The following is a 57,671-nucleotide window of genomic DNA, read 5'->3' as shown; positions in this document are numbered from 1 at the left end:
GACGTGTGCATCTTCCCGACGTTGACCGTGTAGTACCCCGAATCGGAGAGGTCCTCTATCCACGAGTGCCGCCACGGGTCGCCGTTCTTGTATATCCCCGTCGTGTGTGGATAGTATCCGGTGAAGAGACTCGCACGTGAGGGCGCACAGGACGGGGCCGTGACGTGGCAGTTCGTGAACGTCGTCCCCTCTTCGACCAGCCGGTCCATGTTCGGGGTGTCCATGTGCGAATGGCCCAATGCCGCGATAGTGTCCATCCGCTGTTGGTCCGTGTTGATCAGGAGGACGTTCGGTCGGGAAGGGCTCATCGTGTCTATCGAAGAGGGCCCGCCCGGCAATAAAAAGGTATCGCCCCCGACAACAGCAGTGTGTCCCTGGCGTCGGTCGCAGTTGCAGCACCCGCCTCACCGGCGTCAGTATTCGATTGCCCGCGGCCGCGTGGGTACAGCGATTCGATGCCTGCCGCGCCGAGGTGTCGACCGCCGCCATTCACGCCCCCGTCGCATGAGACGGTCGCCGAGACGCTCGACGACCCGCACTCTCCGGCAGCGTGTCGAATCCCGGGGGCGCGAACTCGTCTCGGCCGTCTCCGTGGCTCGCGCCGGGACGACCGATGCCGATAGCCGCGTCGGCGTTGGCCGCCGCGGGCCCGGCGTCTGCAACTGCCGACGGCGGAGTCCGTTCGGGCCCTCGGGCGGCCTGTCTCGAACGTCCACTCCGTCCGCCGCCACGCCACCACTCCCAACAGGTCTCTGTCAGCCGAGGCCCCCGAAACCCCACTGAACGGGATGCCGAAAGCTTTCACGGTCGCGTTCGTATCGATGGACGATGGCTCAGACTCGCTCGAACGTCCTGCTGATCGTCACCGACCAGCAACAGGCGGCCGCAATCGGAGCTGTAGACGACTCGTTCGAGACGCCGAACATCGATAGATTAGTCGCCTCGGGAACGCAGTTCACCGGGTGTCACTCGACGTGCCCGCAGTGTTCCCCGTCCCGGTCGTCCCTCTTTACTGGGCGCTATCCTCACCAAAACGGCATGCGAACCCTCCCGGAATGGGGTCCGGGGCCGCTCGACACGCGGAATCCGAGCGTCGCCCGGGCCTTCCGTGATGCCGGCTATCGGACCACGTACATCGGGAAGTGGCACCTGGGAGAGACCGACCTCGGCGAGTACGGCTGGGAGACTGCGGAGAACGTTCACGAGACGTCGAACCCACCGGCCGGATTTCCGACAGACGAGCGAACGTGTGAACGGGCCGTTTCCGCCCTCTCATCTCACGACGACGACGCTCCGTTCTTCGTGACCGTCTCGTTCAATCTCCCCCATCCCCCGTTCGTGACAGACACGGAGTTCGCCGAGCGCTTCGACAGGGACACGACGCCGTTACCAGAGAGCTTCACCGACGACCTCGCCGGTAAGCCATCCTTCCAGCGCGAGCGAGCGAACGACGAGGAGTGCGCCCTCGACGAAGACGCCGTCCGAGAGATCGGCTATCAGTACCGGACGATGGTCGCCCGTATCGACGACCACGTCGGGCGGATACTCGATGCCCTGGAGAGGAGCGGCCTCGGTGAGGAGACGGTCGTCGCCTTCACCAGCGACCACGGTGACATGCAGGGGGCTCACCGCCTCAACAAGAAGGGCGTAATCGCCTACGACGAGATACTCCGCGTGCCGCTGGTCCTCAGGATACCAGACCGGACGTCGAAGCGAGACCGGATTCCTGACCTGGTTTCGAACCGGACGATTCCGGCGACGCTACTGGATGCTGCCGGCGTCGACGCGCCACCAGCGTTCGACGCTGAGAGCGTCTTGGACGCGTTCGGTCGTCGGTCGCCGCCAGACGACGAGCGCGTCTTCTTCGAACATCGGTACGCATACTGGGGGGAACACCCGTATCGCGGCGTCCGGACCGCGCGGTGGAAGTTCGTCGAGTACTGGTGGGACCGCCCGAACGAACTGTACGACGTGACGCACGACCCCCACGAGATGACGAATCTGGCGGCGGACCCGGATCACGCCGAGACCGTCACGCGACTCCAGCGAGAAGTCAAGCGGTGGTGGGACGAGACCGGTGGTGACGAAGAGCAGTGGCTCCGACCGGTCGCAGGGCCGTAACTTCCGGCGCGGGCGGATACGCCCGGCGTCTGCAACTTGCGACTGACAGCCGCGTCCTATTCGCGGGCGGCGCCCCCGTCAGATGCCGTCCCAGTCGTCTTTGAACACGTTGTATCCGGACGGGCCCTCGCTGGCGACGGTCTGGAGCGGGTCGTCGTCGCCTCCGTGGGTTTCGACCCACTCTTCCAGGTGTCCGCGGAGTTCGGCCACGACGTCCTCGTGGTCGTCGAGGACGTTGTCTTGCTCCCACGGGTCGTTCTCCATATCGAACAACTGCTCGGCCGGCACGACGCCGTCCCACATCCCGGCGTGGTAGGTCCTGATGTACTTCCAGCGGTCGGTTCTGACGGCGCGCTGGGCGGTGTAGAGACCGTGGTCGACGACGATGTAATCGCGCCAGTCGTCCGCGGACCCGTTCACGAGCCCTCGGAGCGAGCGGCCCTGCCACCGGCTCGGTCTGTCGAGCCCCTCGTACTCGGCAATCGTCGGTGCGATGTCCACGTTGGTTACGAGTTCTGGTCGAGACTTTCGGGCTCTCGATTCGTCGGACGGCGGCTTGACGATCAGCGGGACGTGCTGGGTCCCGTCGTGCGTACTCCAGTGTTCGCGATAGAGACCGTGTTCTCCGAATTCTTCGCCGTGGTCCCCGGTGAGTACAATCGTCGCGTCGTCGTACAGTCCGAGCGATTTGAGCCGGTCGATCAGCCGCCCGACCTGCTCGTCCGCGTGGCGAATCTCGGCGTCGTAGCGTGAGAGCATCTCGTTGAGATCGGACCGATCTTCGATATCCATGTGAGACGCCGACCGCCACGCGTCCCACTCCTGATGGCGTTCGACGTCCGCCTGTGTCGGGTAGGGATGGATGTCCGCCGACCGGAACGGCTCGATCTCTTCCTCGGTGCGGTTGTACGGAGTGTGCGGGTCCCACATCTGGACGTACAGATACAGGTCCTCGTCGCTGAGACGGTCGAGCGTGTCGAGTGCGCGCTCGATGATGTACTCCGCTTCAATCGCCTGGAAGTCGTCGGTGTCCGGTGATTTGGGCTGGTGGTACTCGTCCCAGATGTGGTAGAACCACGGTGCCGGATGCTGTGGGAACGAGCCGATACCGACGGCCGTCCTGTCGCGCTCGTAGAAGAGCTCAGGCAACGTGTACCACTCCGTGAGGTCGGCCGCTTCGCTCGGCCCACCGGCCCAGTCGACCATCGTCGCCGGGTGATTGAGCTGTTGTGACGCCCTGCCGTGTGTTTCGACTCCGGTGTCGATTCCGTAGCGACCTGTGATCGTCCCGGCCCGAGACGGGATACACGGTGAGTTCGCGCAGTAGGCGCGCTCGAACACGACACCGTCGGACGCCATCGCGTCTATGTTCGGAGTCGTCGGGGCGTCGTATCCGTAGGCACCGACGTGGTCCGGTCGGAGCGAATCGATGTCTATGAAGATCGTCGTCACACAGTGTGGATGGCCTCCAGACGCCTTTAATGTTTTGTTTACTACAATATAATTATTTGAACTATCTCTTAAGATGTTACTAAGAAACTCGGACGAGGGTGGTTCGGACCGTGTCTGTCGGTCGACGGCTGCCGTCTCCGACGGCCCGGGACGGCGGGCCGCCCTACGCCCGCCCTCCCTGAATGCCGCTGGCGAACTTGTCCCCGGCGAGAATGAAGACGATGACGGTCGGGAGCGCCGTCAGGAGCGCGCCTGCCATCCGGAGCCCGTAATTCGTGCCCTCTAACGATTGGCCAAGCCCCCCAAGGGCGAGGGTGGCCGGGGCCGCTGAGTGACCCGCGCCGGACATGATGATGAGCGGGAACAGGAAACTGTTCCAGACCTGGGTGAAGTGGAAGATGAACACGACAGCGAACATCGGGACGGACATGGGTAGGATGATGCGACGGTAGATACTGTACATATTCGCGCCGTCGATTTTCGCGGCCTCGATGAGCTCCTGGTTAATCGTCTGGTAGTAGCCGCGGAAGAGGACCGTGACCACCGGTAATCCGTACGCGATGTCGGTAATGATTAGCGCGAGGAGGTCCCCGTGGTAGGGCTCCAGGAGCGGGAGCGTCCAGACCGGGCCCAAGAGCTGGTCTAGCGGCACGTACACCGACCAGAACCGGGCAATCGGAACGATTGCGGCCTGCGTCGGGAAGAACGTTGCTGCGACCATCATCAGGAGGACGGCGACCTGACCGCGCCATTTGATCTTCGTGAGGCTGTATGCGGTTAGACTGCCCAGTATCGCCGTGAGAGTCGTCGCCGGAATGACGCGGAGGAAACTGTTCAGGAGTCCGTTCTGGAGTACGCTGAACGCTTGCGCCCACTGCGCGATAGTGAACCCCTCCTGCCAGGGGAAGACAGGGATAAAGGGCAGCGTCTGCGTCACGGCGGCTCGCGTCTTGAACGACGTTATCACCGCCACGAACAGTGGGAAGAGGAAGACGATGGCGAGGGTATACACCGCGGTGTATAGCAGCAGCTTCCGCAGCGTCCACCGCTCGAAGTTCGGCACGACTGTCCGGCTTAGCTGACTCGGGAGTGACGTTGAGCTCATATTTCGTTCACCTTGTATTGGTAGTAAATGTACGGCGAGATGATTCCAAGCGCCATCAGAAAGAGTATGACCGCGATGGATGCCCCGTAGGCCCACTCGAGCTTCTGAAAGGCTTCGCGGACCATCATCGTCGCGAGGATGTCTGCCCCTTTCTGTGGCCGATACTGCCCGAACATCGCGAAGAGGAAGTCGAAGGTCTTGAGCGCGAACACCATCAGTATCACTCCCGCGGAAGCCGCTGAGGCTTTCAGTTGCGGAATGATGACCTTCCAGTAGATTCGGTAATCTTTCACTCCGGCCACGCGGGCGGCTTCGAACTGGTCGTCGGGTATCGTCCGAAGCCCGGCCAGGTACACGACCATCGTGTAGCCGACGAACTGCCACGCTAACGCGGTGATAATCGCGCCCAGAATAATCTGCGAGTTACCGATGATCTGGTACTGACCCAGGCCTAGCGCCCTGGTGAACGTATTGACCACGCCGTAATTGTAGTTGTACATCCACAGCCAGACCTGTCCTGTGACGATGAACGCCAGACTGAACGGCAGTAAATAGATCGTTCGGAGGTGTCCCCTGCGGCGAATATCCTGATCTAACAGGATTGCCAGGCCCAGTCCGAGCACCAGACAGACGATGGTAAACACGACCAGGAGAACAATCGTGTTTTGGCCCGCAAAGAGGAACTGAGGGTCAGAGAACGCTCGACCGTACATATCGAAATCGAGCTGACTGAACGAGGGGGTTCCGAAACCCTGCAAGTCCGTCAGAGAGATTACGAAGTTCCAGAGGACTGCGCCGTAAATAAACAACCCGACCAGAAAGGCCGGCAGGAGCCAGAAGGGCATCGATTTGATGGCGTCTGCCCCGATCAGCCGGCGTAACTGGCTCTGACTGGAATCGAGTGCCTCGCCCGTATTTTCTGTTTCAGTTGACATTTTTTCGAAAGACTTCCTGAATGGACTTTTTCGGTACGTCGTATATTAATCGTACTATTCTGGAGGTCCGCCCTCTCAGATGGTGTCGATAATCCCTTGCGCCGTCGCTTCGACCTCGTAGGGGCCCATGAAGTTACTCGAGAAGACCTCTCTGAGGTTCACGAGCGTCGTCGGGGCCACCGCCAGTCCGTGCGCCAGTGTCGGCGGTCGGTATTCGATGTTCCGGAAGTCCTCCATGGTCTCAGTGAGGAACGGGCCGAACTCTTCCATCGAGACGTCGGTACGGAGCGGAATCGAGCCCTTGTGCTTGTTGAAGTTCACCTGAGCCTCCTTGGACCCGACGTACCGATGCCACCGGATCGCCTTCTCCGGTGCAGGGTTGTTGTTCGGATAGACGAAGGCGTCCATGTGGAGGGTGTACATGTTGGACGTTCCCGGGAAGGCAATCCATCCCCAGTCTTCACCGTACGTGAGATCGTTTGCGTTGTATCCCCCGGCCATCCAGTTCCCCTGGTGGTAGAAGCCGGCTTCGCCGTTCATTATCTTCTGGTTGGCCGATGGCGGGCTGACGGTCGAAGCGTCCTCGTTGAAGAACTCCGCGTACCGACTGGTCATCTCAACGCTCTCGGTAACGGACTGGAGGTCTCCCTCACCGTTTATCAGGTCCATGTAGGACTGGTAGCCGTGCATGCCGAGGTGAATCGCGGCCCACAGTTGCAGTTGCGTATTCGCGTTGACCATCGACTGCGCCATTCCCACGGCATCCGTGTTCGCCTCCACCTCTTCCATCAGCGGGATGAGGTCGCCGGGGGATTCCACGTCTTCGGGCGTCACACCGGCGCTCTCGATGACATCGAGATTGAAGAAGAGGTTGTTGAGTCGGTGGGACCCTATCGGCACGGTGACGTATCGACCGTCGAACCGGCTGAGCTCTTTGGCTTCATCGACGAACGCGCCCTCCATGTCGTCGTGCTGCCAAACTGACTCAGTAATATCTCCCAGGAGCTGACGGCTGCTCTGCATAAACTGCGTGAGATGTGCGCCGGGCCAGGCGTTGAACGCTGCCGGCGGGTCCTGATTCGCCAACCGCTGGTTGACCATCTGGTTCAACTGCACGTTGGCTGTTGCGCCCACGCCCCGGATATCGGTCTCGATATCGGGATACTCCTCGTGGAAGCCCTCGATGACCGCATTTATGGCATTCTGACCGCCACCGCCAGTCCACGGGTGGAGGACTTCGAGCGCGGTGCTATTGTACGTCGGTGAACTCTGGTCAGTGGAACCGCTACCGCCGCCATCGCTCCCGTCGCTACTTCCGTCACCGCTACTCCCGTCGCTCCCTCCGTCGCTGCCACTCCCTCCATCGCCGCTACAACCAGCCAGCGCCCCAGTACCGAATACACTGGCAGCGGCGATTGCTTTCAGGTACGAACGACGCTCTCTATCGGGTCCTTCTGCTGAATTGCTCATGCGAATGCTCCATACGTGGATTATCTATTATGGCATATAATCGTTGTGGTTAGGACGGCCGTGCTAACGTCTCGCCGCGGTTTCGGACGGACGGGGTGGGATAATTGACCAAAAAATTTATCATAGAAAAGGAGAGATGGCCTGACATGGCTAGAGTCAGTCTCGACCACGTAACAAAGACGTTTCAAGACGACGGAGAGATCGTCGCCGTTGACGATTTGAGCTTAGATATCAGGGACGGCGAGTTCCTCGTACTGGTCGGGCCGTCCGGCTGTGGAAAGTCGACCACACTCCGGATGATTGCGGGACTCGAAATTCCGACACGTGGTGAGATACAGCTCGGTGAGCGGACGATAACGAACGCGTCGCCACAGCAGCGGGATATCGCGATGGTGTTCCAGTCCTACGCGCTGTACCCGCACATGAGTGTGCGCGGGAACATGTCGTTTGGACTCAGGGAGGCAGGTGAGCTCCCGGAAGACGAAATACAGTCGCGAGTCGAGAGCACGGCCACTATGTTGGGGATGGCCGACTTGCTGGACCGGAGGCCCCAGGAGCTGTCAGGAGGGCAGCAGCAACGTGTCGCCCTCGGGCGAGCTATCGTTCGTGACCCACAGGTGTTCCTGCTCGACGAGCCCCTGGCTAATCTCGACGCAAAACTTCGGGCGGAAATGCGGACGGAGCTCCAGAAGCTCCAGGACGATCTCGAGACCACGACGATTTACGTCACACACGATCAGACTGAGGCGATGACGATGTCTGACCGCATCGCCATCTTGAACGACGGCCAACTCCAGCAAGTCGGGACCCCGTTAGAGTGCTACCACGAGCCAAACAACCTCTTCGTGGCTGGGTTTCTCGGCGAACCGTCAATGAATTTCTACGAGGGTAACGTCCGTGATGGGTCGCTGGTCACGGACGCCTTCGAGTATCCACTGTCGGACGCGTTGGCCAGCGCAGTCGACGGCCACCGAGAGGTCGTGCTGGGCATCCGACCGGAAGACATCAAAATCGGTGAGGCCGAGGAGACGGACTACGACTACTCCGCCGTCGTAGACGTCGTCGAACCGATGGGCGACGAAAATACGGTTCACCTCCAGTTCGAGGGGCAGTCGAGCGACCAAAGTGTGATGACTGCGACAATCGATGGCATGCGCTCGCTCACACTGGGGGAAACGACGAAAACGCAACTCCCCCCCGAAGCGGTCCATCTGTTCGATGCAGCGACGGGCGAGGCACTGCACAACAGAGAACTGCGGGATGCCGAGACGGTCGAGCAGATCGGGTCCAGAGCTGACTAACTGAACACGTCGACTCCAGCAGCCCGGCGCTCTCTGTACGGGACCGGTTCAGTCCGAACGGAACTGACTGCCATCGGACCAGTTGACGCAGTTTACGCACCGGTCGGGGGTGTCGTCTGAGTGCGATTGGGCGTGCACTGAGTGTCACTGGCGACCATAGCTCACGCGTTCGGTGGGCGCCGCCGAACGGTTTTTCGATGTCTGTATTCCACGTAACGGGCTGACTGGTCCACCAGTCTGGATACCACGTCTGTCGTGCGTTCCGAGTCCCACGCTCCAATCCAGGTACCGTCCCGCACTTTCTTCTATATTATCGAAGCAATAGTCACGAAGAAGACAGAGACGACTCGGCCGACGCTTATTAGTTCCTCACCCTGATAGCGGAAATTAAACAGCCGGTGTACGGACGGTGGTTCGGTGGCCTTCTCGAGTAACTCCCGCGGCAGCCTCAGTCTGTCAAACGATACAATTCTATGTGATAGAAATCAGTCTATCTGCGATTGCCAACTACTACCACAGAAGTGTAACGAACGTACTCTTGTTATTTACTCGCTCTCCTCGTCTGAAGTTGCTAATATTTAATCATCTTGTTTACATTCGATACTGTCGTATGAGAAATTCTGAAAATAATCAAAGCGCGATTATCTTCTATATCGTAGAAACTCCAGCGAGTTCTGGCCCGTTGCCGGTTTCAATCGATGTCGCGATTCCCACCAGAGAAACTCGAACCCGTCGCGTCGGCAGCGGTCGTGATGCCGTCACCGTCGTCGGCTTCGTCCAGATTTTACGCCGGAGCCTGTGACGGGTTCGAGTCAGAACAGCGGCTCCTCGTCAGCCGTGTCGGCGACGGACGATAGACATAATATCGTCCCGCTCCACGTTCACGTATGGAACACCCAGGGAAAATTCAAAGCGTGGAAAACGCCTTTCAGATTATCGAATTTATTCGCGACCAGGGAAGTGCGAACCTCACAACCATCGCCGATGAAATCGGTCTTTCTGAAAGTACTACTCACTACCACCTGTCTACGCTAAAATCTCATAATGTCGTCGACAAACGTGGCAATCAATACCACCTTGGATATCAATTACTCGAATACGGTGGCATCGTAAAGTCCCGAACGCAGCTATACACGTATGCTAAGCCCCATATGGATCGAATCGCCATCGAGACCGATTTGGCTGTATATCTCGGTATCGAAGACCAGCGAGAGATCGTGCACATCGCTTCGATTTCGATGGAAGGGACGTCGATAATCGGAGACCACGATGGAAAGCGAACCGAGTTCCACTCGGCAGCGCTGGGGAAGGCCATCCTCGCGTTCCTTCCGGAAGAAGAGGTGCAGGAGATACTGGTCGACCTCGATTTCCCCGAGTTCACAGACAAAACAATCACAAACCCGGACGATTTGAGAGAGTACCTCGATACCGTTGTCGACCAGGGCTACGCGATAAACGACGAAGAGGACTTCCGCGGTTGGAAAGGAATCGCCGTCCCGATACTCTCGAGAGACGGTGTGGAGGGCGCAATTAGCGTGGCCGGCCCGAAATCGAAAATCAACAACCAACAAGAAAGCATCGTCCAACTTCTGAAGGAGTCGAGAGACGAAATAGAGTTGAATTACAACGTCGAGCAGTAAACCGGGAGATGCCGTTTCTGGGCCGTCGTTCACCGCACTTCACGAACGGGCGACGGCGCGCTCCTGACGGCGTCCTAGCTGCCAAGATCGCGGTTCCGCTCGGTCCTGTTCTCAGCAGCTCTCGCATCGAGTTCCGCGTCTGCACGGGCTTGTAGCGCGCCGATATCCGGGGCCGACCGTTCTCTCACCCACGTCACCGAGTCGATGGTGTCTCCCGCACCGACCGCTCTCGCTTCGGGTTCCGGCACGAGAAAACCAGGGTCCGCTGGGTCGGTGCTCTGGAAGGTGATCCCGTCTTCTGCCGTCGTGAAAATATTGTACTTCTCGGGATAGCTGGTCCACACCCGGCTTTCGACGGCGTTCCCGACCGCGAGGTTGTTTATCAAGACCGCGCCCTCGTTCTGGAAGTCGAAGCCCATGTCGTTGTTCCACGCCGTGTTGTGGTACAGGATGAGCGGTCCTTCGGCACCGTTGTAGTCGAATCCAGTTCCTTGCGCGTACTCACCTTCCTCCTTTCGGACGTTCCCCCACGCCAGGTTCCCGACGATGACGTGCCCGCTTGCGGTGTGCGGGCCGAACTTGAACCCGTTTCCGTTCCCCGAGTCCGCCAGCGTCGTCTCGTTCACCTTGCCGTTCTCCCAGGCTCTGCTGTAGATGATGTCGTTGTCGTTCGACCGGTAGCCGTCGAAACCGTCGTCGGAGTTGAGATACATGTCCGTGCAGTACAGCAGGTTCTCGTTGGCGGTCTTGCCTTCTGGGTCGGGGCCCTGCTTGATTCCGACGCCGTCGGCGTGCTCACCGGCGTTCATCGCGTCGTAGTTGTGGTGGAACCTGGAGTGTCTAATCTCGTTGTGAGAGCTCTCGATCAGCGCGAGGCCGGTCAGCACGTTGTTGTGAGACTCCACGTTCTCGAACACCAGGTGGTTCTCGCCGCCGCGTGCCCGGATGCCGAATCCCGGACTCTCTTTCACCTCGATATTTCGGATCGTCCAGTAGTCTCCCTCGGCCTCAACCGCCGCACCGAAGTCGAACTCCGGATCCTCGGTATCCGGCGCTGAGAGCGCTGAGAAGTCGAGTACCGGCCGCTCCCCCGGCTTGCCTGCGATGACGATTCGATCGCTCGCCGAGCCGTCGCCGTCTATCGTGATCGTGGACTCCATCTCGTAGGTGCCGCCCTCGAGATAGATCAGATCGCCCGGGCCCGAGTCGTTGATCGCTTGCTGAATCCCAGCGGCACCGTCCTCGGGAGACACCGTGAAGTCCGGCTCCCGGGGTTCGGGGACCTCGTATCGACAGGCCTGCTGGTTCCCCGCGATATGGACTGGCTCAGCTGGTACCGTACTTCCGGTCGACGACCCGTTTTCGACTGCGTCGTCGGGAACACTGGAGTTTCCACCGGTCTCACCGGAGTCGGTACCGTCCAGTGCCTCGCCTCCCGATGAACCGACCCAGCCGGCGCCGACACTAATCAGTAGCGAGAGAACCACCAGCGCCAGGATAATGCCCGAAATAGCGCGTACGGAGAGTTCGCCCCTGTGGCTTCCACGGAGACCCACATCCATAGTTCACGTACTTACGACTGCATTAAATAATACGGAGACGTTTTTCAGAGTTAGAGACGCACTACGACCCTGTATTACCATGGAATAGGTGGCCTTCGATCGACGGTCGACCGCATCGACGTCGGTAGCCAATCCGTGCCCGACGGGCGCCCATCAGTCACGGGACTAGAATATCCGTACGCCACGGACGGTAGTTCTGGGATCTGATGGTAATGGACCGGTTGGCTCGAAACTTGCACGATTCGGATGCGAGACCAGTCCGGTGTCAGCGACAGCGGAAGGCTTCCGGACGAGTCCGGGTAGGCCGATCATTCACCCTTAATTACGTGTGTGGTAACGGATTTGTAACTATATATAACACAGTGCTGCAATCCGTCGTGGCGGGTAACAACGATATCCTCTGGGTGACGCTGGAAAGTGTCAGAGCCGATCATACGCCGATGTACGGGTACGACCGAAATACGACCCCGTTCATCGACTCCATCGCTGATTCCCCGGACTCGACCGTGCTGGAAAACGGCATCAGCCAGTCCATGTGGACACCCGCGTCGACCGCGTCGATCCTCACGGGGACGTATCTGTCGACGCACAACGTCGGTCAGGACGGGAAGGTCAAGCGAAAACTGCACTCCGAGCTAGACACGCTCCCCGGCGTCCTCGCCGATGCGGGATACGAGACCGCGCTGTTCTCGCCGTCGACGTATATCAGCGACGCGACGGGGCTCACGTCCGGGTTCACCCACAGCGAACTCATCAAGCTACGGAAAGAGAACTTCTCGAAATTCGACGAGACCGGGCGGCTCAGCTGGAAGCTAGCGCTCAAGCGGTTCCGAGAGAACCCGACGCTGGATCTGCGCACGCTGAAGCGCGACATCGAGAACAGCACCAACGGATTGCTAGCGACCCGGGTGAAACGGTGGATGCGGAACGAGTCCGACCCCGATTCGCCGGCCTTTTCGTACGTCCACGTTCCGTCTCCGCACCATCCCTACGTACCGATATCGACCGTTGCAAAGGAGTACTACGACGGTCCAGACCTCCCCGCGGCGTACGACACGATCGAGCGGATCTACGAGGGAACGGAGGCGATCATGGACCGGATGGCAAACGGGAACGAGTTGACGCCTCAGCAGACCGAGCTGGCCAAGACGCTCTACGACGCCGAGATCCGGTACGCAGATCAGACGGTCAGACAGATCGTCGAGGCCGCTCGGGCCCGCTCGGATCGCGACCTGATCATCGTCGTCACGGCGGATCACGGGGATATGTTCGGCGAATACGGCCTTCTCGGACACAACCTGGTGCTCCGGGACGAACTGATCAACGTTCCACTGATCGTCTCCGGCATCGACGGCATCGTCTCGACCAGCACCGACGTCTCACAGCACATCGACATGACCTACACCCTGGCGAACCTCACTGGGACGCTCACCGAGCAGTTCGAAGGTCGGGACCTCCGGGAGGGGAACCGAGAGTGGGGGATCAGCCAGCGAGGCATCGCGCACCTCGACGAGTACCGGAAGTACAATCCGGAGTTCGACACGTCGGAGTTCTTCGAAGAGCCCTACACGTGCGTGCGGACGGCGACCCACAAGTACCTCGGAAACCGGAATCGGCAGGTGTTGTACGAACTCCCCGACGAGACGGCGGACGTGAGCGAGGCCGATCCCGAACTCACTCGGGAACTGTCGGCAGTCGTCGACCAGGAGATCCAGTGGATTTCCCACTCGGAGGGAGAGGAGGCGGAGTACGACGACCGGATGCGTGCGCAACTCCGGGACCTTGGCTATCTGACCTGACAGCGATAGCGGCGACAAGAGGGACCTGGTCCATCATCGGTGACCAGATCGCCACTGCGTCTTTTCACGATCTCTCACGGACGGATAGCGAGGTGCTCGGCAAGATCCGACTGATGCGAGCGAGCCGTTGTCTGAAATACTCTTCGACCAGCATAATAATTCAAAACTAAATTCTATAAATTTAAATACGAACGAGGGGTTACGCCCGTGTATGACTACACGGGCCGAGACGGACGCTGCGCCGGTGGTTCCTGAACCGCTCCCGCCGGACGACGCCGACGCCTGGTACGCCCCGGATGTCCGCGAACAGGACGAGGTGTATCCCGGCGTCGTCGTGACTGTGCGTCGGAGCGAGGCCGGCTTCCGATACCAGGTCCGCGAGCCTGCCCTCTCGGCGGCGGACGCCGCCGCGCTGTCGACCGTGGAGACGTACTTCGACGGCGCACATATCGAACGGCCCCGGACGCGCGAGGGGGCGGTCGAGCGGATGGAGGGCGGCTTCGACGCGAAACACAGACGTGTCATCGACCGCCTCGTGGACGTATCGCCGGCCAGTCGGCGTCGGATCGAGTACCACGCGCTGTCGTCGCTCGCGTGCTTCGACGACCTGACTCCGTACGCACTCGATCCGCGAATCGACGTCGCCGACGTGACTTCGGACGGCGTCGTCGTTCACACGGACGACTACGCACCGGCGTCGACCGCCCTCGATCCAGAGCCAGACTATCTCGATCGCTTCACGAGCGAGCGGGTCGAACGGCATACCGTCCGGTTCCACGAGTTCGAGATCCCGGTTAATATGGAAATGAAGACCCGTTCACAACGAATCGACTTCCACTCGTGATGAGCATCCGCTACCAGCGGTCACAGCGAGCTGTAGCGGCATCTTGCGGGTTCATGCGCTGTTCGTTGGGGTTTCTGAAGCGTCTCTGATCGAACGCCATTCGTGATTGTCCCACTGGAACCGCATGGGCCGAGCCGTCGGCCCTGGTATCGAATCTTCTGTAGCACGATTCAAGAGATTCCTGGATGCAGCCAGATCAGCGTGTCCGTCGAAACCGCAGATACAGGTGAGTGAATCCCGATGACGCGTCGTCGTATCGGTACGCCCACAGTCCGGGCACGACTGTGAGGTTTCTGCCTCCGAACGGGTGACGACCTCGATACCGTACTCCTCACAGACTGACTCTAGTTGTGTGTTGAACTTCCGGTACGCCCAGAAGTTGTGAATCATCTCGTTCGCTTCGGCAGTCCATTTGGCACCGAAGCCACCGGATAAATCACCGATGACCACCGTATCGATTCCGTCTTCATGGAGTCGCGGAACGAGATCACGAATGAGCGCGGCTGTGGCGTGATCGCGACGCCGTGTCCGCTTTCGATATAGTCGTTTAATGCGGCGGCTGCACGATCTGTCGTCCGGCAATTTTGATTCCAAGTCAGCGATGTATTCGGTCGTCTCGCGGAACTGCTCGAATATCTCGATCCCATCGTATCTGTACTGCTGCCCAGTAGTCGTCGTGCAGGCTGCGAGCGTGTTGATTCCGATATCAATGGCAACGGTCTGTTGGGCCAGTGGTGCATCCTGTTGATCCTCGGGCACCGTCACAGATTGGTATCCGGGAAACGTCTCAGTCAACTCGTCGTATTCGATTGTCACCCGCCCGGAATCTCCGTTCCAGTGTGGCTCGCCTCGAACTTCAAGCGGCAATCGCTCGTAGTACCCCAGTCCATACTCTTCTTTGAGGTCTAGCCCAATCCGTATCTCCAGCCGAGACCGCTCGCCCCATCGAAGAGTGTACGCATCGTTTCGGATGTAGGTTCGCTGGTCTCGACCTTCGTCTTCGTTACCCCAATATCCCGGGGGAGAGGGGTCCTCATCCGGGTTGTCACAGAGTGTGAAAAACGATTTCCAGGCATCGCTATTCCGCCGGATAATCGTTTGAGCGGTCGCACCACCGAGAACGTCCACATAGCGATCGTAGAACTCCTCTGATTCCCAGATATCTTCACCGCTGAAGAATCGCTGACGTCGTTCGTAGTTGATTTCATTCCAGAGGCTCGCCGACGCATCAAGCATACGTCGGAGCATACTCTCAGCATTATCTGTCCGTGGCGCTACTTCGAAGGTGTTCGTTCGGATCATAAATTGTTGCTCCCGACTGTCACACGCTGGTTGGGCCCGTTTTCACTGATAAGGGTTCGCCGTCCGCAGGCATTGCTTCCAATCCGGTACTGGGATTCTGTTGACAGCCGGCACCCATTGCCGGCTGCAAAAATACACGTATTCCGTGAGCTGTCTGCCTACTGGTCCGAGTTGAACGTTACATCGAGTTGCGGTGGCAGCTGTTGATCTCACCGTCACACCGGTCGATAACCGGTCCGTCGCCAACCGACTCGACGCTCTGACTTACTACGTCCGTCGTGATCTACTCGGGGCGACAAACTCGTCGTTCGACCTACGACTTCACGTTGGGGACATTGAGTCGCTCGTCAATGGTCTCGTCTAGAAGAACCCCAGATCCGTTCCTTCCTGAATCGATGAGGTTCGTGTTCTTCCCGCAGGACTTCGGTGTTGCTTGGTGTCTACGCTACTCAGTTGCGATTGATATTTCTCAGTCCCCAATAACGTCAACTTCGTACTCGCTGGCCCGGATTCGAATCGGGAACCAGCCCTCTTCGTCGACGCCAAGCAACGCTTCAGAGTAGCCGTCAGTGCCGTTGCCAGCCGTCGCGGTCTGGACCCACTCGACCTCGCGCTCGCTCAGACCGAACCAGTCCGCAAGTTGATCGGCTGCCTCGTCGACGCGATGAATAATCGTCATCGAACAGAGGTTCGCAATCGTCCGAGCCTCGGGTGTCAATGCGAACTCGCCGCCGGTCTGTGTGATGAACTGTAGCGAGATGTCGTAGTGGCGACTGTGGCGCACGGCCGTTTCGAGGAAGTCCAGCGACGTCGCATCGTTCATCAGGTAGTGCGCTTCGTCGATGGCGAATACCACCCGTTTGTCCGTCTGCTTTGCCCGTTCGTACACTGCGTTGAACAGCACCTGCATCATCAGACTCGTCTCTGACCGCCCGCGCGTCCCCTCCTCTTGATGCAAGTCGAGATACACCACGTCGTTCGAGATGTCGAACTCCGTCGGCTCAGCCAAGTTCGCGAGGTCACCACCTTCTCTGAACGACGGCCGTAGATCGATCAACAGTGACTCCGCATCGGATCGGACGTTCTCCTGCTCGCCTTCAGTGACATAGCCGAACTCGCCGGGTTCCTCCAGCAGTTGTTCGAGCACGTCGATGACATCGCGAACGGTCGGCGACGGCTGGTCGTGTGTCGCTGGGTCTCGGGTGATGCCCTGCTGTTCGTACGTCTCCTGTACGCACCGTCGAAGCGTCTGCTTCCGATCATCCAGTGGATTCCCTGCCACGTGTTCGAAGAACGTCTCGAAGAACGTGAGCACCCACGCGACCTGCTCGGCCCAGGGGTCCAGATCCGGCACCGAGTCTAACACTGACGAAGGTGTTGGCTGGATCTCCAGTGGGTTGAACGCCCGTGATCCACCCACGGTAACGCGCTCACCACCTAGTGCCTCATTGAGCGTCGCGAATCCTTCCAGCGGGTCTAGCATCACCAGCACCGTGTCCTGATCGTGCATCGCACGCCGGAGGAGTTGTAGTTTCGTCGAGAAGGACTTTCCCGCACCGAGTTTTCCGATCACCATCATACAGTAGCCCGTTTGTCTGGCGAATCGGTCGAGCAACAGGGGACTCTCGTTGAGCGCGTACGTCCCGTACTCGATGCCGTGTTCGGCCAGCGCCCCCGCGACGAACGGAAACATCGCACCCAGCGCACCTCCCAGCATCGGCGTCTGCGTCTCCTGTTCCAGATTCAGCTTGTCTACACCCACTGGACTCGCCGATACCAGGGCGTCCAGTTGCGACCAGCGCGGCGTTACTGGTGTGAGGTTCGCTGGCGCTCGCCTCGCCGTGTTCGCCACCGCATCGCCCGTCACATCCTCGCGCGTCTCACCGCGCTCGGTGAGATACATCGAGACGTCGAACGCCTCCATCGACGTGTTCCGAAGCATGTCGTACAGTTCCTGGTAGTCCTGTAAGTCCTTGCTGACACCGCGGGACCCTGCCCGGCGCTTCTCCGAGAGGTACTCCATCTCCGCCTCTAAGTCCTCGATCTTGTTCTCCAGGGAATCCAGCGTCGTCTCAGTGTCCCGTGGTGTGATGTGCAGCGAGATGTCCGTTGTCCGTGTCTCGGCTGTCGAATACAAGTTTTCGAAGAGACCATCTCTCGGTGCATCTGGAAACTGTCCGATCCACTGGGTTCGTGCCCATCGCTCACCAGTTCGGACTGCGGTCGGTGTCCGTTCGAGTTCCGATGGTGCGACGAGAGACTGATGGATCGATTCCGGTGTATCCAGCGCCTGATCACTCTCTCGCTCGACCACCTCGAACGATGGCTCGCCGTCTGTAGGCGGTCCCTCTTCGTGGCCTGCCTCGCTGTTACCACCGAAAGGAAGCCAGTCCCACGTCATGGTCGTTCTCCCACGAGCGGGCGCGTCCGGAGTGTCTGCTCGAAATCACCGTATTCTAGCGTCTGGCCGGCCCAGAACTCACTGATGACCTTCGCCCCCTCGCTCGCATCCACGACCATTGCCTCACAACCGTCGAGGTCACGAATGCCGGACTGCACACGAGACAGGCGCTCGTCGAGCGTCTCGAACAGCGCCTTGCGTTGTACTTCGAGCGGTGGTGCGGTCATTGCTCGGACGAACACGCCGAGGACAGGCACGTCGCCGAGTGCCGACAGTACGCTCTCTTGCTCGAACTGGACCTCCTCCGGCGAGACTGTGACGATGACGTAGTGGTCCCGAATCGTCATCTGGCGAGCGGCCAGGTCCCGTTCGTACCATTCGACATAACGCTCGATGAGCGTCTGCAACTGTGGGTTCGCCTTCACGTCGGGATCGTCCAGTCGGTCACGATAGTGGTCGAGGTACGTCTCGACGGGGAACGACTGTGTCGTCGAGTAGATCTGTATCGGGAACGTCACCGACGTGTTCAGAAAGTCCTGAAAGCCATCCGCCACCGAGGCCCACTCGTCTGCCGTCGCCAGCGCCATCGACGGCGGCGATACTCGAACGAGGCCGATGACCGCACCGTCACGGCGCTCGATTACGTCCTGCATCGGATACACGCGCTTGAGTTGATGATGGTCAACCGTCTCCGCATGCGCTTCTTCGGTCGCATTCGTGTGAAACCGGAGCATCATCAGTAGCCAGTCGAGACTCGACGTGTACGCCGGTGTTACGTACACGAACACCGCACCCACACCGACAGCAACTGCGGCAATCGGAAGCAGTAGTGTCTGGATCCCGTAGCCACCGACCCGCGTTGACGGCGGGACAAGTAACTGTCCGAGCAAGACGACGGCGACGGCCGGCAACAGCGCCACGCCAGCGTCACCGAGGGTATAGGACCCCAGCAGCTTCGTTTCTGTGCCGAGCGACTTCGGGATTCGTTTCGCAGGATTTCTCTCAACCATTGTCAGTAGATGTACCGTGGCGTGTCATCATCCGAGTCAGAGTCCGAATCGTCTGTTTCAGTCGATTCAGGCTCGGACCCTCTCTCACCGGACGCCTCCGCGTCGGTCGGTTCTGTTTCGTCCCGATTCGCTGTCCTCTCACCGTCGTCTCGACTCGTGTCGTCGCTTGATTTCTCGGAAGAACCAGAGCGGTTCCGATCGCTGAATCCCGACCTCTCGGTCGATGATCTGCCGAGTCTGGAGCGAAGCGTTCCCCTCGCTCGCGACGCCTTCTGGCCGACAGCGTGTGCCCGGGATGACCCCGATCTAAGCACGGTTTGGCCGCTGGCTCTGATCGCCGACTGACCGGCGAGTCCTCGTCGGAGGTTCTTCACACCCAGCACTCCCTGTTCGCCGGTGTTCTCCACCCGTTCTTTCCGGTCGTGTACACGCCGGCGTGAACTGTGCTGAGACGCCCGGTCGACCATGAAGAACAGGGCCCCAGCTTGCCAGAACAGCACGAATGGGACGATAATCGCGATCAGTGGCGTGACGATCGCCAGCAACCACTGGCCGAACCCACCGATTGACAGTGTGACCGAATCACCAAGCACCTTCCCCAGACGGAACAGCACCGCAACCGGCACCGCCATGAACAGGAACGGGACGTAAAAGCCCGCGAGTCGCGACATTAGTCGTGCAACAGGGGCGAACGGACCGACTCCTGGAACCCAGAAGACGATCACCAGCGGCACCAACAGCACGTACAGGTACAGTACCATCTGGCGCACGAGATAGATGAGCGCGAGCACGAGGAAAATCGCCACGTCGAGTGACGCCGCGAGCGTCATCCCCGCAACTCCCATCGCACCGAATGACACCGTCTCGAACAGTCCGATACTGTCGAGGTTCGGCACGAGAAACTCGACCAGACCGTCGACGAATCGCAATGAGATTGCGGCCAGCCACCACCAAGACAGAATGCCGAGTAGGCCCGCAAAGGCCCGCTTTTTCAGCTTCGTTCGGTGGTAGCCGCTGAACAGGTGGCTCGTCGATTCCAGGAAGATGACCACGCCGAGCGAGAGCGCCCACAGCAAGAGCGACAGCGGCACCATCGTCTCCCAGTAGTAGGTGTACAGCGATGGCCATCCGCCATTCGTCGGTGCGTTGAATATCGCGTCCGGGCGCGGTGTCGTTACGATGAGGTCGACCAGCGCTTCGACGTTGTCGCCGACGAAGCCGAACACCGAGTCGGACAGTTTCTCGAGGAATCGCTCGAATGAGTCGACGAAGACGTCTCCCAGTGTCTGCATCAGCTCCTCCGTGTGACGGCTGTGCCCGTCGAACTCTCCCCGTCCGACTCTCTGATCGTCAGCCTTGACCACGGACCCCTCTTCGTCACAGGTCCCTCCACGGCGGCCAGAAGCCCCAGCCCGTAATGCGGTCGATCAGGAACCCGGCCAGCAAGAGTGCGCCGACCTGAACTCCCAGCGTGAACAGCAGGTCGACGTAGCGAAGGACGGTTCCCTCGACGTGGACGGTCTCCGAATCACCCACATATCCCGGCGCGGTCCGCCACCAGTCGTCGGGTTTGTACGTCGCGGTGATCGCGTCGCCCTGCCGAGGGACTATCGCCTGGACAGTCCCGTTCGCCGTCGTATTGACCCGCTGGCCGTCCAATTGGATATAGCCGCCACGCGATGCCGTCTCGATAGGCGCACCTGTGTTCGCGTCTGTGAGTGTCACCTCGACGGTCACGGTGTTCGCGGTCGTATTCTGTACGGTGAGATCGATCTCGCTGCGATTGACTGAGAGATTCGCCGTTGAGTCCGGTGACAGTCGAGTCTGTGTCCCCCGGACGAGTCCCGTGGCTCGAACCGTCTGGTCGCCATCTCCTGGCGGTGCTCTGGCAGCGATCCCGAAACTCCCGACGTAGGTTCCACTCACTGTATCCAGCGCGATCGAGGAATCGAGATCTGGTGCTGGGAATATCCGCCCATACGAATCGAGGACCGTGATGTCACGGTGGGCGTCCTGTGTCGTCCCGGTTCGGATGGGATAGGCGTACACCTGGACCGGATGCACCGGCGAGTGTCGTGCTGTCGTCGTTTCTCCATCAGTTTCGACCAACCTGTCCCACTGCTGGTCACGCGCAACATAGAATCGCCAGATGCCGCGGATCTCTCCCGCTGGCAACTGGAGTCCGTACCAGGGCTGACTTCGGAAGACCACGACACCCATATTGCCGTTGGGATACGTCGTCCGATAGCCCGACAGCGCCGGCTCGTAGACGTTCACCTCCCGCGTCTGATGGACGGTGACCGTCTCATTGTGGACCTTTGTCTGTCCCGTCCAGTAATCCCGACAGGTTCTGTTCTCGCCGACCGGAGCACAGACGGTTTTCTCTCTGTGTCTCGTCTCTGTCAGCTCGACGGTCGCCGTTGCTCGAAGCGTCAGCGGCTGGCTCCCCGTGACGTTTTTCGATTGGTTCCGATAGTCCAGACGGACAACGGAATCTGTCGTCGTATTCGCGACCGGCTCGCCGTCCATCAGGAGCGTTACGGATTCAATCTCGTGTGCGGTGACATTCCACTCCGTCCGATGCGTCGACGAATCCGTCTCCTCTGGAACGGCAACCCGGTAATCAACCGTTCCGAGAACCGTCCCGTTCGGAGCGATATACAGCGGTTGGCGTCGATCAGACAGCAGCACTCTCGTCGACGGTGTGACCCCGGCGATTGCGACACTCACGTCTTTGAGATATCTGCCGTCAGTGCGTGCCGCACCAGTCGGATAGACAACAGTCGAACTATTGGTTGTGGGCATCTCGGCGATATCGCGTCGGTTCCACGCCTCGACTGCCTTCGGCGGTGCGTCGAGCGGCACGTCGCTCGTGACCCTGAGCGATTTCGCTGCCGACACGTTTTCGGTGGCTGGGATCTGTCGCTCGTCGTCGCCGCTCCAGAGGTCCCAGAACGACGACTCGTTGATGCCGTGGTCTGGTTCCTCCGGTGGGTGGCCCGCAACCGGAAGAGCCGTCCCAAGAACGGCACAGAGGCAGACGAGTCCGAGCAGGATGCGTTGTCGCATCTGCTCAGAAGTTACAGCTCGTCCCGCCCGAGACGACAGACGATAGCAGGAACTGGATGATGGTCGTCGCCAGCGGTGCGACGATGACCCCCCAAACCAGGCCCTGTGTCCGGATTTGCTTGAGCTCCAGTTTCATGTCCGACTGCCTGACCATCGGCGTCGCAACGGCTGCACCGAGTGCGAGCGTGCCGCCGACCAGTGGCCCTCCGAACTGGATCAGCGTGAAGATGTTCTTGATCGTTACCGCCATGTCCGTCTGACAGAACTCCTCACCGATATCCTGTGCAGCGGCCGGCTCGACACATAGCAGTGTCAGTGCCACCACCCCAACGGATGCCTGTAGACTGTACTGTTTCAGCAGTGCGATGCGACTCTGTGTGTTCGCCGATTCCTCGGCATTCGGTGTGACCCCCATCATTCTTCCATAGTCGTCACTAAGTCGGTGAGTTTCCCCCCGGAAACCCATTCCCTCAGCGACTATTTTGTAGAAGACAGGGTTTGAGATATAAATTTAACCATCTAAGTTTAGTAAGAGAAATATGTATTACTGGTCGACAAACCCTCGCCGTTCTTGTCGGTAGCACTCCCAGCAGGGAACGTCTGGTAGGCATTCCTTGCAGTCGTCGGAATCAGATTCGTCTGAGTGAATTCCGTGGCCAGTATCTGAGTTGACCGAAGGGCCGCCATCGCCACGAATGCGAGTTGTGTCTTTGGAGGGGGACTGTGCGGAGCCACGGTCCGGGCGTCGAATCGCGATCGCGACCCGGTGTTTGCACGCGCCGTCGAATCGCTCGTCGGCCGGACAGGTACACGCTGTCGGGACTGCTCCATCCATCTCGACGAGATACTCGTGTTCTGCCGGATTCGCGTGACTTTCGTTGCGAACGCGAAAGCCGGACTCAACTGGCTCGATTGCGAATCGTTCGTACTGTGCGCGCTTTGCGACTCGGGTCGAAAACGTCAGTGCTACCAGTGGGTGCATGATCGATTCCGCGGCGCACCTCAGTGCGCCCGCATCCCGAAGGGCGCACAATATACACTACAGGTTCTGTTGGAATATTTGACAATTGCTGCAAGTGGCGTGCAAGATACGGAGGATGTATTCAGAACTTGTCACCGCGGCTTTTTGACTCTACGATGGATGTAACTGCACATGACGGAGGAGATCTCTCTGGATGGTCGGACGCTTGTTGGAACTGCAAACACCGAAGATGGTGAGGTGAGTAGCGATACCCGCTTCCAGTTCGAACAAGAGGGAGAACGGATTTACGCACACTACTCTGGTGGAGATATCATCGACGGCTATCTTGTTGGCACCTTCGACGGCCGTGAGTGGGATATCAGATATTCACAGATCAATTCGGAGTATGATACTGCTAGCGGACATTCCGTTGGCACCGTCACACTGCTTGACGACGGCCGCGTTCGTGTCGAAGATGAGTGGGAATGGGAGTCACAGGACGGCAGTGGCGAGTCTGTACTCGAAGAGGTGGCCTGAAGCACCCTTCTGATACCAGATGCGCGCCCTGTATTCAGCACACTCCCGATAAACTATCATCGATTGAGGGTTTCAACAGAGCTATACTACAGAGAACTCGAATTGAGGGACCTCATACGCGAACTCTGGTGACAGTCGTGCTGTGGAGGCTTGCCAAACTGATCGAATCGAGGGGAACGAGCCAGTCTATCCTCAAGATACCTATTTCATCTCAGGGTCAGACGAGAGAAGGCTCGGCTCAGTAGATGTGCGAATTGAAAATGGATCTAAGCGAAATGCCGAAACAACTTCATTCACCACAGTGGAACACTCGTTGATGCCCTCCAGCGCTTTTCGCCTCTCGATCCGTAGTCTCCTGCTCGTAATCGTTTTTCAACTCGGCTTCTGTATACTCTTACTCGCCGACGTTGCGAACACTACACGGGGATACGGCACGTTGCTCACCTTGAGTAGTGGTCTCGCTGGTGGTGTGACGGTAGTAGGCGCACTACTGGGCCTGATGAGTCTGGCACTCAATAGTGACTCCGACGACTCGTTGGATTGACCGACCGCAAACGACCCTTCCCCGTTTATCCCGAACGACAAGTGAGTCCCCCCCTGTACTGCCCACTCAGGGAAATTCGTAGACGGCAACCTCAGTGTGCCCACACTGCGGACAGGCATCGGGTTCAGCCCCGTTCGCGATGGTTGTTCCACAACGACGACACTCCCGATACACTGTCTTCTCACATTCGAACAACCCCCGAAGCCAGTCGCCGATCATTCGTCCGTCGGGAGGAGCGCCGTGAGTCGGTCGCGGTGATTGCGAATCGTCGCCGCCGACACGTCTGCAGCATCGGCGAATGCCAGCTGCGTCGGTGAATTCGCCATGGCTGAGGCAGCAACCGCGAGACAGGCCGCCGCGAAGCCTGCGGGATGGGCTCCGCTGCTCAGGCCTTCGTCGTGGGCACGAACGGCGAGTGTCCGAGCCCGCTGTTCCACTCTGGCAGGCAGCTGGAACTCGGCCGCGAGCGACGGGAGGAACGCGACCGGGGACTGTGGGGGGACCGGCAGTTCGAGGTCGGCGTTGAGCGTCCGATATCCGTTCTCGACGCGGTCTTCATCGACCGGCGCGACGGCTGCGACCTCCGCCAGTGTCCGCGTCGTTCCGTTCAGCCGGCAGGTGGCGTACACGCTCGCCGCCGCGATGGATTCGATCGAACGACCGACAAGCAGGTCACTGTCCTGTGCGGTTCGGAAGAGCGCACTCGCCTGTTCGCGCAGCGACTGTGACAACTCGAGGTCGCTACTGATCCGTGCGATTTCGACCAGGCCAGTCGCGAGGTTTCGCTCGGCTTTCGAGCGCCAGCGCGCTCGTCCGTGTTCTCGACGGAGGCGACTGAGTTGCCGCTGTTTCTTCGATGAGAGCGTGTTTCCGTTTCCATCCGTCTTGTAGCCGATCTCAGTCGAGAGGCCCCTGTCGTGTCTCGCCTCCGTCAGCGGCGCTCCGGTTCGTGCTTTCGACGTCTCGTCGTCGGCGAATAGCCGTGGCCCACGCCGGTCGAGGCGACAACTCTCGACGACGATGCCACAGTCACGACAGGCGATTTCACCACTCTCTGTTTCGAGGTGACCACTGCACTCCGGGCAGGTGTCCGCTGCAATCGTTCGACCGCTCGATTCGTCGAATCCCGTTTCGTAGATCTCTCTGGAAGCCATCTGTCAGTACGAGGCCGAATCTGACTGGCCCCGCACCCTTCTGGGGGCGACAAAACCCGCTGCGGTGAGAACAACTAGCTGTCTTGATGTGGCCCGTATTCTGGAACTATTCTATCTCTTCACAGTTCGTTCTGCGAGCGGCTGTTTCACTGTGTGCTATGTCTGGGAATAGAAATTTCAACAAAGCCGATCATCTAATCAATCCAAATATTGTCATAATAGTGCCTATTGCCACAATCGGCCAAACTATGAATAACTGGATATGTGATGGAAATGGAAGTCCCAATAAGATCATTCCTGCAACAAGAGTGATTTGTATCCCCACTAATTGGATCTGAATATCGTTTCGAAGTTTGTCTACGGACATACTATCATTTGAATTACTTAACTCATGAAACTATTGATACCAAAGTGAAAGAGTGAAGTACGGTATGGGGTTACAGCTTATTCCACCGTACTGGGGAGTGAAGCGTATCATCCCCTTCTGCCTCTGGATTATCCTTTTTAAATCTACCTTCAAATTTCGTATCCAAGATCATATCGTACTCTCGGTGAGATGAATCAAGCCAAGACTCTCCTAAGCAATAGAGTTGGATATGGTCGTGCCTAGCATCAGAACCTGCTCTCCAAGGATAAGTGAACTCCCAGCCGACTGTCTCATCCGGTTGTGAAGTTTCGGAGCGGGAAATATAAGGAGTTTGCCAGTCTACAGTAAGCCCTGCACTTTTGCTAGTTGTGATAGATAATGTCATATCAATAGACTCGCTCTCGTCATTATCTGGATCTGATTCCGTTATTGTCGGACTTCCCATCATCGTGGCATCCCAATCCTGAATAAGATGAGAGTAATCATTTCTGTAATACGGTTCTCCGATATGGTCAATTGTTTTCGATGGCCACATTTCGCCGCGAAGTGCACAGGCATATTTATCCTCTGAGTCGCGGTTTTCATCCATTGATTTCCAAACTTCCGAGTCAAGATCGATACGACCTATTTGCCGACTACTACCATCATAATAAGTCCTATGTACTGCTGTTGCTACGTTTAATTCTCCCTGCTTGTCCCAACCCGGTTCTGGATTTCCGACTTGGTTCGTTGAAACTTGATCGTCATTTATAATTGAATTCCGGCTACCCTGTTCAAATTGGTCGATCTCAGAGTGGAAATTTTCGATTGTTTCATCAACTTGATCGTTTTCTGGAGGACTCTTTTGCGTTTCTAATCGGCTTTGAGTCCTATTCGCACCGGTCGAGCTGTTACCCTCAATATTTGGAATTTTATACACAGTCTCGACAGGGACTCCATTATCAATTGAGAACCCATATCCTACAACTATTTTTGTGGAGTCGTTTTCAAACGAGTAAAGTGGGAAATTGGTTCCATCATCTAGGTTGTACTGTTGAACAAGCCGGCGCCTTTCTTCCTTGACGTGTTTCGGTTGAACTGGCTCCTCTAGATCTCCTTTCAGTGTCACTGGGTTGATTTCTGTTCTTTTACTCGCAGATGCAGTTCCACTTACTAGGAATGTAGCACCAACAGTGGTGAGGAAGCTTCGGCGGGGAAATTTCAGGGACATTGCGATAGGATTTCCGGAGAGAGATTACTTGACACATTGGTTACCGGTAGCCAACCAAAGGCAACAGTAATTTTATGTGTTTGTATACTTATTTTTCCCTGATTATATTATATTTTATATTATGAATGTAGCATTATCGGAGCAAGGCAATGTGCACACTGTACCTCTATTAAATTCGTGATAAAACATCATCGGGAACTCAAGTGATGAACTTAGAGTGATATCATGTCAGAATGGCCTTCATTCCGGTTCGTTGAATTAGTCGTACATTGACTCTGTTGAAATCCTATTGTATTCGAGATATTTACTCCGCTTCACACTCTTCTATCGCGTCGATCACCTCGGTCGCCGTCCGACTGATCCGGCCCAGTCGCTCGAGAATCGTCTCCGGTTCCTCGGACTGCCAGGCCGCGAGATACAGCGCCGACCCGCTCATATCCAGGCCGAAGTGTCGACCCACGACGTAAGCGACTGACTCGGCCTCGACCTCCCGTTTCTCTCGTTCGGGGGTGTCGGTAACGTCGGTGTGAAGCAACGCGTGAGCGTACTCGTGGATGAGGACCGCCGCCATCGCCGCAGGACTCTCACGGGCTTTGATCGCGACAGCAGCATCGTACTCCTCCGGGTCGTTCGTCGATTGACAGACGCCCTTCGCATTCCCGTGCTCCCAATCTTCCGAGTCGACGATGGTCACCCGCACACCGAGCCTGTCTGCGGCTGCAGCGGCCCTTGGCAACAGGTCAGCGGCGTCCCCGCGTGCTGCCGTCTCTAATTCTGGGAGTGGTTCGCCCTCCGTCTGGGAGATATCGAATACGGGTACTGGCCGGAACGAGACTGCTCCCTTCGACCACTCTTCGGGCGGTGTCTCGTCGTACTCACAGTCTGTGTTCTCGTGGTAGTTCGGTGAGTTCCCACAGTCCGGGCACTGTTTCGCGATGATGGGTGCCCAGATCCAGATGGCCTGTTCGCCTTCGTTGACCTGCCTGTCGAACTCCTCTTGCCACGTTCGGTAGCCCGCAACCTTCGTCGCATCGGGACACTGCCGTGCGATCAGGAGCGTGTTCCGATGCGAATAGTCGTGGAACCGACTCTGGACGTCTAGCCATTGCTGAAACTGGTCGCTGGCTTTCGCCGCTTCGACGTTCTCCACCAACTCCTCGGCCCACTGTTCGATCGTACTGTGCATCTCGTCTTTGCGAGTGTCGCTCGTTTCGAAGCTCACTCGCGAGTTCGCGTCAGAAGCCATCTCGAATCGTGCGAGGCTGGGTGGCCCCGCACCCCTCTCGGGGGTCGAAAAATCATCCCTCGGCGTTATTCTCGAGAACGGCAACGATATCGGAAAGATCGAAGAGACGGATCTCATCACGCTCGTCTGCAGCTTCCTCGACGGAGCGTTTGAACCCAGAGCGACTGAACAAGGCGAACTCATACGTCGGTTCACCACCTTCGGTGGGTGTCCAGTCGATGTGCTCAACGTCATCTTCGAGGTCCGCGAGCACGTCATAACCGAGGGGGGTGTTGGTGAATTTCGCTTCGCCAGCGATCAGGGTTGACTCGTCAGTTGGTGCGACGACATCTATCTCCCGGCCCCTGTACCACCACTGAGTCGGCATCTGTGTGAGCTGGTAGTCTGCATAGAGCGCTGGCACTGCTTGATGACAGAGTGATTCGAACGTTTCGCTGACGAAGTCGGGCAATTCCGGTTCGATAAGATCCGCGTAGGCGTTCTCGCCGTAGAGTTCGTACTGTCCCCCGCGACCGTAGAGATATCGGAAGTAAAACCGGAATACTGGATCCCGAATCTGGTATCGAGTCCGCTTGCTGCGCACCGGGTCGGCGAGTGCTGGATGGTGTTTCTCGATGATCTGCAGCGTTTCCAGCCGGTCGAAGTAGTACGACGTGTTGGTGCTTTCGATGCCGGCCCCCTGGGCAATCTCGTTTCGACTGCGGTTCCCGCTGGCCATCGACTCCAGGACCGAAAAATACGTGTTCACCTCGTTGAGCTCCATCTGGAGAACGGTCTCGGGCTCGTCATGGAGTGGGCCATCCGGATCACACAGTAGACGCGTGATGTTCTCTCCAAGACTCTGTGAGGGATCGAGAGGGCTGAGATATCGTGGTGTGCCGCCGAAGACACCATAGGTGAACACCCGTTCTTCGGGATCGTACGTCGGCACGAAATCCTGGATGGAGCGAAACGGCAACTGGGTGAGTTCGAGGCGGCCATTCGGTGTCTGGGACACCCGACCGTAGAGTGGCGCACCGCCGTCGAGGACGTGGGTATGAATCATGCCGATTGCAGAGCCTGTGAGTACAAGCGTTGCCTGACTCTCGTCAACGGCGGTATCCCACAGGTGTTGAATGACCGAGGCAAGCCCCTCGTTTGATTCGATGAGGTACGGGAATTCGTCGATGACGATGATGGCGTCTCTGTCGGCGAGATACGTTAAGAGCGGTTCCCACTCCTCTTTGACAGCCGTGATGTCTGGGTAAGTCGTCGCTGCTGCCTCAACGAACCGCCTGAGCTGTGTCGTCGCTGTTCCCTGGACTGCCTGATAGTACACGGCATCGTCGCGGTCGCCAATCGATTGCCGGACGAGTTCGCTCTTGCCGATCTGGCGACGTCCATAGATAATTGCGAGTTCTGCACTATCACTCTCATAGAGCGTCTGCAACCGATCAAGCTCCTCGATACGATTGACGAACTGGTCCATACCTCCAATCGGTGTGGGAGATACATATGTTCTCCGAAGTTATGAATTGGACTATAATAGTCTGGGTCATAATATTCTGGCTTCTCTGAGAAGAGAGGATCAGTCGGTGAAATCTCTTCGCGGATGATCCGAATCGGACCCTCATCAATGGGGATCAGAAGCTGTCTCGAAACATGCGAGGCTGATCTGGCCACGACCACTCTGGAGAAAATAAACCTGGAACGCTGCCGGAGAGGTGTCGAGAAGTGATCCACGATTCCGGCTGAACCATCCGGCGTATGCCGGTTGACTTCGTCCGTGAAGTCCGTGAACACCGTCGTCTTCGATGTCAGGAAAGTGGTTTCGTGAGCGAGTTCGATCGAAGCACGAGCAGCCTACGTGCGGACGGTGTACTTCGTATTGCTGGAGTCGGTCGACCAGCTCGTCGTGGGGCGTCGATTGGCGATGAATGTCGATTGTCTGCCCGAGATCGTCGAGAATCTGATAGAGCGTTCGATAGCGGGTGAAGTTCCGCCAGCAGTTGACGTACGTCGCCTCGACGTCGAGGACCTCTTCGCGAAGCCGCTCGGTCACGAACTTCGAGATACAGGTCTTCCCGACACCGCTGGCCCCCGTCACAACTGCCGTATCAGCGGGCTCTCCGTCAGTGATCGGCTGGAGAACGGTCGAGAGATGGTTGACTTCGGCATCCCGATGCTCAATTTCACTGGGGACGAAGCCGGCCCGGAGCACGCGAGCATCGCGAATCATAGCGTGTTGTCCCCTGTTTCCCGTGGGTTCACAAAAGTGTGACCGGGGCGTTTCCGGAAACAAGTTCTCCGAGAGAGTGGATCGGTGATTTAAGGGCCTATGGGGGTCGTTTCGAGCCCTATTCAGTACTGAGAGGTTTACCTTCCTGGAAACGACTACCTGCTGAGGTACCGACACAGCTGGCCGAGCAGTCTGCCACTGACAGTAGCATAGTTCGGACGGATTCACGCAACTAGTCGTGGAGTATCCTCGTCGATAGGAGGTCGGTGCGTCACGCTACCCGAACCGTTCCCACTCAGGTACCGTCAGGTTCCAGTGATTCCGTCAGATCTTGAACAGCGTCGATGAGCGTTTCGAGCCGTTCGGGGTCGAACGCAGTGATTTGTTGCTTGGATGGCTCGTAGTCGATGACGTCAGTCTCGTCCAGGGCAGGCAGGTGGCGATGGTGCAGTGAATCCGCCAACTGATCTGGGGAGTCAGTCGGCACGGTCGGCTGTTCCGAGAGCTTCGCCACGAGCGTCGCACACTCCATCGGGACCTGCTCCGGGGACAGTACTTCGACGGTCCCGATCCGGACTTCGTGTCGAAAGATCTCGAACCCATGGAGCGCAGCCTGTGTCGGCCCGTCAGCTGTCATCGTCCCCTCCTCGAGCCGTGTGCTATCTGTTGGACGCTCCGGCTGCCAGCTGTGGGATACCCATGCGTCCACCAGACCTGTCTCTCTGTCTTCTGGAGTCCGGTTCCGGTCTGTCGATACCATTCGTCCTCGTCGCGTGGCGACTGTCTCTGAGACCTCACAGCTATCGGGAGCGGATGTCAGTTCATGAGTATTAGTACGGGAGTATCGTTACAATCAATACTATTCGTTCGGTGATATAACTGTATAAATCAGGGTCGGACTGTCCGACACTCCGATTCGCGGCGCGAAATCAGGCCATCATGGACTTTCCAGAAAACATCCATATCATGCCGTTCGGGTTCGAGCGAGACCGTATCGTCGAGACGGCATTACGCTCGAACGCTGACAAAGTCGTCCTGCTGGACTGGCTCGACGATATCGAACGCCCGCCCTATCACGAGGACGTGCGCACGGCGCTGGCCGACAGCCCCGTCGTGACGACGGAGATTGAGTGCAATATCTTCGACCTCTACGAGACGATCTCTGTCATCGCCGACCTGATTGTCAGCGAACGTGAGGCCGGCAACGACGTCTACGTCAACCTCGCGACGGGGAGCAAGATCACTGCAATCGGTGGGATGATCGCCTGTATGGTAACCGGTGGAGCCGAACCGTACTACGTCCGAGCTGAGGAGTATTCGGCCGGTGACGAGCCGGTCGGCCACGGCGTCGAGACGAAGATGGAACTCCCACAGTATCCCATCGCGAAGCCCTCGCCACAGCGCATCGCAGTGCTCGGGTATCTCGTCCGGGAGGAAGACGGCCTGCGCGAGGGTATCAGCTACTCCGTCAGCAAGAAAGACCTCATCGAGTTCGGCGAGCAAGAGAATCTCCCCTTTGCCGCCCACTATGAGGGCGACTCGTACAACGGCTACTACCGCCGCCTCGAAACCCACGTTCTCGATCCGCTCCTGGAAAAAGGCTATATTGAGATCGAGGAACGGGGCCGCCAGAAGATTGTCAGGCCCGCCGAACTCGGTCGCCAATCCTACGTCGCGTTTCAGTACGTGGATGACGAATAGACGGTGTGACAGGGAGTCTGATGGGCTGTTTCATGCCCTCGCGAGTAGTTTCCAACACGCTATCCCGATATTGTATTTCGATACGTGAGATGAAGAGGATACAACCAGCAGAATCCAGAGAGTGGCTCAATATCGGTAGCGATCTAAAATGAAGTCGAAGAATACACTCTCAGATTGGAGAAGTGGGTCGCTAATGAATTCTCGATGTTCAAGCCAGAGCTCGTCGAAGACAATACGATGGAAGCCAGCATCGTTGGCGGCCTGTTGAAACTCGTCTTGTACTTTTTTATACGGTATTAGTTTGGTTGGGTCACTATTTGGGTTTGTGTTGATTATTTGCCCTGTCCCACGATTTCGTTCAGACTCTTCAAGCACAATAGCACCCGTCTTGACGAGAGCCTGTATGACATTGGTATCCAGTGCGACATCCAATTGGCCGCCCCAGTCGGAGCGTCGAATGCCGAAGACATCGACCACATGTCGGAGAAATTCATTAGCGATCTTCTGGCCGATATGGCGCTCAGTGTATAGCGTGTCAAACGCAGCTTGGTGCGTGCCTTTGTCGATGATTTCTCCCGGCGAGGTCTGCTCTAAAATTTCCTGATATTGATCCCTGTTGAGCGGGGTTGCTCGGGCTTGAATAATTCGTTTGAAGATCAAGTCCAGATTCTCGTGACCACTATCTCTCGTTGTCTTGATACGAAAGATAGTCTCGTATTCTTGCTGGGTGCGTTTCCGGTGTCGATCCCCGATTTTTTCGTCCGCAATCCGGTGCGCAAGATCGTTGATGCGCTGTTCATCAAGGTGCATCTTAGTCAGGATCACCGACTTTTTGTTTGTATTTTTGCCACGTTTCTCGGGAATACGAGTTCCCATCAGCATCGTGAACCCAATAGGAGTATCCCGGTTTCGGGGAGGGGACCTCAAAATCTGGATTATTAAACTGACTCAACACATTGACAAAGTCATCACTATCTGGTGGCTTAAACTGATCCGCAATAATTACCGCATAGCCCTCGTCTGGCCAGAGCTTATCTAATTCAGCCAAGTCTGGGTATTGTGCCATTATGTATTCGAATATGCATTTATCGAAACAATATTCTTGCTGTGCCTGTCCTGATTCTACTATTCCATTACACGTATAGACGATATGCGCCCTATATTCAGCAGGACGGCTGAAACCTCTCACCGATTGAGGGTCTCAACAAAGCCGTCAATTCGTGTCGTCGCTTTCGTCGTCTACGAGTCTGTCTCGCTGGCTGGACAGGAACGAAACGAGGTCACTGACCGCTGTCGCCGGTAGCTCTTCCTGTCGGAACACGCCCTTGAACGAGTCCTCGAACCCATCTTGTCGGAGTCGGTCCAGTACGACCTCGATCTGTTTGCCAAGCTTCTGGGGATCGCCGCGATGGACATGGCGCGCGATGCGATCGAGTTCCGCGCGCGTACTGATGACGACGAGGTCGCGTGTATCAGCCTTCCGTCCACTGTGAAGTTTCATCGCGAACAGAAGTGCAGGCTCCGGAATGCGTCCTTCGAGGTCTCCGGAAATATCGATAGACTCGACAATGCTGTATTCGTGGAGATACCGATACGACCACTCAGCGTCGGTCTGTCGACAGCCCATCGCGTCGACGAGCGCCTCGAACGTGACTTCGTTATCCCCCACTGGCTTCCTGTACTGGATCATCCGACCCTCGTACTCGTTCGAGACCTCCGTCTCGAATCGCTTCTGGTAGCCGAGCTCACTGAGAAGCGAATCGTAGTCGTCGAGTGCCGTCCCCGGAACCACGGTGTCGATGTCGGTCGTGAATCGTGTCTGGAACGCGGAAACCGCCCACCCACCGACGAGAACGTACGGTAACCCGGCTTCCTGTACCGCGCGGTGCGTCTCGACGAGCTCTGACTGGCGCTCGGGAAGGCTCATTCTATCGCACCGATCCGTCCGCACTCGCTGTGCCGTGGTGGGTGGCGTCGATGTCGATGTCGTACTCGTCGGCGATCTGCTCCAGTGCAGGCTCGTAGGCCGACCGGTGGTCAATCATCTGGTCCACGGCGTCGTCCAGCGGGATGACGGGGTTGCCATCGACCCAGTCGGTCTCGATACCATCGGTTTCCGGAAACAGCACATAGTGGATGTTCCCGTCGATATCGTCGGCATCTGGCCGTTCGCCGATTGTCGTATCGAGGCCGAACTGCTGGAAGAACGCGATCCACCGCTCGAGATCCCTGTCGTGTACCTCGATAAAGATCGGGTAGTCGTCGTGACTCCGAGCGATCTGGTAGCCGCCGTGTGTCCAGACGTACGCTGCGTCGATCTCTGTGTACGCGAACTCCATGCCAGCGAAATGCGGGATTACGTATGCATCCTCCTGTGAGGAGGTGTCACGACGACACACCGCCCCCATCATCTCGGCGTATTGCTGGCGCATCTCGTGATCGACGATCTGAATTCCGTTATCTGTAATAGCGATAATTTCAGCCTCTTCGAGACGCTCGATCCAGTCGTATACCCAGGAGTACGAGACGTCAATCTTGTTCGCAATACGATTGATAGAGTCGCCACGCTTGGCTGCTAATACGATCTTTGCGGCTGTGGAATCCAGTAATTCTGTCATTGGAATGGTGGCCTCTGAGTCACGTCAGTTGGATGGTCCTTAATTATCTCTATAGAGATACTATTACAAAGCGCTTCTGTCTAGTTCGCCACTGTGGTAACCCTGTCCGCAAGATGAGCCACTGTTCGATTCTATCCCAGAAGCGGGCTTTACTCTTCAAACTCGAACATCTGCTGCAGTTCCTGTTCGATGGCGTCCGTAAAGGGTTTGAGCACGCTCTTGACTGTCTCCTCGTCGCCGGGGAGTGACGCCGCCCGCTCGGCGGTGTCCTCGGGGAGTACGACGCGAAAGTCGCCGTCGCCCTCGTACACCGGTTCGCTCTCGCTAAGGATCTGCCGGTCGATTCTTTGGAGTATCTCGGAGTCACACTGCCCGTGGAGGGACTGGTACGCGTTCGAGTAGGCCGTCTCGAGTTCCTCGAAATAGTTGACGTACTTCTCCTCGAACTTCTCCGGGTCGAACTCGGCCATTGCTGGCATCAACGGGGACGGGAGTGAAGAATTCCGTTAACGGAGAGGGAGAAGCCACGGGATGCTCGGACATGTCCACAGTAGGGTACGGATCGTCTCAGCCATCAGGCCCACCACTCCGACCGCGATCCTGAGCGACAGCAGCGCGTCATTCCGACCCGTCCGTGCTCGGCACGCCGTCCTTGTTCAGGAGCGTCTCGGGAGCCGCTGCATGTGCAACGCCAATCAAGAGTGGTTCGACCGCTGCCAGTGTCGTCGACAGGTCGTACGGTCCGATGTCTTCTGTCGGGTTCCACGCCCTGATCCAGAGATACGTGGGGCGTCGCAGTCGGCGTGATTCGGGTTCGAACAGCGCGTCAACCCAGTGGGATTTCCGGTCGTCGTCACCCAGCAACGCCATCGAGAGCTCACCGACGTGCCAGTAGTCTCCATCGCCCCAGCGGGCGAAGCTCCGAGTGCTATTTCGCTCGTAGGCGATCTCTTCGAAGTTCGCGCTCACGTCGCGTTTCTTGCCCGAGGCTTCGGCCTTGCCGATGTATCGCGGGACGATATCCGCTGGCGTCGCTTCCTCGGCTGGAGCTTCGAGCTGGTACATGACGTACAACAGACCGTCGTAACCGTCGTCTCGCAGGCCGTCGGCGTCGACACATCGCTGTCCCTCCTGGCGTATGCGCTCGTCGATCCGGGCCGACCGCTTGAGCCGTTGGTTGTCGGTCAGCGCAACTTGTCTCGACGCGTCGGTCTCGAACAACGGAATCGGGTCCGCGACGTCGTCGCTCTGGAGGTCTGCCAGCAGATACTGGTCGACCCAGTCACGCCAGCGCTGTGCCTTCGCGACGGTTGGCTTGTGAGCGAGTTCGTCGTTGGTTTCGGGTGATGATTGTTCGGTGTCGAGTTCGGTGACCCACGCTGGACCAGCCTGTCCGATCGCCTGCAGAACGCTATTGGGAACGAACTCACGGTTCGCGAACACGCGGTCGAACCGGTCTTGCCCGTGAATAAGGCCCACGAGCTTCGCTTCCAGTTCCTGTCGATAGGTCGGATTGCCGTACGGTCCGTGGGTGTCTTCATCGAGGTCGTGGATCCAGGCGTACAGCGGGCGCTCGCTCCGCTCGTGAATCGCTGCGATGTGGTCGTACTTCGAAAAGCTACCCCACGAGTCGTCGTCAGTCCACGACGACAGCGGGAGTGACGAACGAATCTTCCGGGAGTGTTGGCCGATACGGGTGCTGATATCCGACGATTCGCCGACGTAGACCGGAATCACGTCGGTCGGATCCGTCCCGTCGCCGGTGAGCTGGTACAGCAGATACAGATACTCCCCGTCGTTCTTCCCCCACTTGTAGCTCCCCAGCGCGTCGCTCGTCTGGAGGCCGTCTGCAGTCGTCTCGAACAGAGGAACCGGGTCGTCGGTGTCGGGATCGGCGATATCCCGGAGCAGTGTTTCCTCGAGCCAGCTATGCCACAGTGCGGCGTTGGCGTCCATCAGTTATCTGGGGAACGAGTCACGGAATGAAATGCATTCCGGCGACGGTTCACCGGTCATCTCGCCACGACCGTGGGATGTATCCCAGTGTTTCAATCTCGTCGGCGTACTCGCGGAGCAGGCCGACGAGTACGAGTTCCGATACCCCGGTCTGTGCCCGTGTTGCGAGGAATTGTTCGAGTGCCTGTGCCGTCTCGTCTATCGTCGGTTCGGTGTGGATCGAACTGTCGCTATTCGATGTTTCCATTAGCAACCACGCCGGTCTCAGAGGTGCGCCGGCACTCGTCGCCGGCGCACACAAACACCGCGGTCAGGGCGTCCGGATATGCAGATCCTGCGTTGGGCTGGTCCACTCGGAGAGTTTCTGCTCCATGTACGCGATTGCCGACGAGCGGGTGAAGATGCCGTGAAATTGCGACAAGGAAAGCAGTGGTACCGTAGTGATTCTATGGTAGCAAGCCTTATTGCAATTTGTGTGCAATTCGCTACTAGAGATGGCAACGCGAGAAGCAAATCCGGATACTCTACTCGATACTGGGGGCGAAGCGTTCGAGCTTCTCGGGAACCCTCGTAAATCGTGGATCTACACCTATATCCATCACAACCCGGAAACGACGGTCCAGAACATCGTCGAGACGCTCGATCTCCCGCAGCGAACAGTCTACGAATACGTCGATGACCTCGAAGCCGCAGGTTTCATTGAACAGTCCAATGACGGGCGACCGGCGCAGTACACAGCTCACGAGATCGATCTTCAACTGATCGCAGGGGATGCCGAACGTCGAATCACGCCGGAATTGGTTGAGGCGATCGCTCGTCGGATGCGAGACGACGATATCGATACGTACCTCGATCGACACGGGCTGGACGGACTCGCCGTTGCACTCGAATACGCTCGCGAGTATGTCGACGGAACTGTGACGCATCAGATCATGTCCCGTGAACAGGAGATCACCCCCATGGAAGCGGGCATCATTCTGGATGCACTCCGGCCCGTCGTCAAGGATTGAGTCAGTATGGCACGTGCCAGAGAGATCGTATTCATCGACTCGTCGGTCCTCATCAGTTGCGGTCGGCGTGAAAGCACGCGATTTCGAGCGCTCGCTCGTGAAGCCCGTCGACGTGAAACCGTCTTCCGGATCTCACCACAGGTGCATGCCGAGGTGACCAGCGATCCAGCACTCGATGCGTATACCACTGATGAGTCCGCTGTCGACGAGGCACTACGGGAGGGGTGGATGAAAGTTACCGAAAGCCCGTCCTATGCAAACTCGGACGTCTCCACTGTGATGGACCAGGCACGGAACTTCATTGCAAGTTCCAGCGATCGGTCAGCGGATATCATCGAAAAGGCGGATACTGAAATCGTGGGGCTGGCACTGGAGATGCTCCGCAATGGCACCGCTGATCGAGTTATCGTCGTAACGAACGATATTCCACTTGGCGAAGCAGCAGAAGCCCTCATTCCGAAATACGGGATCGATGACGACCAAATTACGTGGCTTGCCGGTCGTGAACTCGCTGACGAACTCGCCGAGGATTTCGTTCCAGAGTTCGACTGAATCAACTCGTGGTCTCTCGTTCTACCCTTCGCAGAGAAACTGGGTGTGTTGTCCATCCGCTATCAAAGTGATATTCAGACGATTCCGGTCAAGGGGTCCAGATATGCAGATCCTGCGTCGGGCTGGTCCACTCGGAAAGTTTCTGCGCCATATACGTGACTGCCGACGAGCGGGTGAAGACGCCGCGGTCGACCAGCTCGCCGACGACGGACTTGAGCGCCTGGAACTCGCCCTGTACGTAGCCGTCACCGACTGGCTCGCCATTATACCAGCGCACGGTTCGGACAGCGCCGTTCCCGCATTTTGGCTCATCGGTGACTGACTCCGCGTCGTACTGTAACCCAAACCAGTGTGTCCGATAGGCCGTGACCTGGAAGTCTTCGTTGACGACGTACAGTGCCTCGTGCGAGAGATAGTTCAGGTGTTCTTCGAGAAGTTCGTCGAAGGACACGCCGAGGGCCATCGGCTGTGGGCGAACCGAGGGGTCGTTGGTGCTCTCGCGGTCGAACGCGTCAGTGTCGATCGCGTCGATTGTCGTTGCATCGAGGAGCTGTTCGAACGTTACCTGTTGCTGGTCGTCCGGTCTCTCGCCGCCGAAGGGCCGTTGTGGTGTGAGTTCGTGTGTGAGTCTGAGATTCAGGCCGCCCCAGTGCGTGTAGTGGATGTTGTACGAGCTATTCGGTCGTTCGTAGGCAACGAGTGCGCGATGTCCCATTGGTAGTCAGCGGGGAGACTGTGTCGCCCCGCACCCTTCGGGGGTCGATAAAACGCGGCTTCGAAAGGAGAATCGGGATGGTGGTATCCGGTATCAATCCACCCCAACGAAGACGGAATGCACTCACGCCGTTGTGTTCGAGGAGATACTGTTCAGGACGGCGTCTGCCAAAGTTACACCATCACTTGAGTCGATAGGTTGACTCCACGCGATGTTGTTACCAACGTCACCATGCCAATCAAACCTCAAAAGATATTATACCCTGTCGATATTACCCGGGAACTCCGTAGGGTCTCCAATGAGCGGGAGTTCGGTCAAGAATCTGGAGATACGTTCGGAGCTATCTCAGTTCTCAATGATGATCCAACGGTAATTGAGTTAATAACAGTACGATGAGCCGATACCTTTTTTCAGATCACCACTTCAGCCACACCTGGATCATTGAATGTTTCGACAGACCATTCAGTCCGTCGGCGAAATGAATCAGGAACCGCGTGGTATTTTATGTTCTGGGGATACGGTTTGAGGGACTGAAAGCCGGCGCTCTGAGATTAGCAACGGTGGTATCGTCTGCGTTGACGAAATCAACAAGAGACAGTCCGAGCGGTGCCTTGATGCACCACGCTCCAGAGCCGTAGATCCACGCCAACAAACCCCCTAAACTATAGTAGCCATTGAAATTCAATGCACACCCGATCGCACGACTGCAGTGCGATCGGTGTGTAAATCGTTTCAATTGTTACGATAGACAGGAGCCAATTTTGTGCCGAGAAGCCCATAGCACGCCAATTCAAGACGCTAACCAACCGAAGATTAATACGTACATATATAGTTGGGCATTATAGTGACATCTCGTGGCGATGCGACTTCGGCTGGGGTGTGGTGGTTTGAGGACGTTCCCTGCGGCCGCTCCCGGAAGCAGGGACTGATACAGAAGAAGACGTTCAGTCGCGATCTCGAAACCTTTGTTCGGGAAATCCTACAGAATTCGACGGATGCAAGAGAGGATCCGGACAAGCCAGTCAAAGTCTCGTTTCGTCTTCGAGAATTCGACGATCGCAGTGCGTTCGAAGAGGCCCTGCAGTGGGACGACCTGTTTGACCACGTGAATGCCGGCGGGAAGGATCAGGATGGGCACGGACTCACAGACTACGTAGACTACCTAGAAGACGGTGGTACGTTCAGAATCCTGATCATAGAAGAGGAGAACGGCAAAGGAATCCAAGGAAATGAGGAGGACCAAGACTCGGACTACGCAGCACTGATTCGGGATCCGGGTGCGAGTAACAAAGGAGGGAGCACCGGCGGTCGTCACGGGTTGGGGAGTACGCTTCTCTGGGTCGCGTCCGGCTTCCAGACCGTCCTGTTTAATTCCACTTTGGCCAAGGAGATGGAAGACCAGACCTCTCCCCGCTTGGTCGGTCGGTGTTTCATCCCGACACACGAACTGCCAGAAGGCGGCTGTTACGCGAACGACGGGTGGTTTGGCTCCGAGTCAGGAATGGAGCGTGAAGAGCTCCAACGCCCAGAGTCAATTTGGGGTGACGCCGCTAGCAGCTTGGCAGAGGATCTTGAGATGGGTCGGCCAGACAGTAACGGAACGACGATCATGATTCCTGGGTTCCGTGACCCGTCCGATCCAGCTATGGACGACCAGCCCTCACCAGAGGAGCTGTGTCAGGAGTTCGAGGAGGCGACCGCGGATTACTTTTGGCCGGCGATCCGGGCAGGCGACCTGGAGGTCCACATCGACATGTGCGGCTACAGTGCCGAGCTCACGAAAGGTACAATTAAGGACCACAAGGGGATCGCTCCGTTCGTCGCCTGCTACGATCAGATGCGTGAGGCCCCGGACTCGTTCAAAGGACCAGGAACGGTCGCGAAGACTGACGAAGAGTACACCATCGTCAGCAAGAAAGAAGACGAGTGCGGGGACGACGAAAAATATCCGACGCCATCTGAGGGGCATGTGACTATCGCTGCCCGGAAGGCCAATCCGAGCGATACCGAAGGGCCAGCCTCTGAGCGACTTGGAGAGATCGCCATGTTCAGAGGTCCAGGCATGGTCGTGAAGTACAAATCGGGCCACTACCTCGGCCACTCCGGGAAGTACCACGCCCTCCTCGCAGCAGGGAAAGCGCGCACCCCGTCGGGGGAGTCACATGAGCCCGACGATGAGGCGATCGACGACTTTCTGGCGATGGCGGAGCCGCCGATGCACGACCGTTGGTACGGTAAAAAGAACGACGAGCTGAAGGCTAAGTACGAACACGGCGCGAAAGGGCCAGCTGACGACCTCTCGACGAAGATTCTCCGGAACGGCCTCTCGAAGATCCTGTACAACCAATCACGCCAAGCGGGATCGCTGACACGACCCGGTCGCGACATCCTGCCCAAGACGCGTTCCGATCTCGCGAAAGAAGAACGCAATAAGTCGCCGAAACCGACCATCCCACCACTGTTCGACTGGAAGATCAATGACGAGATCGTCGGAGACAAGTGGGAGTTCACCGGCAGTATCGGCCCGAACACCGAACGGAAGCAGATCGCAGATAACCCAGTTGAAGGATGGGAGGCGACTTTCGAGATCGTTGCCCTCTTCGAAGACAACAGAGAGGCCGACACGGTCGTCATTGAAGACGTGGATGCCGAGGTAGCGGCTGGCAGTGGAACGATCACGGCGAAACCCCTTGCCGATGGTGACAAAGGACATATAGAGGTCAAGGGAGACATCAAGAGTTCAACGTACGAGATTGAAGCACAACTCCCCGGGCGTCAGGCGCGGCTAGGAGATGTTTCGAAGACCAGATTCAAGCTGAAAGACGGTTCCGTGGAGGTGAGTAGCTGAACATGCCCAGCACGATCAAACTCAACCGCTCACTCAAGTACGAGACCTTCCCCCACCACTGTGAATTGGGCGAGCTCAACTTCTGGATCAAAGAGTACTCAGTTGACGGTGACGAGGCCGTCCAACCGGAAGATGACCGCCGGCTTGACCTCACCGAGTACCAAGGCTGGTCGGAGATTGAGTTCACTCTCTGTGTGGACGTTCCAGATTCGCTCCTCGGTGATGTCCTCCCCGAGATCGGAGAGAGCACCGTGGTTGACCCCCCAGACGAAGGGCCCGCGAACGTCGTCGTTGCTGGCCACTGTGTCAGTACATACACGCGAGCAGGGACGGTCCTGAACAACGGAGACGAAGTCAGTGCTGGAACGGTAGACGACACGCTCACAATCTCCGAAGATGACATAGCGGATAGGCTCGTTCTCCGTCCCTACCTCCTCCGGTCCAAGCCCCTCAAATCGGAAACGGAATCGTCGCTCGGGTTGGGATCGGGACACGACTACGCGACAGAGCCAGGAGCCCTCCTCTCTGACGGTAGTGAATGCCGGATTGAGATCACCGAGCATGAACCGGGGAGCGACGATGTCCTACAAGTTGAACGGACATCGTTTGAGCGAGAGAACGAGGCTGACGAGACCCCGTTCCCGCCAGCTGATCGAATGTACTACTTAGACTTGAAGCGAGATCCGAACAATCCTGTCCTCTACTTCAACGAAGATCACGAGCAGGTGGTTGACATTGTGTGGAACGGTGATGGCACCTACGACGATCTCACAGCCGAACTGATCTGGGATCAAGTGATGACGCCGGTCTGGGCCAGGATGACCCAGGTCGCTGCTGACGAGTACGATCCCGACGCCGACGAGTGGACCCCAGAGTGGCACCCAGCGGTGTTTGAGATGTTGAGCGAGTATCTGTACGAAGGAGAGGACAAGTCTCCACCGAAAGCTGCAGAGTCGCTACAAAAAGAACTGGGGGAGAGCCCCATGGCCGCGACAGAGCGGATTGACCAGGCAGTCCAAGGACTGCTAGAGCCTGCCGAGCAGGTTAGTAACCACGCACAGCGGGTGGGTGACCGATGAACGATTGGGATCCCAACGCGGATCTGGAGGACGGACAGGAGCTGGTCAGACTCGCAGACGGGGCACAGAGTCTGCTCAGTAAGTACGATGAGTTCCTCCGTGGCAACCACGACAGCATCCCTCATTCGGAACTGAAACCACACATCCAGTCAGCCGGGTTGACAGCCGATTTAGCGACGCTGGAAGAGGAATTGAGAGAGCTCGCAGCGGACACTACCCCGGAAACCGCGCAGGCGGATCCGGAGTCGGCCGTCATCATCCACCGCAACGTTGATTTGAGTCGGGCGGAAGCGTCTGATTCGGGGCTCTGGAGCGCCTTCGCGATGTTGTACTACCCGTGGTTTGTAGACCATCGGTGGGCGTTCAACAGCGTCTCTGCGATGAAAGAGAAGTTCTGGACACAGGCCAGAGCTCTTGACGGGAAAGCCAGTACTTTCGAGCGTGCGTGGTGGATCGCCGAATTAACGTGTGAAGAGAAGGGTGATGGGAGCGTAGACTACGAACCTACTCGACGTGCACTCAGCAAGCGACGGTTCTCGCTACTGGTGTTCGACACGCCGATGGCACGGTACGAACCGGCAGTGAGGGCCCTACTCAAAGTATTGTACGACGAACCGGAGGACGACGACGAGGATGGGGAGTTGGCAGAGAACGAAGTCATTGATGAGACAATCAAGCGATTCAGAAAGTCTGGCTCGGTCTTCCCATACGAGGGGCAGCGGAAGTCTGATCTGGAAGAGACGATTCGTAATATCCGCAGTGAGGTAGAGAAGTCGATCAAAGCTAGCAAGTCATAAGAGACCGCTTGGGACAAGTCCTCAGCCGACGGCAAGGACGGCAGAGGTGGTTGCTGTTGTGGACGGGAATGAATTTAAACAGATTTTCTTGTTTGAGGCTTCGACACGGTGCTCTGAGGAGTGGAAGACTCTTTAAGCTCCAATGAAGTCTCTCACAGAATACGATGGGGAACAGGATATCGTGATTAAGACGACGACTCAGCCGGCGACAACAATAAATCGTGCTTCGTCATCATATTAGTGGTGTTCTTATACCCATTGAGAACCAAATTTTGGGACAAGTATCCAGTTTTGGTATGTTGGTTTCAAGTTATATCCAAGTATTTCTTTCCATAATATTGACTTCAGTTAGTGGGATTCAGCGACAATTTGTCGAATCATCTTCCGCGCGTCATTCTCTGATAGTCCTTCAAGTTGTACGTTCGTCAGTGCGTGATTAAATCGACGTGTCGTCTCGTCAATAACACGCGACGGTTCGTCTGCGAGTTCGTCGCACATGGCTCTAACGGCGGGTTGATAACGTGCGAACCAGCGGTCAAACACTTTGTTGACCATCGTTTGATTGGCGAAGACCGCATCTGTCGTAGAATAATCGTCGCCCCGAGAAGTTAGTTCTGCGATCCACCATAGCCGGTGGAGAGCGTTTGAGTACAAGTCGGAGCCCGCACCGAGGAACTTCTCTCTCATCGCCTCTTCGGAACGATACTCCCAGCGATATCGAACGAGATCGGGATACCTAACAACTGCTAGCCAATGCCAGAGACCCGGGTCACCGGCGGTCCGTCTTGTAATGTCCAGGCTGCGATGAACGTCTTCAGCGAGTAAGCCATCGATAGCGGTCTTGTGATCTGGGCCCTCCGCCAGCACATCTTTTACCGCCGAGTCAATTCTATCCAGGTCAGCTGTCGGATGACCCGGCATGGGCTCTAGGTACTCATTCAACTGTTCATCGGTTAGTGTCGCCTCGCCTTTCATGAACGCTTCACCGACGAGGCGGCGTCCGTCTTCGGTCAGTCGTCGTAGTTCTGTCTCGGTCACGTTAGATCTGGAGGCCCTCCTCCATGAGGTGGATTAATTGTTCTCGAGGGTCTATGTACTCCTGAAGTTCGCTATCAATCCGCTGTATCACGTGGGGTAAAGTCTCTAAGTCGGAGAGGTCTTCCTTGAGCCGACGGGTCGCCTCCGATACGTTATTGGTATCATATAGGTTGCGCGCAAATGTCTCAAGCACCATCTCCTGCCATTCGTGTTCAACCTCGCTCTCTACGTCCACAGCACTCCCGGCCCGAACAAGGAGTTGTACCCACACACCGTAGCTCACCTGGTCCAGAATCACGTCACGCATCCGAGCCTCTGCGCCGACAGATCCCCTACTCTGTAGTACTTCGGCGATACGTGGATGGTCGGAGTTGATCCACAACTTTGGCCGGCTCTCGTTCCGGAAATCAAGGTAGTACAACTTGTTCCCATCTGGGAGGTGAGCGTTTTGTGAGAACCGGACGCGCTCCCCATTGATGGCTGCTCGCTCTTCTCCCTCGTAGCGGTCCACCTCGACGTAGTACAGTGTCCCACTGGCGACGCGGAAGTTCTTCTGATCGGCGTAGTCGTTCGGTTCCTCTCCCGAACGAGTCTCGGTGCGAACGAGATACGGACGCAGTTCGACAGTCCCGCGGACCGTTCTTTTCGGAATTTCCAGCTCAACGTCGTATTCTCCGGGTGTCGTAGGTGTCTCGGAGATGACCTCCCGGTCACGATAGATCGTCTCGTGGCAGCGAATGGTGACGTATAGTTTGGCCGGTGGCTCTGATCGCTCGTCTTTTGGAAAGACTGCCTGTACAGTCTCCTCTGGTAGGCGGAGTTTCCCGTGGAGAGTAATGGTGTCCCAATCCGACTCGTCACTACTGGCAGACGACGATACGGCCGATGCGAGGTTGATCTCGGTCTGAGACGGATTCAGTTGGATCGCTGTTCGCTCCCCATCGTCAACGGTGTACGAGTCCAGACCGAAGTCTACCCCTTTCTCCCGGTAGCTGAACGGAAGTGTCGTAGTACGGTGGCGTTGAGAGTGTCTGGTCACGCTTGATCTTCCTCCGGAGTCTGTAACTCTGCGAGTATCTCTAGTTGTGTCGCACCGACGTCACCGTGCACCAAGTCGGCAGGTTCGTCAGAACGAGAACGGCCCGAGAACGAGAGTTCATCGAATTCTTCATCGGCGACGAGATGGACACTTCCGTCGTCGTACGATACGGTTACGCCGGATTGTTCGATTTCGACGTAGTCGATTGGAATGTCGGCGTAACGGGATCCGTCCTCACCAACACCGGTGAGCGAGATGTCGGCACTCCATCCATCGAACTCTTCTGGGAGGACTTTGATTCGGCCAGAGATCTCCCACGCGTCGCCGTCGAAGCGAGACGAACTGTCGATTTCGAAGACAGGGTCTGCGGGCGACGTCGTGGATCGGGGATTCCCGCTCCCGTGAATCGGAAACCGGTTCAGAACGTTGTCGGAGAGGGAATCACCTTTGCTACCTTTCGAAATCAAGTGTCGGAGCCCATCACGCAGCGTTCCGAACATATCGTCGAGTGCCATCCGGAATCCACGCTGGTACTGCTCACGGAGATTCTCAGTGGATTCCCACTCGTCGTGTTCTGGCGGTTCGGCGAACCGCAGGAATCGGTCGATCTCTCGATCACTATCTGAGGGGGCCCCTTCCGACCGCGCTTCGCCGGCAGCTATTACGCCGAAGAAGTTCCGGTCACCGTAGGCGACACGACTCTGGTCGTAGTACTTGACCACCATCCCCGCTCCTCGGAACAGTGCGATGTTATTCAAATAAGAATCGTCGTCCGCAGGAGATGCGAGGCGAGTCGACAACCGAACCGATCCGTCGGGAGTCTCGGTTCCATCGGCACGAGGCGGAAGATTGACTGGGATATCCAGTCCAGCAACGTCTCCAGGGTCCACTAACGTCTGAGTATCTGTAGTCCTCTCCTCGTAAGCCTCAACGAAGGGGCGGATCGCCGGAACGCTTTCGACGTCTGCGGTCAGTGTTTCGTCGGGTGTTTCGACCGTGATTTCGAGATCATCCCGATATATTGCTGGCCAGAAGTACTTGACAGATGCGTCAACGAACTCCTGTGCGAGGTCTTCGACGTCCGGTCGCTCATCCCGCGTCGGATCTTGGAACTCGACGACCATAGCGCTCGTTCCGCTGACAGCGGGTCGTTCCACGTGCAGTTGATCTGCGAGCCGCGACGCGCGCTCTCCCCAGAAGGACTCGGGACGGGGACCGTCGTCGGTCTCTATTGGCTGGCAGAGCCACCCCGCACCTTGGTACGTCGTATCGTCTTCCTGGAGTTGGTGTGTGGGGAACTTGGAACGTGCAATGAGACGGGGCGAGTCGTCTTGACGCTCGCTAGCGAGATGAGAATTGAAGACGACTGTCGAAGCACCCGAGAAAGTCCAGAGTACAGACTTACCTAGACCGTACGAGCCGCCTGCGGTGTCGTCTTGTTTGCTGCTGTAGAGTTCGTCACGCACCAAAGCGGCATAGTTGGAATCTCCGTCCCAGCTTCCAGTCAATCCGGTCGTGTTTCTGTCTTCGACGACGAGCAGTCTGAGCTCGGCATTCGGATCGTTGACTCGCTTGACGACCCGTTCGTAACGATAGCCATTGTGTGTGTCCGCGACCGATCGCATTCGTTCGCCGAGTCCGTCGTTCCAGCCGAGTCCGTCAAGGAATGCCTCTTTCTCGTCACCGGTGAGCGTGACAAAACGGAAGGTCACTTCGACTGGATCGCCGTTCGGAAGGCCTTGGTCGTTCGCATTTTGAAGGACCTCACGGACGAATGCCTCCGAATCGTGATCTACGGCGTGTTTGGTCGGATCGTCGCCGTAGCGTGGGGCACCTGGTCCACCACTGAAAAAGAACCACTTGGCCGCTTCGTTGATCTGTATCTGTTCCTGATCCATGTTATATACCGATATAGTCGTACGAAACTATGACCACCTAGTTAGTATTACTGTTATGCGTTGATGAGTCCCGTCAGCAGGCGCAGGCAGAACATTCACTTAGGTGACATCGTCGCACTCCTTCCACAGTGGGAAGTGGTCGTGAGGTATTTTGCCGAACGCTTATGTGACGATACGCAGGAAAGTGGGTTATGAAGGTAGCCGCAGTGGATCTATTCTGTGGGGCCGGCGGACTCAGTTATGGCCTCCAGCAATCTGGTGTATCTGTCGTCGCAGGGATCGACAAAGATCCAGACTGTAAGTACCCATACGAACAGAACATCGACGGAAAATACGTCAGAGCAGACATTCGCTCATTGGCAAAGAATCCAGAGCCAATCGCACAGATGTACCCGTGGGATGCAGATTTGAAGGTACTCGCGGCATGCGCGCCTTGCCAACCCTATTCCACGATGGGGCACTCAAAGGGGAAAGGGCACGAGGATCATCAAAAGTGGGGGCTATTGAACGAGGTCTCACGAATAGCAAAGTACGTTGAGCCGGACGTGGTGGTCACCGAGAACGTGCTCCAAGTGAAACAAGAGGACGGCGTCTACGACGCGTTCGTTGAGAGTTTGGAATCACAGGGCTACCACGTCAACAGTGACGAGAACAAGAACGTCTACTGCCCGGAGTACGGGGTCCCACAGAAGCGGAAACGATGGGTAGTTATGGCGTCCAAGCGGGGACCCCTCTCTCTACCCGACCCACCGATTCAGAGTGAGGAAGATTATCCTACGGTCAAAGACACGATTGATCACCTGACATCACTTGAAGCAGGGGAAGTCAGCGACGAGAACGACGTGCATAGAGCACGTTCTCTCTCGGAAAAGAACTTGGAGCGTATCGATAACATGGAACCCGGTGGAGATTGGACTCTCTGGGAAGAGGATGGCCTCGACCATCTCTTGGCGGACTGCCACCGGAAGGCGAGTGGACGCTCTTACAAAGCACCCTACAGCCGGATGCGACCTGACGAACCCTCTCCGACGATCACGACGCAGTTCTACAATTACGGCAGCGGTCGGTTTGGTCACTACGATACAGACCAGAATCGGGCACTCTCACTGCTTGAGGGAGCTCTGTTGCAGACGTTTCCGGAAGACTACGACTTCTACGATGAGTGGGAAGACGTCGGCGTGTCGAATTTGGGCCGATTGATCGGTAACGCGGTCCCCCCAAAGCTCGGTGAGTACATGGGACAAGCAATCTTCTCGCACGTCGGGGCTGCGACTCCGTCTGTCGAGTCCTCTGTCGCCGACGACTGAGTGAGAGCAGATGTTGTCAGAGGTAGAGCGCCGGTTTCGAACGAATTTGCTTGAATGGGGTCAGAAGAACCGCCGTGAGTACCCGTGGCGCGAGTTGAACCGAACGCTGTACGAGGTGTTCGTAGCGGAGTTCTTCTTGACTCAGACACCAGCTGGAAACGTAGCAGCGGTCTATCCAGGCTTCCTGAAGCAATTCCCCACCCTGGACGTGATAGCGGAGGCCACTGAGGATGAGCTCGTTGAAGTTGTTGAACCTCTCGGATTCCAAAATATGCGCGCAGCGGCACTGAAACAGATTGCCTCAACACACGATCATCTCCCTACTGAACCAGCATCACTGATGGCACTTCCGCGAGTGGGCCAGTACGTGGCGAACGCCACGCTGTGCTTCGCCCGTGGCGACCGGTTGCCGGTACTGGATAGGAACGTTGAGAGAGTGTACAGGCGGGTATTTCGAGACAGGTGGCCCGAAACAGAAGCGGATCAGCTGACTTTCACGCAGAGGTTGGTTCCTGACGAGGCCCGTGCGTACAATCTCGCGTTGCTTGATTTCGGTGCGCTGGTTTGCCAGTCCGAACCGCTGTGTAAACAGTGTTTCGCCAACGAGTATTGCGCCTACTTCATTGAGTCGGAAAGCTATGGATAGCGCTACAAAATCATTGTCCTCGTACCAGTTTCGACGCGGCTTCGTTCCTTGAACTCACAGCCCGATCGTCCATCAGTTAGGTCTTTCTTTCAATAGGTGCCAACCACTCAAATTGACACAGTTGCGCCTAGTATTCTTGCCGATCTAACCATTGCTTAACCGCTTGCTCTGTTTCGAATCCATTCTCAATTAGGATCTCGGCGATGTCACCTCCACTTAGAACTAAGACTGGATGATCGTCTTCCTTGATCTCTTTGTAGGCTTGCTTGGCGAGATAAGAGGTTGTCACAAAGACGCCAAATTGCCTATGGCGGAGTCGAGAGATAAGCCGACTAATCTCCCTCACTCCGTTGCCAGAATCTGGATGGTGGCACTTTGCCTCTAACGCGAATTCTACTACGAGAGTGTCACTATCTGGCCCTGATGCGGGACTAATATTGTACTTACCAGTCGCATCAATGCCTCCATCTCTCGTCTCTCGTGTGATCTCATTGTTGCCGACGTTGTCGTCCATCAACTCAAAGATAGCAGTGGCGACGTACTCAAAGTCAGTCGGGTTCTCGGTATACCGTGAATATACAGTCTTTAGGATCTGTTCTTGCAGAGGTGTTGATGGTAGTTGCTGTTCTTTTGACCGATGATCTTTCGTTCGCTCAGCCTTCAACGGTGTGTACGTTCCGGTTTCACGCCACTTTAGCCACACGTCGGGAGCGTTATCTGTGTCGCAATTGCCTTCCTCTAGATCTTCAATCCACTCTCTGGAGACTTGAGCGACATCCAAGATGGTAAAACGAGCTCTGTAATTCTGGAACCGCTCTCCTCTTTTGTTCTTCCAGACTGCAACTAGGTCCTCAGATTGATTTCCAGTCTGTGTTCCTGGCACCGCGAGTCCCCTGAACCGTCTATCATAGCCCTCACCCGTTGCACTGAAGATTAAAATTGGGGGGATATCAGTTCGTTCTCCGTTATGGAGAGATTCATATGCTTTTCTGAGAAATTTGTTTCCTGGCGGTTCGTGAAGGCGTGATCCTGGTTTTCTGTTGTCGCCAAAATAGGTGAAGATACCACTCTCTGGATCAAGTTTATCAGGCCAGCTTGGTTCACTGGCGTTGTGAAAGAGGACAACGTAAGAGAGATCTACAGATCCTGCCTGGCAGGTTGCTTTTCTGAACCCGCCAGAATTTCCTACGTTCAGTAGGTCTGGAAGAGTTGCCGCGGCAAGGTTGGATTCACTTCCTCCTTTATACACTGCGTCAACTACCAGATCTGCCCGATCAAGTCCATCGTTCGGGAAGACATCACCCTGACTCATATGATAGATACATCAAGAACATATTTGGCTTTATTGAAAGTATTTGAAATAAGGTGGTTTTGTAGAAATCTTTGCGTGTTGTCCAGTACTACCACTGGAATTCGTCACTATACGAGGGGTCCAAACACCTGACTGTATTGAACCAGACCTGAGAATCGTTTTCAGATGGTGAGTTTAAATTGAACCACTGTCTAAGCGCACAACAGTGACAATCTACGCGGACTCTACACGGACGTGCTCGGCGCAGTGTTCTCTCAATAGAACCCAGGGCGCTGCGTATGAATTGGGTGATACCGTATGACCTCGGACGATGAATTGAAACACGAAGAGCCGCTCATCCTCCACTGTTTCGCGGACTATGGGACGGAGTCAGAGGTTCTCAGCGACTTCGGGAACGTAATTCGTGTCGGAATTGACCCAAAAGACACGAACGAGAGCACACCGGTCAAAGCAGATGCCCACATCAAGGAAAAGGAGTGGGATCTCCCGGTCAAGGACGATGTTACGTTCGATTTAGGGCTGTTCCATCCGGTCTGTTCCCGATGGGCGGCGACGACGAGCATCTCGGGAGACCCCGACAAGCACGAAAACATGATCCCGAGTGCCCGGATGCTCTCAGAGAAGTACTGTGACCACTACATAATCGAAAACGTTCCGCGCGCACCACTCAATGACCCCGCCATTCTTAACGGACGGATGTTCGGTATGCCGATTGAGTACGAGCGAGCGTTCGAAACTTCGTTCAAAGTTCCACAGCCCCCCCGTGAGAAGCGGCTCTTGACCACAGATGGTGCCTCTGATAAGGCCGAGACTTCGTCGTTCTTCTTCTCCGAACGTTCCAGAGAGTGGTGGGCAGCCGTCAAGAACTATCCGCCGGGACCGTATCCGAAGAGTCACTTGGCAAAAAACGCAATACCAGCACCGTACATTTACTATCTGATTCGGTTGTGGTTGATGGTGTACGAGGACGAGCAAGGAATCTCGGAAGGTCGAGTTGACTACTCCGACTACGACGAGCGGATGGACACTAAGCGCAAAAGCGAGGACAATCGCCAGTTAGACGAGTTCCGATGAGCGACGACGAGTGTCACGTGTATTTGGACCGGGAGTCTAACACGTCGTACGTAGGAGATCCGTTCGTAGGGGTGCCTGTATCCCGTGACATCGTCAAGTCTGTCGCAACTCAGTATTCCATCGAGGCTGGCTCACTTGCCAGAGCCCTTCGAGAAGTACGAAATGCGTCGGTCATTGACGCTGAGACACTCTTTACGGGCTTCGACCCTCTCCCGGTAGGAAGGAGTGACGACGGGCTGTTGTACGTATTAGTCGAGCGAGACGGATGTTGGGACGCTGTTGCCAGTCAAATCGGACTCACCGAAGCCGGTCGTGATGCCGCAGCGACCGCTCACGACCGGCAGGTCCAAAAAGTGGTTGGAGATAGAGAAGAGAGAGGCAGTAGTGGGTTCGTCGTCTCGTGTTCCGAGTTTCCGCCAGCCGCTATTGACGACATCGTAGCGGTGGCGGGCAGGACCAGACTGACGAATCGGCAAGTGACGATATGGATCCTCTCACAGCACGTCCCAGGTAGTGACGCAATTGCCCGTTTACTCTCGATCTCCAAACCCATCGTTCAGTCTGAACTCGCTACCGTTGATCGGGCTACACGACGGAGCGCGGCAGAAACACGAACCCTAGACGTCCCTGGACCACTCTCCCGTCTTGAGCCGGAACCTCAATCCCAGATGTGGATGGGACTCGAATGGTCGAGATGGTTTGACCTTCAGGACCGCGAAACGCTGCGTAAGGAACTACAACGTCGCCCAGGTCTCTACCGAGTTCGACATTCAGAACTCCCAGGTTTGATGTACGTCGGGGAGTCGGGGTCAGAGGGAGGCGTTCGGCAGCGCGTAGGGTTTGATCTGTCAGCGGGAATGATAGAATCGGATCGGCCGACTGGAGACAAACACGGCGCTGCTCGTGGCCTTTGGCAAATCGCTGAGATTACGGGAGGTAAGATGGAGGTCTCTGTCACGACACCTCCGATATCGCCGAACAGGAGACACCGGCGTGCAATTGAGTCAACCCTCGTGGCCATTTGTCGGCGAGAGATGGGTTGGACTCCTATGGTCCAACTGAACCGAGAGCCAGTTGAACACGTGAGCGGCCGCCACAGCAAGTTGCATCAAGAGCTAAAGGACGTCGCAGAACGATCCTCGTATACCGCCCCGTCGTGGCAGCCTTGGCGTGACGTGACCGGCGAAAACTGGTTGGGACTCAACTGGACTGAGAGCCACCCGCTCTCTGAGAGAGATACAATCGACAGTACCGGTGTACACGCGTTTCGACTGTGGCGGGAAGAAACAGAGAAACGGTGGGGCCAAACTCTCGAAGAAATCGGAACAACCGGATCCATATCAAGTCGTCTATTCAAACGACGGAACGAATTTGGTGACGGCATTCGTTTCTCTGTCGTTGCTCTTGAAGGGTTAAGCACGGATACACAACGTCGGTCGCGTGAACTTAGTGAGATCCGCCACGATCTCGTCGGCGCACACTACTTGGCCACTGGTACTCCTCCAAATTCACAGTTCTGACTTTTATCAGGAAACCAAACGAACACCATACCGCACACATTTATGTCGGCGCAGAAGATTTGTGATAATTATGAATCGTAGCGCCCGCTTCTCCGACATATATTCGTTCAGACTCACTAATTGCGGTGGGGTGTCGTAATGACCGGTGAGTGGGGATTCACCACTTCTCGACCGACTGATGCACGATACGGCGACGACGTCGCAAAGTACGCGATGTCACACGGTGAACCAGGGCTGAAGACCTTCGTTCGTGAGGTCCTGCAAAACTCGAACGACGCTCGGTTGGACAACGAGCAGCCGGCACAAGTCACCTTCAAGCTGGAATCCTTACAGGGCGACGAGGCGATAGAGTATCTCAAAATACTTGATATCGAAACGTGGTCCAAGCACGCTAATTTAGCGACAGACACGAAGAGCGGCAAACACATCGTTGAGGCGATTGAACGCATAAAAAACGATGAAGAGATCCGTATTCTGACTATTGAGGATGAGAACACGGAGGGGCTCCTCGGTGAAGAAAACGCCGACGAATCAAACTTCACTGCTCTGGTCCGAGACGTTCTATTCAGTAGCAAGTCGGGAGACACCGCCGGTGGAAGTTATGGTTTAGGGAAAGCTGTCCTCTGGCTGTACTCAGGCCTATCGCTCGTCATGTTCAACTCCACGCTGAGCGAACCTAACCCGACAGACCAATCCCCTCGATTGATCGGTCGGACGCGCTTGCCGACACACAAGTCGGAGGACGGCGATACGGTATATCAAGGGCACGGTTGGTACGGTAGTCTGAGCCACGACGAAGAGGGTGCGAGACCGGAGTCCATTTGGGGCGATGAAGCCGGATCGATAGCAGACAGCCTTCAGTTGAGTCGTTCAGACGGACCAGGAACAAGCATACAAGTCGTGGATTTCCGCGTACCTACAGCGGAAGAGCGACTGGACGACGGAGAATTAGCGGATCAGATCACGGAGATGGCAATCGAGTGGTTCTGGCCGGCCGTTTACCGTGGCGACCTGGAGGTAGCAGTAGAAGTGGAGGGTGAGACGAGACAAGCAAGTATCGACGAGTATCCTCAATACAAGCCCTTCACGAACTGTCTGGACGACCGTGAGTACTCAGTCAGCCAGCTGAACGAACCCGAGGATGTCGCGCAGGCTGCCATACCACTTGACGTACCAGAAAAGAGCGGCGGTGGTGGCGGTGTAGATGGCCAACTCGATTTGTTGGTGCGACGTGCAGATACAGGTGAGTATCAGCATCGGAACGAAGTGGCGTTCATCCGAGGTGCGGGGATGGTCGTTGAGTACTACGACCGAGACCGAGTCGTCGTCGGGAACCAGGACTTCCACGGAGTCCTTCTCGGGGGACGTGCGCGGCCGTGGGGAACGGATGAGAGTCCAGGAGAAGCAGAAACCATCGTAGAGGAATTCTTGACCGCTGCAGAGCCGCCTCAACACGACGAGTGGGTGCGAACAGAGACACTAGCAAACACCTACTCTCGGGGGTTCCGGACCGCAGTAGAGGGTATCAAGTCTGACGTGACCGAGACGTTACGTGGGCTCGTCGCACCCGAAGTAGATCGAGGCACGACCGGACCTCAGCGTCTAGGAAACCGGTTCAAGATCGGAAACGAATCACGAGGGGGACGTTCAGATCGTGAGTCACCCAGTAGCCAGCGTGTCACGGGAGACACAGATATCTCGTTCGACGAGGTGTACACGCATTGGTCATTCAGCGGTGAGGTCGAGCCTTTGAGCGACCGTAACGAGATCCGGGCGATCACCGTCTCACTGATTCGGATGGCAGAGGAGAGAGCTACTTCCGATCGTCTCCCCGTACAGAATATCTCGTCAGATACGACCGGAGTATCGATATCGCTCCCAGAGCAGAAGGGAGTCCAAGTGGGCCGGCTGGAGCCAACTTCTGGCACATCGAAGATCTCCTTTGAGGGTGTGTCGACGGAGGATCACAGACAAGTCGAGACCAGAATAAAAGTATCTGTTGACGTAGCAGAACGGAGGGACAAGTAATGGCGACTGTCAACGAGGGAGTCGAAGGGACTGAACCGGACGAAGAAGAGGAAGAAGACGTCCAGACAGGTAGTTTAGTAAGCCAATCCCTCCCACACGAATACAAGAAAGAGGCGCTCGATTTCGATGTCGGATCTTTCCGTCTAGATGGAGCCTCTCTCGGAGAAAGAGGAGAGTTGAACGAGGACGACCAGTATTTGTCGTTGGTGGACGAAGGTAACTGGGAGACTCTGGAGTTAGAAGGCACGGTTACCATTGACCAAGATACTGTCGAGAAAGTTTTCCCGTTCGACGAGTGGGAAGAGACGCCAGGTCGCCTCGCATTGGTGAAGGAGAATCCACTCGCAATGAGTCGAGACCGGCAAATACTCGCCGACTCACCGCTGGATGGAGGAACTCACGAATTCACCTTGTGCATCAAACGTGACGACCACCGTGGACGAATGAAAATCAAGCCGTTCCTCACCAGAACTGAGAGAAGCGGTTCCAGTGGATCGAAGCACGCCTCCAAGGTCGGCGCACGAGTCGCTGACGGAATCTCGTGGATTATTCGACTTGACGAGAGGGATGACGGCGGGAGCCTTCTCATGCCGATCATCGAGGACTTCAGCGACTACGACCGCTTCCCCGACGAGAACCATATTCACTACCTCAGCTTGGAGGCACCTCGGAACCCACAGCTGTACCTGAACAAGGGACATCCACAAGTGATCAACGTTCTGAATAATACAGGACCGACAGGTGGACCACCCCGGCTGCGCGACGTACTATACGACTACGTCGAACACTCTGTCTGGACGCAACTACTGATGCAGACGGCACGCGACACGAGCCCTGATACGGGTGAACCAGAGTACAGTTGGCAGGAAGACGTATTGGACATCTTCCTAGACGATTTGTACCCAGGTCTTGATGATGACGAGGCGAAGATTCAACTCGCCGAGGACGTTCGAAGTCACGTCGATATCCCAGACCTCGTTCAGCGGATCGAACGTGCAGTGCATCAGCAGTACGACATCCCGTCCGATACGACGAACCTGATCGAGGAGGCGATCCAGAGTGACGACTGAGCTTTATCACCTTCAGAGTGCAGCCCATCCGATGATCGACAATCGATTCCTCGCGGGCGAGCGTGATCTCACAGAAGAAGATCTCCGCCCGTACTTACAGCCACTGGGCCGATCTATAGATCTTAGCCCGGTGGACGAGCGGATTGAGGAGATCCGTGCCGACGACGAAATTGACGCTCAGGACTCACTCATTGATGCCGAGCTAGCGCAGACACTCCACTGCACTCTTGACCTGACACGTAACGAGGCAGCAGATGCCGGGCTATGGCACTACCTCTGTGTCATACGGTTTCCGGAGTTCGTTCACTACCGGTGGGATCACGTCTTCAATCCGGAAAGCCCGGGAAATATGGAAGAGAAGTTCCTGAAGGCTGGGACCGACGCTTACTCCAACGCCCTTCACCGAATCTGGTGGGGTGCCGAGCTCACATACGAGGAGGGTGAATCGGGAGAGGTTGAGGATCAAGACTATAGCCGAACGAAGCAAGTCCTCGGTTTTCAGGAACTTGCAAATGACCTTCTGGACCACAATTTCGCACGGTATGTTCCCGTCACACATGCTTGCGGTGATCTCCTCTGTCACGACACACTGAACGAAGTCAAGGAAGAGGTCCCATACGACGATCCACCGTCAAATAGTGACATTGTGAGTCGGACGACAACACTACTCCGGGAAGAACTGACGGTGCGACGTGTAGAAATGATGGAAGAAGCTGACATTGTGGAGACGATAGAGGATCTCCGTGATGATGTGATGCGTCGGGAGGCTGGCTGGGCGTAGCGCGGAGGATCGTTATCCATCCGATTTATTCCCAGTTCTGCAGAAAAGTAGTGGTTTGTGTCCTCCGGCGAAAACTGTGGTTGTCAATAAAGAATATCTGAGATTGAAAAAATTGGGGTGCCTACAAGTCCCGGTCTGTCAGTTGAGCGTATAATTGATTATTTCGCGACTGGGGACATATATTACTAACCTATCCCTGTTCGGCTACTCAAGAAGGCAAAACGGCAAGACCCCCAACCAAGCGCTGGTTGGGTCGCGCGCCTGCTACTCCTACCACTCCTCGAAATCAGATATGAGTAATTCAGACATTCTCTATGCCATATCCGCTGGCTCAGAACCATGCAAACTCTGGACGGACCCTGCCGGTTTCGCGGTTCCGTCTTGCGGTTACTGGAAGTATGTCGGTAAGTCATTGTTACACCTCGGGAAGGTAA

At 56.7% G+C, this 57,671-nt stretch carries 48 protein-coding genes and 2 pseudogenes (1 of these 50 running past the window's edge); 19 read left to right on the top strand and 31 right to left on the bottom strand.

Going from position 1 to position 57,671, the window contains the following annotated elements; translation table 11 throughout:
- Positions 1-308 carry the start of a sulfatase family protein gene (locus GM656_RS15405; RefSeq protein ID WP_162414578.1) on the bottom strand. The gene continues 1,159 nt to the left of window position 1, outside the view, so the window shows 308 of its 1,467 coding nt (coding positions 1-308); the start codon lies at positions 306-308; its stop codon lies beyond the left edge, outside the window.
- 520 nt (positions 309-828) lie between these two features.
- Between GM656_RS15405 and GM656_RS15400 the strand changes: the two genes are divergently transcribed.
- Complete coding sequence (locus GM656_RS15400; protein ID WP_162414577.1) at positions 829-2,121, top strand: sulfatase family protein; 1,293 nt, start codon at positions 829-831, stop codon at positions 2,119-2,121.
- Between the two features lie 78 nt (positions 2,122-2,199).
- Here GM656_RS15400 and GM656_RS15395 read toward each other — a convergent pair whose 3' ends face one another.
- From GM656_RS15395 to GM656_RS15380, 4 genes are all read right to left on the bottom strand, one after another.
- Positions 2,200-3,573 (bottom strand): sulfatase family protein, encoded by a 1,374-nt coding sequence (locus tag GM656_RS15395; protein WP_162414576.1) that lies wholly within the window; start codon positions 3,571-3,573, stop codon positions 2,200-2,202.
- 163 nt (positions 3,574-3,736) lie between these two features.
- Positions 3,737-4,678 (bottom strand): carbohydrate ABC transporter permease, encoded by a 942-nt coding sequence (locus GM656_RS15390; RefSeq protein WP_162414575.1) that lies wholly within the window; start codon positions 4,676-4,678, stop codon positions 3,737-3,739.
- Positions 4,675-5,613 carry a carbohydrate ABC transporter permease gene (locus GM656_RS15385; RefSeq protein WP_162414574.1) on the bottom strand — a complete coding sequence of 313 codons (939 nt, stop codon included), beginning with the start codon at positions 5,611-5,613 and terminating at the stop codon, positions 4,675-4,677. Before GM656_RS15385 ends, GM656_RS15390 begins: the two co-directional genes overlap by 4 nt.
- Before the next feature lie 75 nt (positions 5,614-5,688).
- Entirely contained in the window at positions 5,689-7,083 is a 1,395-nt protein-coding gene (locus tag GM656_RS15380; protein ID WP_162414573.1) for an ABC transporter substrate-binding protein, read from the bottom strand.
- 146 nt (positions 7,084-7,229) lie between these two features.
- Here GM656_RS15380 and GM656_RS15375 point away from each other — a divergent pair, with 146 nt between their 5' ends.
- The 3 genes from GM656_RS15375 to GM656_RS15365 all read left to right on the top strand — a co-directional run bounded on the left by GM656_RS15375 (position 7,230) and on the right by GM656_RS15365 (position 10,024).
- The gene (locus GM656_RS15375; RefSeq protein ID WP_162414572.1) at positions 7,230-8,384 is read left to right on the top strand and encodes an ABC transporter ATP-binding protein; all 1,155 of its coding nucleotides are present in this window, start codon (positions 7,230-7,232) and stop codon (positions 8,382-8,384) included.
- A 610-nt stretch (positions 8,385-8,994) separates the two neighbouring features.
- Positions 8,995-9,186: a hypothetical protein gene (locus GM656_RS15370; protein ID WP_162414571.1), complete on the top strand. Its 192-nt coding sequence runs from the start codon at positions 8,995-8,997 to the stop codon at positions 9,184-9,186.
- Positions 9,187-9,271: 85 nt separating this feature from the next.
- Positions 9,272-10,024 carry an IclR family transcriptional regulator gene (locus GM656_RS15365; protein WP_162414570.1) on the top strand — a complete coding sequence of 251 codons (753 nt, stop codon included), beginning with the start codon at positions 9,272-9,274 and terminating at the stop codon, positions 10,022-10,024.
- Positions 10,025-10,098: 74 nt separating this feature from the next.
- On the opposite strand, the gene GM656_RS15360 is transcribed toward GM656_RS15365, so the two are convergent.
- Positions 10,099-11,586 carry a right-handed parallel beta-helix repeat-containing protein gene (locus GM656_RS15360; RefSeq protein ID WP_162414569.1) on the bottom strand — a complete coding sequence of 496 codons (1,488 nt, stop codon included), beginning with the start codon at positions 11,584-11,586 and terminating at the stop codon, positions 10,099-10,101.
- Between the two features lie 206 nt (positions 11,587-11,792).
- Between GM656_RS15360 and GM656_RS15355 the strand changes: the two genes are divergently transcribed.
- Complete coding sequence (locus tag GM656_RS15355) at positions 11,793-13,385, top strand: sulfatase (protein ID WP_338401357.1); 1,593 nt, start codon at positions 11,793-11,795, stop codon at positions 13,383-13,385.
- Positions 13,386-13,596: 211 nt separating this feature from the next.
- Positions 13,597-14,229, top strand: a complete 633-nt coding sequence (locus GM656_RS15350) for a hypothetical protein (RefSeq protein WP_241692799.1) — start codon at positions 13,597-13,599, stop codon at positions 14,227-14,229.
- Positions 14,230-14,239: 10 nt separating this feature from the next.
- On the opposite strand, the pseudogene GM656_RS15345 reads toward GM656_RS15350, so the two are convergent.
- The 7 genes and pseudogenes from GM656_RS15345 to GM656_RS15315 form a co-directional block, all read right to left on the bottom strand.
- Positions 14,240-15,531: pseudogene (locus GM656_RS15345) on the bottom strand (RNA-guided endonuclease InsQ/TnpB family protein).
- A gap of 469 nt (positions 15,532-16,000) precedes the next feature.
- On the bottom strand, positions 16,001-17,932 hold the full coding sequence (locus tag GM656_RS15340) for a VirB4 family type IV secretion system protein (RefSeq protein ID WP_162414566.1): 1,932 nt from the start codon (positions 17,930-17,932) through the stop codon (positions 16,001-16,003).
- Complete coding sequence (locus tag GM656_RS15335) at positions 17,929-18,942, bottom strand: hypothetical protein (RefSeq protein WP_162414565.1); 1,014 nt, start codon at positions 18,940-18,942, stop codon at positions 17,929-17,931. The genes GM656_RS15340 and GM656_RS15335 overlap by 4 nt, the downstream gene beginning before the upstream one ends.
- Positions 18,943-18,944: 2 nt before the next feature.
- On the bottom strand, positions 18,945-20,306 hold the full coding sequence (locus tag GM656_RS15330) for a hypothetical protein (RefSeq protein ID WP_241692797.1): 1,362 nt from the start codon (positions 20,304-20,306) through the stop codon (positions 18,945-18,947).
- Between the two features lie 13 nt (positions 20,307-20,319).
- Positions 20,320-22,011, bottom strand: a complete 1,692-nt coding sequence (locus tag GM656_RS15325; protein ID WP_162414564.1) for a hypothetical protein — start codon at positions 22,009-22,011, stop codon at positions 20,320-20,322.
- Positions 22,012-22,015: 4 nt separating this feature from the next.
- Positions 22,016-22,333 (bottom strand): hypothetical protein, encoded by a 318-nt coding sequence (locus tag GM656_RS15320; protein WP_241692796.1) that lies wholly within the window; start codon positions 22,331-22,333, stop codon positions 22,016-22,018.
- 222 nt (positions 22,334-22,555) lie between these two features.
- Positions 22,556-22,846, bottom strand: a complete 291-nt coding sequence (locus tag GM656_RS15315; RefSeq protein ID WP_241692806.1) for an SWIM zinc finger family protein — start codon at positions 22,844-22,846, stop codon at positions 22,556-22,558.
- 318 nt (positions 22,847-23,164) lie between these two features.
- On the opposite strand from GM656_RS15315, the gene GM656_RS15310 reads away from it, so the two are divergent.
- On the top strand, positions 23,165-23,509 hold the full coding sequence (locus GM656_RS15310; protein ID WP_162414561.1) for a hypothetical protein: 345 nt from the start codon (positions 23,165-23,167) through the stop codon (positions 23,507-23,509).
- Positions 23,510-24,268: 759 nt separating this feature from the next.
- On the opposite strand, the gene GM656_RS15305 is transcribed toward GM656_RS15310, so the two are convergent.
- The 6 genes and pseudogenes from GM656_RS15305 to GM656_RS15280 form a co-directional block, all read right to left on the bottom strand.
- Positions 24,269-25,207, bottom strand: coding sequence for a transcription initiation factor IIB (locus GM656_RS15305; protein WP_162414560.1), 939 nt, complete (start codon positions 25,205-25,207; stop codon positions 24,269-24,271).
- A gap of 437 nt (positions 25,208-25,644) precedes the next feature.
- A complete protein-coding gene (locus GM656_RS15300; protein ID WP_162414559.1) occupies positions 25,645-26,784 on the bottom strand; it encodes a hypothetical protein in 1,140 nt (379 codons plus the stop codon).
- Positions 26,785-27,088: 304 nt separating this feature from the next.
- Positions 27,089-28,030 (bottom strand): ImmA/IrrE family metallo-endopeptidase, encoded by a 942-nt coding sequence (locus GM656_RS15295; protein WP_162414757.1) that lies wholly within the window; start codon positions 28,028-28,030, stop codon positions 27,089-27,091.
- Positions 28,031-28,082: 52 nt separating this feature from the next.
- Positions 28,083-29,498, bottom strand: a complete 1,416-nt coding sequence (locus tag GM656_RS15290; RefSeq protein WP_162414558.1) for an ATP-binding protein — start codon at positions 29,496-29,498, stop codon at positions 28,083-28,085.
- A gap of 393 nt (positions 29,499-29,891) precedes the next feature.
- Positions 29,892-30,248 (bottom strand): annotated as a pseudogene (locus GM656_RS15285) (AAA family ATPase); the annotation flags it as partial.
- Positions 30,249-30,543: 295 nt separating this feature from the next.
- Positions 30,544-30,885, bottom strand: coding sequence for a DUF7344 domain-containing protein (locus GM656_RS15280; RefSeq protein WP_162414557.1), 342 nt, complete (start codon positions 30,883-30,885; stop codon positions 30,544-30,546).
- A gap of 302 nt (positions 30,886-31,187) precedes the next feature.
- Here GM656_RS15280 and GM656_RS15275 point away from each other — a divergent pair, with 302 nt between their 5' ends.
- Positions 31,188-31,949: an HFX_2341 family transcriptional regulator domain-containing protein gene (locus GM656_RS15275; protein ID WP_241692795.1), complete on the top strand. Its 762-nt coding sequence runs from the start codon at positions 31,188-31,190 to the stop codon at positions 31,947-31,949.
- A 126-nt stretch (positions 31,950-32,075) separates the two neighbouring features.
- On the opposite strand, the gene GM656_RS15270 is transcribed toward GM656_RS15275, so the two are convergent.
- The 7 genes from GM656_RS15270 to GM656_RS15240 form a co-directional block, all read right to left on the bottom strand.
- Positions 32,076-32,759 (bottom strand): hypothetical protein, encoded by a 684-nt coding sequence (locus GM656_RS15270; protein ID WP_162414556.1) that lies wholly within the window; start codon positions 32,757-32,759, stop codon positions 32,076-32,078.
- A gap of 1 nt (position 32,760) precedes the next feature.
- Entirely contained in the window at positions 32,761-33,015 is a 255-nt protein-coding gene (locus GM656_RS15265; protein WP_162414555.1) for a hypothetical protein, read from the bottom strand.
- 147 nt (positions 33,016-33,162) lie between these two features.
- Positions 33,163-33,876, bottom strand: coding sequence for a hypothetical protein (locus GM656_RS15260; RefSeq protein WP_162414554.1), 714 nt, complete (start codon positions 33,874-33,876; stop codon positions 33,163-33,165).
- Position 33,877: 1 nt separating this feature from the next.
- The gene (locus GM656_RS15255; protein WP_174242992.1) at positions 33,878-34,567 is read right to left on the bottom strand and encodes a helix-turn-helix domain-containing protein; all 690 of its coding nucleotides are present in this window, start codon (positions 34,565-34,567) and stop codon (positions 33,878-33,880) included.
- Between the two features lie 149 nt (positions 34,568-34,716).
- On the bottom strand, positions 34,717-35,037 hold the full coding sequence (locus GM656_RS15250; protein WP_162414553.1) for a DUF5783 family protein: 321 nt from the start codon (positions 35,035-35,037) through the stop codon (positions 34,717-34,719).
- Between the two features lie 148 nt (positions 35,038-35,185).
- Positions 35,186-36,523, bottom strand: a complete 1,338-nt coding sequence (locus tag GM656_RS15245) for a GIY-YIG nuclease family protein (protein ID WP_162414552.1) — start codon at positions 36,521-36,523, stop codon at positions 35,186-35,188.
- Positions 36,524-36,572: 49 nt separating this feature from the next.
- Positions 36,573-36,770 (bottom strand): hypothetical protein, encoded by a 198-nt coding sequence (locus tag GM656_RS15240; protein ID WP_162414535.1) that lies wholly within the window; start codon positions 36,768-36,770, stop codon positions 36,573-36,575.
- 247 nt (positions 36,771-37,017) lie between these two features.
- Between GM656_RS15240 and GM656_RS15235 the strand changes: the two genes are divergently transcribed.
- Together GM656_RS15235 and GM656_RS19250 are read left to right on the top strand one after the other, a co-directional pair.
- Positions 37,018-37,533, top strand: coding sequence for a winged helix-turn-helix domain-containing protein (locus GM656_RS15235; protein WP_162414551.1), 516 nt, complete (start codon positions 37,018-37,020; stop codon positions 37,531-37,533).
- Between the two features lie 153 nt (positions 37,534-37,686).
- Positions 37,687-38,085 (top strand): FliH/SctL family protein, encoded by a 399-nt coding sequence (locus GM656_RS19250; RefSeq protein WP_241692794.1) that lies wholly within the window; start codon positions 37,687-37,689, stop codon positions 38,083-38,085.
- Between the two features lie 88 nt (positions 38,086-38,173).
- On the opposite strand, the gene GM656_RS15225 is transcribed toward GM656_RS19250, so the two are convergent.
- Positions 38,174-38,800: a DUF6735 family protein gene (locus GM656_RS15225; protein WP_162414549.1), complete on the bottom strand. Its 627-nt coding sequence runs from the start codon at positions 38,798-38,800 to the stop codon at positions 38,174-38,176.
- 844 nt (positions 38,801-39,644) lie between these two features.
- Here GM656_RS15225 and GM656_RS15220 point away from each other — a divergent pair.
- The 3 genes from GM656_RS15220 to GM656_RS15210 are packed head-to-tail and all read left to right on the top strand — an operon-like array spanning position 39,645 to position 43,524.
- Positions 39,645-41,648 (top strand): hypothetical protein, encoded by a 2,004-nt coding sequence (locus GM656_RS15220; protein ID WP_162414548.1) that lies wholly within the window; start codon positions 39,645-39,647, stop codon positions 41,646-41,648.
- A 2-nt stretch (positions 41,649-41,650) separates the two neighbouring features.
- The gene (locus GM656_RS15215) at positions 41,651-42,727 is read left to right on the top strand and encodes a hypothetical protein (protein WP_162414547.1); all 1,077 of its coding nucleotides are present in this window, start codon (positions 41,651-41,653) and stop codon (positions 42,725-42,727) included.
- A complete protein-coding gene (locus tag GM656_RS15210; protein WP_162414546.1) occupies positions 42,724-43,524 on the top strand; it encodes a DUF6339 family protein in 801 nt (266 codons plus the stop codon). Before GM656_RS15215 ends, GM656_RS15210 begins: the two co-directional genes overlap by 4 nt.
- Before the next feature lie 348 nt (positions 43,525-43,872).
- On the opposite strand, the gene GM656_RS15205 is transcribed toward GM656_RS15210, so the two are convergent.
- The 3 genes from GM656_RS15205 to GM656_RS15195 are packed head-to-tail and all read right to left on the bottom strand — an operon-like array spanning position 43,873 to position 47,499.
- Complete coding sequence (locus GM656_RS15205) at positions 43,873-44,562, bottom strand: DUF6339 family protein (protein ID WP_162414545.1); 690 nt, start codon at positions 44,560-44,562, stop codon at positions 43,873-43,875.
- Between the two features lies 1 nt (position 44,563).
- Positions 44,564-45,601 carry a hypothetical protein gene (locus GM656_RS15200; RefSeq protein WP_162414544.1) on the bottom strand — a complete coding sequence of 346 codons (1,038 nt, stop codon included), beginning with the start codon at positions 45,599-45,601 and terminating at the stop codon, positions 44,564-44,566.
- Positions 45,598-47,499 carry a hypothetical protein gene (locus tag GM656_RS15195; RefSeq protein WP_162414543.1) on the bottom strand — a complete coding sequence of 634 codons (1,902 nt, stop codon included), beginning with the start codon at positions 47,497-47,499 and terminating at the stop codon, positions 45,598-45,600. Before GM656_RS15195 ends, GM656_RS15200 begins: the two co-directional genes overlap by 4 nt.
- 191 nt (positions 47,500-47,690) lie before the next feature.
- Here GM656_RS15195 and GM656_RS15190 point away from each other — a divergent pair, with 191 nt between their 5' ends.
- Both GM656_RS15190 and GM656_RS15185 read left to right on the top strand, forming a co-directional pair.
- Entirely contained in the window at positions 47,691-48,806 is a 1,116-nt protein-coding gene (locus GM656_RS15190) for a DNA cytosine methyltransferase (protein ID WP_162414542.1), read from the top strand.
- 10 nt (positions 48,807-48,816) lie between these two features.
- Positions 48,817-49,452 carry an HhH-GPD family protein gene (locus GM656_RS15185; RefSeq protein WP_162414541.1) on the top strand — a complete coding sequence of 212 codons (636 nt, stop codon included), beginning with the start codon at positions 48,817-48,819 and terminating at the stop codon, positions 49,450-49,452.
- 127 nt (positions 49,453-49,579) lie between these two features.
- Here the strand turns inward: GM656_RS15185 and GM656_RS15180 are convergent, their stop codons facing one another.
- A complete protein-coding gene (locus GM656_RS15180) occupies positions 49,580-50,764 on the bottom strand; it encodes a restriction endonuclease (protein WP_162414540.1) in 1,185 nt (394 codons plus the stop codon).
- 297 nt (positions 50,765-51,061) lie between these two features.
- Between GM656_RS15180 and GM656_RS15175 the strand changes: the two genes are divergently transcribed.
- The 4 genes from GM656_RS15175 (at position 51,062) to GM656_RS15160 (ending at position 57,237) form a co-directional block, all read left to right on the top strand.
- On the top strand, positions 51,062-51,838 hold the full coding sequence (locus GM656_RS15175; RefSeq protein ID WP_162414539.1) for a hypothetical protein: 777 nt from the start codon (positions 51,062-51,064) through the stop codon (positions 51,836-51,838).
- A 1,658-nt stretch (positions 51,839-53,496) separates the two neighbouring features.
- The gene (locus GM656_RS15170; protein WP_162414538.1) at positions 53,497-55,386 is read left to right on the top strand and encodes a hypothetical protein; all 1,890 of its coding nucleotides are present in this window, start codon (positions 53,497-53,499) and stop codon (positions 55,384-55,386) included.
- Positions 55,386-56,456, top strand: a complete 1,071-nt coding sequence (locus GM656_RS15165) for a hypothetical protein (RefSeq protein ID WP_162414537.1) — start codon at positions 55,386-55,388, stop codon at positions 56,454-56,456. Before GM656_RS15170 ends, GM656_RS15165 begins: the two co-directional genes overlap by 1 nt.
- Before the next feature lie 31 nt (positions 56,457-56,487).
- Positions 56,488-57,237, top strand: a complete 750-nt coding sequence (locus GM656_RS15160; protein ID WP_162414536.1) for a DUF6339 family protein — start codon at positions 56,488-56,490, stop codon at positions 57,235-57,237.
- Positions 57,238-57,671: the final 434 nt, after the last annotated feature.

The sequence above is a fragment of the Haloarcula salina genome, from assembly GCF_010119195.1.
In the GTDB taxonomy this organism is placed as follows: Archaea; Halobacteriota; Halobacteria; order Halobacteriales; family Haloarculaceae; genus Haloarcula; species Haloarcula salina.
This window is presented reverse-complemented; position numbering and strand designations above follow the sequence as displayed.

Coding starts and splice junctions, on each gene's coding strand:
- GM656_RS15400 (WP_162414577.1), top strand. CDS start 829: ATGGCTCAGACTCGCTCGAACGTCCTGCTGATCGTCACCGACCAGCAA.
- GM656_RS15390 (WP_162414575.1), bottom strand. CDS start 4,678: ATGAGCTCAACGTCACTCCCGAGTCAGCTAAGCCGGACAGTCGTGCCG.
- GM656_RS15385 (WP_162414574.1), bottom strand. CDS start 5,613: ATGTCAACTGAAACAGAAAATACGGGCGAGGCACTCGATTCCAGTCAG.
- GM656_RS15380 (WP_162414573.1), bottom strand. CDS start 7,083: ATGAGCAATTCAGCAGAAGGACCCGATAGAGAGCGTCGTTCGTACCTG.
- GM656_RS15375 (WP_162414572.1), top strand. CDS start 7,230: ATGGCTAGAGTCAGTCTCGACCACGTAACAAAGACGTTTCAAGACGAC.
- GM656_RS15370 (WP_162414571.1), top strand. CDS start 8,995: ATGAGAAATTCTGAAAATAATCAAAGCGCGATTATCTTCTATATCGTA.
- GM656_RS15365 (WP_162414570.1), top strand. CDS start 9,272: ATGGAACACCCAGGGAAAATTCAAAGCGTGGAAAACGCCTTTCAGATT.
- GM656_RS15360 (WP_162414569.1), bottom strand. CDS start 11,586: ATGGATGTGGGTCTCCGTGGAAGCCACAGGGGCGAACTCTCCGTACGC.
- GM656_RS15355 (WP_338401357.1), top strand. CDS start 11,793: ATGGTAATGGACCGGTTGGCTCGAAACTTGCACGATTCGGATGCGAGA.
- GM656_RS15350 (WP_241692799.1), top strand. CDS start 13,597: ATGACTACACGGGCCGAGACGGACGCTGCGCCGGTGGTTCCTGAACCG.
- GM656_RS15340 (WP_162414566.1), bottom strand. CDS start 17,932: ATGACGTGGGACTGGCTTCCTTTCGGTGGTAACAGCGAGGCAGGCCAC.
- GM656_RS15335 (WP_162414565.1), bottom strand. CDS start 18,942: ATGGTTGAGAGAAATCCTGCGAAACGAATCCCGAAGTCGCTCGGCACA.
- GM656_RS15325 (WP_162414564.1), bottom strand. CDS start 22,011: ATGCGACAACGCATCCTGCTCGGACTCGTCTGCCTCTGTGCCGTTCTT.
- GM656_RS15315 (WP_241692806.1), bottom strand. CDS start 22,846: ATGGATGGAGCAGTCCCGACAGCGTGTACCTGTCCGGCCGACGAGCGA.
- GM656_RS15310 (WP_162414561.1), top strand. CDS start 23,165: ATGACGGAGGAGATCTCTCTGGATGGTCGGACGCTTGTTGGAACTGCA.
- GM656_RS15305 (WP_162414560.1), bottom strand. CDS start 25,207: ATGGCTTCCAGAGAGATCTACGAAACGGGATTCGACGAATCGAGCGGT.
- GM656_RS15300 (WP_162414559.1), bottom strand. CDS start 26,784: ATGTCCCTGAAATTTCCCCGCCGAAGCTTCCTCACCACTGTTGGTGCT.
- GM656_RS15295 (WP_162414757.1), bottom strand. CDS start 28,030: ATGGCTTCTGACGCGAACTCGCGAGTGAGCTTCGAAACGAGCGACACT.
- GM656_RS15290 (WP_162414558.1), bottom strand. CDS start 29,498: ATGGACCAGTTCGTCAATCGTATCGAGGAGCTTGATCGGTTGCAGACG.
- GM656_RS15280 (WP_162414557.1), bottom strand. CDS start 30,885: ATGACAGCTGACGGGCCGACACAGGCTGCGCTCCATGGGTTCGAGATC.
- GM656_RS15275 (WP_241692795.1), top strand. CDS start 31,188: ATGGACTTTCCAGAAAACATCCATATCATGCCGTTCGGGTTCGAGCGA.
- GM656_RS15270 (WP_162414556.1), bottom strand. CDS start 32,759: ATGCACCTTGATGAACAGCGCATCAACGATCTTGCGCACCGGATTGCG.
- GM656_RS15265 (WP_162414555.1), bottom strand. CDS start 33,015: ATGGCACAATACCCAGACTTGGCTGAATTAGATAAGCTCTGGCCAGAC.
- GM656_RS15260 (WP_162414554.1), bottom strand. CDS start 33,876: ATGAGCCTTCCCGAGCGCCAGTCAGAGCTCGTCGAGACGCACCGCGCG.
- GM656_RS15255 (WP_174242992.1), bottom strand. CDS start 34,567: ATGACAGAATTACTGGATTCCACAGCCGCAAAGATCGTATTAGCAGCC.
- GM656_RS15250 (WP_162414553.1), bottom strand. CDS start 35,037: ATGGCCGAGTTCGACCCGGAGAAGTTCGAGGAGAAGTACGTCAACTAT.
- GM656_RS15245 (WP_162414552.1), bottom strand. CDS start 36,523: ATGGACGCCAACGCCGCACTGTGGCATAGCTGGCTCGAGGAAACACTG.
- GM656_RS15240 (WP_162414535.1), bottom strand. CDS start 36,770: ATGGAAACATCGAATAGCGACAGTTCGATCCACACCGAACCGACGATA.
- GM656_RS15235 (WP_162414551.1), top strand. CDS start 37,018: ATGGCAACGCGAGAAGCAAATCCGGATACTCTACTCGATACTGGGGGC.
- GM656_RS15225 (WP_162414549.1), bottom strand. CDS start 38,800: ATGGGACATCGCGCACTCGTTGCCTACGAACGACCGAATAGCTCGTAC.
- GM656_RS15215 (WP_162414547.1), top strand. CDS start 41,651: ATGCCCAGCACGATCAAACTCAACCGCTCACTCAAGTACGAGACCTTC.
- GM656_RS15210 (WP_162414546.1), top strand. CDS start 42,724: ATGAACGATTGGGATCCCAACGCGGATCTGGAGGACGGACAGGAGCTG.
- GM656_RS15195 (WP_162414543.1), bottom strand. CDS start 47,499: ATGGATCAGGAACAGATACAGATCAACGAAGCGGCCAAGTGGTTCTTT.
- GM656_RS15190 (WP_162414542.1), top strand. CDS start 47,691: ATGAAGGTAGCCGCAGTGGATCTATTCTGTGGGGCCGGCGGACTCAGT.
- GM656_RS15185 (WP_162414541.1), top strand. CDS start 48,817: ATGTTGTCAGAGGTAGAGCGCCGGTTTCGAACGAATTTGCTTGAATGG.
- GM656_RS15180 (WP_162414540.1), bottom strand. CDS start 50,764: ATGAGTCAGGGTGATGTCTTCCCGAACGATGGACTTGATCGGGCAGAT.
- GM656_RS15175 (WP_162414539.1), top strand. CDS start 51,062: ATGACCTCGGACGATGAATTGAAACACGAAGAGCCGCTCATCCTCCAC.
- GM656_RS15170 (WP_162414538.1), top strand. CDS start 53,497: ATGACCGGTGAGTGGGGATTCACCACTTCTCGACCGACTGATGCACGA.
- GM656_RS15165 (WP_162414537.1), top strand. CDS start 55,386: ATGGCGACTGTCAACGAGGGAGTCGAAGGGACTGAACCGGACGAAGAA.
- GM656_RS15160 (WP_162414536.1), top strand. CDS start 56,488: ATGATCGACAATCGATTCCTCGCGGGCGAGCGTGATCTCACAGAAGAA.